General features: G+C 46.0%; 55 protein-coding genes, 1 other RNA gene and 1 pseudogene (1 of these 57 running past the window's edge). 39 read left to right on the forward strand and 18 right to left on the reverse strand.

The features are described from left to right. Window positions 1-31: 31 nt before the first annotated feature. Both ICN14_RS00005 and ICN14_RS00010 read right to left on the reverse strand, forming a co-directional pair. Window positions 32-1,042 (reverse strand): Abi family protein, encoded by a 1,011-nt coding sequence (locus ICN14_RS00005; RefSeq protein ID WP_216223968.1) that lies wholly within the window; start codon window positions 1,040-1,042, stop codon window positions 32-34. A 514-nt stretch (window positions 1,043-1,556) separates the two neighbouring features. Continuing rightward, a complete protein-coding gene (locus ICN14_RS00010) occupies window positions 1,557-2,744 on the reverse strand; it encodes an MFS transporter (RefSeq protein WP_216223970.1) in 1,188 nt (395 codons plus the stop codon). 286 nt (window positions 2,745-3,030) lie between these two features. On the opposite strand from ICN14_RS00010, the gene ICN14_RS00015 reads away from it, so the two are divergent. Both ICN14_RS00015 and ICN14_RS00020 read left to right on the forward strand, forming a co-directional pair. Continuing rightward, a complete protein-coding gene (locus ICN14_RS00015) occupies window positions 3,031-5,004 on the forward strand; it encodes a hypothetical protein (RefSeq protein ID WP_216223972.1) in 1,974 nt (657 codons plus the stop codon). Then, window positions 4,970-6,184: a hypothetical protein gene (locus tag ICN14_RS00020; protein ID WP_216223974.1), complete on the forward strand. Its 1,215-nt coding sequence runs from the start codon at window positions 4,970-4,972 to the stop codon at window positions 6,182-6,184. Before ICN14_RS00015 ends, ICN14_RS00020 begins: the two co-directional genes overlap by 35 nt. Window positions 6,185-6,303: 119 nt before the next feature. Here ICN14_RS00020 and ICN14_RS00025 read toward each other — a convergent pair whose 3' ends face one another. Continuing rightward, window positions 6,304-7,803 carry a Fic family protein gene (locus tag ICN14_RS00025; RefSeq protein WP_216223976.1) on the reverse strand — a complete coding sequence of 500 codons (1,500 nt, stop codon included), beginning with the start codon at window positions 7,801-7,803 and terminating at the stop codon, window positions 6,304-6,306. A 111-nt stretch (window positions 7,804-7,914) separates the two neighbouring features. Then, window positions 7,915-8,520, reverse strand: coding sequence for a 3'-5' exonuclease (locus tag ICN14_RS00030; protein WP_216223977.1), 606 nt, complete (start codon window positions 8,518-8,520; stop codon window positions 7,915-7,917). A 155-nt stretch (window positions 8,521-8,675) separates the two neighbouring features. Here ICN14_RS00030 and ICN14_RS00035 point away from each other — a divergent pair, with 155 nt between their 5' ends. Then, a complete protein-coding gene (locus ICN14_RS00035) occupies window positions 8,676-9,443 on the forward strand; it encodes a metallophosphoesterase (RefSeq protein ID WP_215332298.1) in 768 nt (255 codons plus the stop codon). Window positions 9,444-9,472: 29 nt separating this feature from the next. On the opposite strand, the gene ICN14_RS00040 is transcribed toward ICN14_RS00035, so the two are convergent. The 4 genes from ICN14_RS00040 to ICN14_RS00055 all read right to left on the reverse strand — a co-directional run bounded on the left by ICN14_RS00040 (window position 9,473) and on the right by ICN14_RS00055 (window position 12,289). Next, window positions 9,473-10,780, reverse strand: a complete 1,308-nt coding sequence (locus ICN14_RS00040; protein ID WP_216223979.1) for a type II toxin-antitoxin system HipA family toxin — start codon at window positions 10,778-10,780, stop codon at window positions 9,473-9,475. Further along, on the reverse strand, window positions 10,780-11,121 hold the full coding sequence (locus tag ICN14_RS00045) for a helix-turn-helix domain-containing protein (RefSeq protein WP_216223981.1): 342 nt from the start codon (window positions 11,119-11,121) through the stop codon (window positions 10,780-10,782). Before ICN14_RS00045 ends, ICN14_RS00040 begins: the two co-directional genes overlap by 1 nt. A gap of 286 nt (window positions 11,122-11,407) precedes the next feature. After that, window positions 11,408-11,797: a 4-oxalocrotonate tautomerase family protein gene (locus ICN14_RS00050; RefSeq protein ID WP_216223982.1), complete on the reverse strand. Its 390-nt coding sequence runs from the start codon at window positions 11,795-11,797 to the stop codon at window positions 11,408-11,410. A 75-nt stretch (window positions 11,798-11,872) separates the two neighbouring features. Then, on the reverse strand, window positions 11,873-12,289 hold the full coding sequence (locus ICN14_RS00055) for a MarR family winged helix-turn-helix transcriptional regulator (RefSeq protein WP_216223984.1): 417 nt from the start codon (window positions 12,287-12,289) through the stop codon (window positions 11,873-11,875). 231 nt (window positions 12,290-12,520) lie between these two features. Here ICN14_RS00055 and ICN14_RS00060 point away from each other — a divergent pair, with 231 nt between their 5' ends. The 10 genes from ICN14_RS00060 (at window position 12,521) to ICN14_RS00105 (ending at window position 22,056) form a co-directional block, all read left to right on the forward strand. Further along, window positions 12,521-13,567, forward strand: coding sequence for a phage major capsid protein (locus ICN14_RS00060; RefSeq protein WP_216223986.1), 1,047 nt, complete (start codon window positions 12,521-12,523; stop codon window positions 13,565-13,567). A 10-nt stretch (window positions 13,568-13,577) separates the two neighbouring features. After that, window positions 13,578-13,973 (forward strand): hypothetical protein, encoded by a 396-nt coding sequence (locus ICN14_RS00065; protein ID WP_216223988.1) that lies wholly within the window; start codon window positions 13,578-13,580, stop codon window positions 13,971-13,973. 78 nt (window positions 13,974-14,051) lie between these two features. Further along, window positions 14,052-14,693, forward strand: coding sequence for a hypothetical protein (locus tag ICN14_RS00070; RefSeq protein ID WP_216223989.1), 642 nt, complete (start codon window positions 14,052-14,054; stop codon window positions 14,691-14,693). Further along, complete coding sequence (locus ICN14_RS10415) at window positions 14,690-15,043, forward strand: M15 family metallopeptidase (protein WP_216223990.1); 354 nt, start codon at window positions 14,690-14,692, stop codon at window positions 15,041-15,043. The genes ICN14_RS00070 and ICN14_RS10415 overlap by 4 nt, the downstream gene beginning before the upstream one ends. A 187-nt stretch (window positions 15,044-15,230) precedes the next feature. Next, on the forward strand, window positions 15,231-15,569 hold the full coding sequence (locus ICN14_RS00080) for a cobalt-zinc-cadmium resistance protein (RefSeq protein ID WP_216223991.1): 339 nt from the start codon (window positions 15,231-15,233) through the stop codon (window positions 15,567-15,569). 63 nt (window positions 15,570-15,632) lie between these two features. Next, on the forward strand, window positions 15,633-16,916 hold the full coding sequence (locus ICN14_RS00085) for a TolC family protein (protein ID WP_216223992.1): 1,284 nt from the start codon (window positions 15,633-15,635) through the stop codon (window positions 16,914-16,916). Between the two features lie 13 nt (window positions 16,917-16,929). Continuing rightward, window positions 16,930-17,502, forward strand: coding sequence for a hypothetical protein (locus ICN14_RS00090; RefSeq protein ID WP_216223993.1), 573 nt, complete (start codon window positions 16,930-16,932; stop codon window positions 17,500-17,502). Next, window positions 17,499-18,539, forward strand: a complete 1,041-nt coding sequence (locus ICN14_RS00095) for an efflux RND transporter periplasmic adaptor subunit (RefSeq protein WP_216223994.1) — start codon at window positions 17,499-17,501, stop codon at window positions 18,537-18,539. The genes ICN14_RS00090 and ICN14_RS00095 overlap by 4 nt, the downstream gene beginning before the upstream one ends. A 10-nt stretch (window positions 18,540-18,549) precedes the next feature. Next, window positions 18,550-21,672 (forward strand): efflux RND transporter permease subunit, encoded by a 3,123-nt coding sequence (locus ICN14_RS00100; RefSeq protein ID WP_216223995.1) that lies wholly within the window; start codon window positions 18,550-18,552, stop codon window positions 21,670-21,672. 15 nt (window positions 21,673-21,687) lie between these two features. Then, window positions 21,688-22,056: a hypothetical protein gene (locus tag ICN14_RS00105; RefSeq protein ID WP_216223997.1), complete on the forward strand. Its 369-nt coding sequence runs from the start codon at window positions 21,688-21,690 to the stop codon at window positions 22,054-22,056. A 129-nt stretch (window positions 22,057-22,185) separates the two neighbouring features. Here the strand turns inward: ICN14_RS00105 and ICN14_RS00110 are convergent, their stop codons facing one another. The 5 genes from ICN14_RS00110 to ompA all read right to left on the reverse strand — a co-directional run bounded on the left by ICN14_RS00110 (window position 22,186) and on the right by ompA (window position 26,071). After that, window positions 22,186-23,523, reverse strand: coding sequence for an integrase arm-type DNA-binding domain-containing protein (locus ICN14_RS00110; RefSeq protein ID WP_216223999.1), 1,338 nt, complete (start codon window positions 23,521-23,523; stop codon window positions 22,186-22,188). Window positions 23,524-23,600: 77 nt separating this feature from the next. Next, window positions 23,601-23,959: a transfer-messenger RNA gene (gene ssrA, locus ICN14_RS00115) on the reverse strand. A 79-nt stretch (window positions 23,960-24,038) separates the two neighbouring features. Further along, complete coding sequence (locus ICN14_RS00120) at window positions 24,039-24,716, reverse strand: HAD family hydrolase (RefSeq protein ID WP_216224001.1); 678 nt, start codon at window positions 24,714-24,716, stop codon at window positions 24,039-24,041. Then, a complete protein-coding gene (gene ubiG, locus ICN14_RS00125) occupies window positions 24,713-25,402 on the reverse strand; it encodes a bifunctional 2-polyprenyl-6-hydroxyphenol methylase/3-demethylubiquinol 3-O-methyltransferase UbiG (protein WP_216224003.1) in 690 nt (229 codons plus the stop codon). Before ubiG ends, ICN14_RS00120 begins: the two co-directional genes overlap by 4 nt. Before the next feature lie 99 nt (window positions 25,403-25,501). Next, entirely contained in the window at window positions 25,502-26,071 is a 570-nt protein-coding gene (gene ompA / locus ICN14_RS00130; RefSeq protein ID WP_216224005.1) for an outer membrane protein OmpA, read from the reverse strand. A 160-nt stretch (window positions 26,072-26,231) separates the two neighbouring features. On the opposite strand from ompA, the gene gyrA reads away from it, so the two are divergent. The 15 genes and pseudogenes from gyrA to cysM all read left to right on the forward strand — a co-directional run bounded on the left by gyrA (window position 26,232) and on the right by cysM (window position 43,493). Continuing rightward, window positions 26,232-28,955: a DNA gyrase subunit A gene (gene gyrA, locus ICN14_RS00135; RefSeq protein ID WP_216224007.1), complete on the forward strand. Its 2,724-nt coding sequence runs from the start codon at window positions 26,232-26,234 to the stop codon at window positions 28,953-28,955. Window positions 28,956-28,986: 31 nt separating this feature from the next. Next, on the forward strand, window positions 28,987-30,084 hold the full coding sequence (gene serC, locus ICN14_RS00140; protein ID WP_216224008.1) for a 3-phosphoserine/phosphohydroxythreonine transaminase: 1,098 nt from the start codon (window positions 28,987-28,989) through the stop codon (window positions 30,082-30,084). Next, window positions 30,084-31,178, forward strand: a complete 1,095-nt coding sequence (gene pheA / locus ICN14_RS00145; protein ID WP_216224010.1) for a prephenate dehydratase — start codon at window positions 30,084-30,086, stop codon at window positions 31,176-31,178. Before serC ends, pheA begins: the two co-directional genes overlap by 1 nt. Next, a complete protein-coding gene (gene hisC, locus ICN14_RS00150; RefSeq protein WP_216224012.1) occupies window positions 31,175-32,305 on the forward strand; it encodes a histidinol-phosphate transaminase in 1,131 nt (376 codons plus the stop codon). The genes pheA and hisC overlap by 4 nt, the downstream gene beginning before the upstream one ends. Continuing rightward, window positions 32,305-33,186, forward strand: a complete 882-nt coding sequence (locus tag ICN14_RS00155) for a prephenate dehydrogenase/arogenate dehydrogenase family protein (protein WP_216224014.1) — start codon at window positions 32,305-32,307, stop codon at window positions 33,184-33,186. Before hisC ends, ICN14_RS00155 begins: the two co-directional genes overlap by 1 nt. Window positions 33,187-33,194: 8 nt before the next feature. Then, window positions 33,195-34,514, forward strand: a complete 1,320-nt coding sequence (gene aroA, locus ICN14_RS00160) for a 3-phosphoshikimate 1-carboxyvinyltransferase (RefSeq protein ID WP_216224016.1) — start codon at window positions 33,195-33,197, stop codon at window positions 34,512-34,514. A 12-nt stretch (window positions 34,515-34,526) separates the two neighbouring features. Continuing rightward, on the forward strand, window positions 34,527-35,189 hold the full coding sequence (gene cmk, locus ICN14_RS00165; protein WP_216224017.1) for a (d)CMP kinase: 663 nt from the start codon (window positions 34,527-34,529) through the stop codon (window positions 35,187-35,189). Between the two features lie 133 nt (window positions 35,190-35,322). After that, the gene (gene rpsA / locus ICN14_RS00170) at window positions 35,323-36,996 is read left to right on the forward strand and encodes a 30S ribosomal protein S1 (protein WP_216224019.1); all 1,674 of its coding nucleotides are present in this window, start codon (window positions 35,323-35,325) and stop codon (window positions 36,994-36,996) included. A gap of 52 nt (window positions 36,997-37,048) precedes the next feature. Then, window positions 37,049-37,345 (forward strand): annotated as a pseudogene (locus ICN14_RS00175) (integration host factor subunit beta); the annotation flags it as partial. A 108-nt stretch (window positions 37,346-37,453) separates the two neighbouring features. Further along, window positions 37,454-38,665 carry a lipopolysaccharide assembly protein LapB gene (gene lapB, locus ICN14_RS00180; RefSeq protein WP_216224022.1) on the forward strand — a complete coding sequence of 404 codons (1,212 nt, stop codon included), beginning with the start codon at window positions 37,454-37,456 and terminating at the stop codon, window positions 38,663-38,665. Between the two features lie 21 nt (window positions 38,666-38,686). Continuing rightward, entirely contained in the window at window positions 38,687-40,051 is a 1,365-nt protein-coding gene (locus ICN14_RS00185; protein WP_216224024.1) for a UDP-glucose/GDP-mannose dehydrogenase family protein, read from the forward strand. 50 nt (window positions 40,052-40,101) lie between these two features. Continuing rightward, window positions 40,102-41,031 (forward strand): D-glycero-beta-D-manno-heptose-7-phosphate kinase, encoded by a 930-nt coding sequence (gene rfaE1 / locus ICN14_RS00190; RefSeq protein ID WP_216224025.1) that lies wholly within the window; start codon window positions 40,102-40,104, stop codon window positions 41,029-41,031. Beyond that, window positions 41,028-42,047 carry an ADP-glyceromanno-heptose 6-epimerase gene (gene rfaD / locus ICN14_RS00195; protein WP_216224026.1) on the forward strand — a complete coding sequence of 340 codons (1,020 nt, stop codon included), beginning with the start codon at window positions 41,028-41,030 and terminating at the stop codon, window positions 42,045-42,047. Before rfaE1 ends, rfaD begins: the two co-directional genes overlap by 4 nt. Window positions 42,048-42,144: 97 nt before the next feature. Beyond that, on the forward strand, window positions 42,145-42,540 hold the full coding sequence (locus ICN14_RS00200; RefSeq protein WP_216224027.1) for a helix-hairpin-helix domain-containing protein: 396 nt from the start codon (window positions 42,145-42,147) through the stop codon (window positions 42,538-42,540). Window positions 42,541-42,581: 41 nt separating this feature from the next. Continuing rightward, complete coding sequence (gene cysM / locus ICN14_RS00205) at window positions 42,582-43,493, forward strand: cysteine synthase CysM (RefSeq protein WP_215333666.1); 912 nt, start codon at window positions 42,582-42,584, stop codon at window positions 43,491-43,493. 20 nt (window positions 43,494-43,513) lie between these two features. On the opposite strand, the gene mltB is transcribed toward cysM, so the two are convergent. Continuing rightward, the gene (mltB, locus tag ICN14_RS00210) at window positions 43,514-44,782 is read right to left on the reverse strand and encodes a lytic murein transglycosylase B (RefSeq protein ID WP_216224028.1); all 1,269 of its coding nucleotides are present in this window, start codon (window positions 44,780-44,782) and stop codon (window positions 43,514-43,516) included. Between the two features lie 83 nt (window positions 44,783-44,865). Between mltB and ICN14_RS00215 the strand changes: the two genes are divergently transcribed. Genes ICN14_RS00215 through ICN14_RS00235 form a run of 5 tightly spaced genes read left to right on the forward strand, consistent with a single transcriptional unit; the run spans window position 44,866 to window position 51,071 of the window. Continuing rightward, entirely contained in the window at window positions 44,866-45,786 is a 921-nt protein-coding gene (locus tag ICN14_RS00215) for a histone deacetylase family protein (protein ID WP_216224029.1), read from the forward strand. A 46-nt stretch (window positions 45,787-45,832) separates the two neighbouring features. Beyond that, window positions 45,833-47,485, forward strand: coding sequence for an acyl-CoA synthetase (locus ICN14_RS00220; RefSeq protein ID WP_216224030.1), 1,653 nt, complete (start codon window positions 45,833-45,835; stop codon window positions 47,483-47,485). A 58-nt stretch (window positions 47,486-47,543) separates the two neighbouring features. Continuing rightward, entirely contained in the window at window positions 47,544-48,293 is a 750-nt protein-coding gene (locus ICN14_RS00225) for an electron transfer flavoprotein subunit beta/FixA family protein (protein WP_216224031.1), read from the forward strand. Beyond that, a complete protein-coding gene (locus ICN14_RS00230) occupies window positions 48,294-49,229 on the forward strand; it encodes an electron transfer flavoprotein subunit alpha/FixB family protein (RefSeq protein WP_216224034.1) in 936 nt (311 codons plus the stop codon). A 54-nt stretch (window positions 49,230-49,283) separates the two neighbouring features. Further along, a complete protein-coding gene (locus ICN14_RS00235; RefSeq protein ID WP_216224036.1) occupies window positions 49,284-51,071 on the forward strand; it encodes an acyl-CoA dehydrogenase in 1,788 nt (595 codons plus the stop codon). Between the two features lie 56 nt (window positions 51,072-51,127). Here ICN14_RS00235 and ICN14_RS00240 read toward each other — a convergent pair whose 3' ends face one another. Together ICN14_RS00240 and ICN14_RS00245 are read right to left on the reverse strand one after the other, a co-directional pair. Next, entirely contained in the window at window positions 51,128-51,574 is a 447-nt protein-coding gene (locus ICN14_RS00240; protein ID WP_216224038.1) for a hypothetical protein, read from the reverse strand. Between the two features lie 36 nt (window positions 51,575-51,610). Then, a complete protein-coding gene (locus ICN14_RS00245; RefSeq protein ID WP_216863190.1) occupies window positions 51,611-52,135 on the reverse strand; it encodes an META domain-containing protein in 525 nt (174 codons plus the stop codon). Between the two features lie 253 nt (window positions 52,136-52,388). Between ICN14_RS00245 and rpsP the strand changes: the two genes are divergently transcribed. The 6 genes from rpsP (at window position 52,389) to ICN14_RS00275 (ending at window position 56,365) form a co-directional block, all read left to right on the forward strand. Beyond that, on the forward strand, window positions 52,389-52,634 hold the full coding sequence (gene rpsP, locus ICN14_RS00250; protein WP_011902362.1) for a 30S ribosomal protein S16: 246 nt from the start codon (window positions 52,389-52,391) through the stop codon (window positions 52,632-52,634). Window positions 52,635-52,727: 93 nt separating this feature from the next. Then, entirely contained in the window at window positions 52,728-53,291 is a 564-nt protein-coding gene (rimM, locus tag ICN14_RS00255) for a ribosome maturation factor RimM (RefSeq protein ID WP_216224040.1), read from the forward strand. Between the two features lie 43 nt (window positions 53,292-53,334). Continuing rightward, window positions 53,335-54,081: a tRNA (guanosine(37)-N1)-methyltransferase TrmD gene (trmD, locus tag ICN14_RS00260; protein WP_216224041.1), complete on the forward strand. Its 747-nt coding sequence runs from the start codon at window positions 53,335-53,337 to the stop codon at window positions 54,079-54,081. 126 nt (window positions 54,082-54,207) lie between these two features. Beyond that, window positions 54,208-54,606, forward strand: a complete 399-nt coding sequence (gene rplS, locus ICN14_RS00265) for a 50S ribosomal protein L19 (RefSeq protein ID WP_215375214.1) — start codon at window positions 54,208-54,210, stop codon at window positions 54,604-54,606. A gap of 65 nt (window positions 54,607-54,671) precedes the next feature. Next, window positions 54,672-55,409 carry a CoA pyrophosphatase gene (locus ICN14_RS00270; RefSeq protein WP_216224042.1) on the forward strand — a complete coding sequence of 246 codons (738 nt, stop codon included), beginning with the start codon at window positions 54,672-54,674 and terminating at the stop codon, window positions 55,407-55,409. After that, the gene (locus tag ICN14_RS00275; RefSeq protein WP_216224043.1) at window positions 55,406-56,365 is read left to right on the forward strand and encodes a CobD/CbiB family protein; all 960 of its coding nucleotides are present in this window, start codon (window positions 55,406-55,408) and stop codon (window positions 56,363-56,365) included. Before ICN14_RS00270 ends, ICN14_RS00275 begins: the two co-directional genes overlap by 4 nt. Here ICN14_RS00275 and rsgA read toward each other — a convergent pair. Continuing rightward, window positions 56,310-57,323, reverse strand: coding sequence for a ribosome small subunit-dependent GTPase A (rsgA, locus tag ICN14_RS00280; RefSeq protein WP_216224044.1), 1,014 nt, complete (start codon window positions 57,321-57,323; stop codon window positions 56,310-56,312). The two genes, ICN14_RS00275 and rsgA, sit on opposite strands and share 56 nt — an antisense overlap. A gap of 23 nt (window positions 57,324-57,346) precedes the next feature. Further along, window positions 57,347-57,671: the end of a M48 family metallopeptidase gene (locus ICN14_RS00285; protein ID WP_216224045.1), read on the reverse strand. Its footprint extends 926 nt past the window's final position; the window shows 325 of its 1,251 coding nt (coding positions 927-1,251); its start codon lies beyond the right edge, outside the window — the gene reads right to left on this strand; it ends in the stop codon at window positions 57,347-57,349.

Here is a 57,671-nt window from a genome sequence, read left to right on the forward strand (position 1 = left end):
CATCAGAAACGAATGCTTAAATCAGCCCAATTTATTGACTGATAGAGCTTAGCCAAAATTGCTGTTCTCTCCAGTTGCTGGGAAACCCCATGTGTACTTGTGAGACCTTAGGATTTTTATCGAGCAACTCCTGCAAGTGTTTAGCCCAATTGCTCGAAGGAGAGATTCTATTCATTAAAGACTGAATCACAATTAACTGAAAGTACAGCCTACGTTGTGGGTTCAAATATTGCTGAACACTATTTTTCGAACTTACCAAAACGGATGCGGGTATGGCTGGCCAATTTTTTGGAGGTCTTTTTGGGCATTCAGGAATACTTCCGAATTCCCGATTCCAGACCCTAGAGTGATGGGCGCATAAATTCCTCAAATCAGAAACACTACGAAACCAAGATTTAAGTAAGGTAAATTTCCAACCAAAATGTGCCTCTATTGCTTGGGTATCTCTTGGAAGCTTCAAGTTGCTAAATAAAGTGGATATCTCTTTAAATGTAAGTAGCTCAACAGCCATCCAAATAGGAGGATGCTTTGGCGCTCCGGTGTATTTTGTTTTGTAATGGCTAATAAAAGTTTCTAAATCACGACCTTTAGATTGACTAGCAATAAGCTCTAATAGTTTAGGATGATCATAGCGATTATCAAAAATACTTTGATCTAGGTAACCATGGGGTCCATGATGTTTGGCAAGCGTATTGGCTACTTGTGTGCGTAGCGCTACTTCAATTCTTTCAATTGCATCCAAAAGAAGTAGGCGTAATTCCTTGTCAAATAGATATAGATTGATGACATCTGAAAAGGCCGTTCCAAGCATAAAGGTATGCTCGGCGACATTTGGAAGGTAAAAGGGGCGGGTGTATGCGGAAAGCCTGAAGTAGCTAATGTTGCTTAGATAATCTATTGCTTCATCATCATTATTTATTAGAAGGTTTCGATTTCGGAGACGCTCAATATGTTCTAAATGTGTGAGTGCTGGCTTATTGAATGTAGTCAATAGAATCCCCCAATAAAAAAACCCGCCAAAGTGTGCTTCCAGGAGAGGCATGGCGGGTGTGTTGCGTCGATTATACATTTAATTACCGCAGATAAAAACCCTCTAATAGAAGCTTGTATTTTAGGTCTTCTGAAACATAAATCCAAAATTAGTCCTTTGGATGTGAGTCTGAATTTGTACACAAGATATGCCCAGCCAAAAACTAAAAACCATTTTTAAAAAATGGACTGCTCGCAGCACTCATGCGCGCGCTCACTGGGCAACCTTTCATAAACGCGCAAGGCATGAATATAATTCCAACCCTACCGGCAAAGACTTCTAAATAATTATCATGGGCCTAAAAAGAAAAAGCCCTCAATTAAGGGTTTTTGGAAGAGGTGCGGTACCCAAACTTGACGCGTTTAAAACGCGCTTACGATGGTGACGAAATTTGTCGCAAGCTACTTGGGTGTTTGATTACTTATACCGCTTCGTCATTAAATAAGATTATCCATTTTTATGTAAATCAAAGTCAAGCTAGAGCTGGCATCTATCAATGTAAATTGCAGCCCATAAGCCATTCAATTTATGCTTGCCTCCGTTGTATTTGATTCCTGAAAGCTGTCAAAAAAAATACTCCCATGCCAATTGCCAGAGCCATGAGCAAAAAGAGTGGGTAAGAAGAGTTCGGTGGAAGAGCTAAATAGCCTATGAGACTAGGAACCCCGAAAATCCCACAGTAAAAACTGGCATTAAACGCTGAAAGGGCAATTGGGCGCCGATCGATATCAAATGAATCAGAAACCCAGACACTCAGAATCGGGAAACCAAGGCTATAGCCAACCCCAAAGCAGATACCAGCCAAAATAATCGGTATTGGGCTATGTAGATTCAAGACCAAAGCAAATGCACACGCCATCAAGCCAAACGAGCAAGCTATCAAGACAGGGCGCGAGAATCCCCCTAATATGCCCAGCAGACCAAAACGTGAGCCAAAAAGGGCGAGGCTCATTGGTAAGAAAAATAAGCCTACTGAGTAATTATGTTGGCTTAGGTATAAAGCCATATACCCAGTAACAAAACCCCACAATACCCCAATAGAAAAAATGCCAAAACCTAAGGCATGAAATCTCTTTGCGCACAGAATTTGATAATAAGAGTGCAAGCTAATTGCAGCTGTTTTGCTGGAGCGGTCAAATTCCTTAAAGCTTATGGATAAGGCGATGAGTATCAGCAATGCTAGTAGTCCCGGTAATGCCATATACAAAAATAATCCATTAGATCCATGATTCTTAAAATACCACTGGGCTACTATAGGACCAAATGCATTGGGCAGCGGGAACATTGACGCATAGATCCCAAAGAAATAGATTATTTTTGGACCACTCAATAAGCTCCTTACATAAATCATAGAGGCGGAAAAGTAAAAGCCAGACCCAAAACCAATTAGCCCACGAAAAATTGTCGTCAGTAGGCTCGAGCTAAGGGCAGATTCAAGGCCTATAAATCCCAATATCATCAATGCCTGACTAATGATCATCAGTCGAATGCAGCTGATTTTTTGCAAGAGAGCGCCTGTGCCAAACAAGGCAATTAAGGTTGGAATGAGGGGTGCAGATAAGACTGAGCCAATAGCCTGTTGAGAGTAGCCTTCCTGATTTAAGAGCGCCGATAAAAATATCAGCGACGACAGGGATAGTGATCCAAGGAATGTCACCAAACATAGCAAAGAGAAGTATCTTTGAGATGTGTTATTCGCGAATGCTCTAGTCATAGGAAGCACATATCTCATGAATTACAGGAGAAAAGACTTCTCCTTGGAAAATTAAACAAACATCCAATATGCTTGTCCTTCTAAGTCTATCTTCTCTAAGATCGCAACTCAATCAGTAATATTGACCTCTTAATAAAGATGGAATTGATACCTGTAAATACATTTGTTACTTATAAAATTTCCATCACTTTATGGAAATATTTTGTAGTGAGCGAGTACGAAAACCCCGCCATGATAAATCCAAGATAAGTGCATCGATGCGAGATTCGCAATCTATAAATAGCATGTGCCCCAAGACTCAAAAGCCCTTCAACAAAAATGGACTGCCCGCATCACGCATGCGCGCGCTCACTGGGCAACATTTCATAAGCGCGTAAGACACAACCGCAATACCGTAGCTGGCTTTAACTGGAATGCCGACCCTACAGGCAAAGATTTCTATAGTCTTAGAGCCAACCTCATACACGGCACTATCTCAGCAGTTCTCCCAAACGTCTATGCACGTAACCCAGAGATCTCAACAACGCCAACCCACTCGGGCTCGGATATCAAACTCTTTTGTAAAACGCTAGAGAAAGTCACTAATAGAGCGCTAGAACATGCCCAATTAAAGAATCGAGCCAAGTCCACCGTAAGGGCAGCGCTGACCTGTAGCTTCGGAATTCTCAAAGTGATGTATCAAAGAGATCCCAGCAAGGATTCCTATATCCAAGGTCGCATCAATGATGCCCAAGAAAACCTCCTAGCCATAGAAGACTTAGCTCGAGATCTTCAAGGCGAAGATCAACATCATCATGATGCCAAGAGGGCGGAGTTGGAAGAACTCATCAAGTCACTACAAGAGCAAACCGAAGTGCAATCCGCTGAAGGCTTAGTAATCGATAGAGTCCTTACAGAAAACCTCCTCATCGATCCATCTATCTGCGAGTTCTGGGATTACACCGATGCGGACTGGATCTGCCAAATCATCCCCATGAAGCGTGGCCAAGCAGAAGCGCTCTACAAGAAGAATTTGGCTAATGCCAAAATCTACCAACCAGGCCAAGGCGAGCCATCTCATAAGAAAGCCAAGCGCCTAGCCTCAATACAAATGAATGCTGGTTCAGGCCCAGTCATTGATGACCAACAAATAGCAGTACTAGAGATCTGGGACAGAGCTACCCAGCGTGTTTACACCATGGTGGAGGGCGCGACTGAATGGCTACGTGAACCTTATTCACCACCAAGAGCCGGAGAGCGCTGGTACCCTTTCTTCTTATTGCCATACCAAGTAGTAGATGGTCAATTCATTGGCCCAAGCCTAGTTGATTTGACTGAGCGCCTACAGGACGAGCATAACGAAGCGAGAGATCGATTCAATCAACACCGAGATCTTTGCATACCCGGATGGGTAGCCTCTGCCGATATTAACGAGAAGACCATCAAAAAGCATTCAGATTCAAGATTCGGCGAGATCACCATTGTGGACACGGAAGGTAAGCCACTAAACCAAGTGATTATCCCCAGAGGCCATCCCAAGATCGACCCCATCGTCTATGACACCAGCGCAGTGCGTTATGACTGGGAGCAAGTCACAGGCCTTCAAGATGCCGCACGCTCCACGGTAGTAAGACCCAAGACAGCTACAGAAGCAAACATATTGCAAAGAGCCTTATCTGGGCGCGTATTTGAATTCAAAGACCAGATAGAAGATTGGCTACAAGAGATTGCTCAATACAGCGCCCAGGTACTTTTACAAGAACTCACCAAAGAGCAAGTAGAACGCTACATGGGGCCACCAAGTACTAAGACCACCATGGTCAATGGCGAGCTAGTCATGACTATGGAAAAAACCTATGACTGGCCAGAGCTCACCAAAGACCGAATCTTTGACATGGTCGATCTACGCATAAGAGCAGGTACTACTGGAGCGCCAGACGGCATAGAGGACAAAGAGAGTTGGCTCAAGGTTCTCCCCATGATTACCAATCTATCAATCCAGATACAAAACCTGCAAGCAAGAGGAATGGATTACGAGCATATCCGTAATCTCCTACAAGAGACCCTCTTGCGGTATGACGATCGTATCGATTCAAATCTATTTATACCGAATGTAGAAAAGCAAGCGGAGGGATGGTCACGCGATGACGACCCAAATTTAGGAATGAATTGGTTTTCTGAACGAAGGCAAAAGACAAGCGCTGAAATGAATTACAGCAGCAATTTATTAAAAGAGGAGACAGGCAATGACGCAAGTAGCAAATGGAGTGGAAGGCTTTAAGTCGGAGGTATTAAGCAAGGGTGGATCAATTCAAAGGGAGCAGGATAGGGAGGCTAAGAAAGAGCGTGAGCGACTTGAAAAAGAAGCCTATGAGAAGCACGCTGCCGAGAGCGCCGCAAGGCGTAATAAGGCAAGGGAAGAGCGTGCACTTGAATTAATTGCACAAGCAAAGGCTAGGCAGGCAGAGGCTCAATTGGATAAGGAGCGTAGCGCTCAGATTAGCGCTCAAATACAACAAACACAAAAGGCGGAACGTAAGAGACAGAGTCAGAGCCAAGCAGCCAACTTACTAGATGATCTAAGTAAGACCCCCAATGCATCTCTTGCCAAGCTATCTGAGGATATTGATGAGGGCGAAGTATTGGAGGAGGAGTTGGAAGCTCTGGAGCCCGAGTCTATATTTACACCCGTTAAAGGCGAAGTGCATGTGCCAGCATTTATGCCCGTTTTAGAAAGTAAGCCAGCACAACAAGCCCATGACCTAGGTGAAATATTGCCTGCACCAGTCGCCATTACCGTCGATACACTTCCGAAAGCCGAAATTCAAACCGAAACGGCTGAAGAGCTAATGAAGCGGGCTTTGAACCCCGAACCTGCGGATTCGAGTCCCGATGCCGACCCGAGCGTTAGTTCAGAAAATTCTAGCGGCATCAAATCAAAGCGAGGGTGTGAACGTATTCAGAAAGTGATTAACGAAAAACGCGACCTAGAAAAGCAGGTGGTTGATTTGCAATCTATGGTGGCTACTCTTCAGGATGCAGTTCGCAAATACGAAATAGAAGGCAAACTTGTAGGGAACGTGATGACTATCGCCGATAGCCAGAAAAAGCCTTCCGAATTGGTCTCAGAAGCAAAGCTGCAGATGCTCAAGTTTTTGAATACTCGTTCAGATGAAATTGATCACACCGATAAGGCGATCTGCTTTAACAAATACATGTCAGACCCTTTCTACATGCAAGTCTTTGTACAGAGCAATCAGCCAGAGCAGTGGCAGACCATGATTGAGTCTATCTATGAGGCGATTGGAAGGCCCGAACCTAGTTTTACGAGTGTCAAACCTATTGCAATCAATAGTCCTCAACCTATTCGGGCGCGAACCTCAACCCTAGGCGCGCCATTGGCTAGCGCAGGCAATCCCATGGATCGGATTGCTCAGCACTTAGGCAATATGGGGATATAGATGGCTGTAAATTACATGCCACTTAAAACTAGTGGCATGTAGACATAAATGTCTTTAGACACCCAAATCGCCTCATTTTGTCTACAAAACAGCCGATATAGTCATTTTTCGTCAACAACTTAGCTTATATCGTGAGGATCAAGCAATTGATGCTGTGAGGGGTTGTCTGTAAATGCGTTACAAGCCTTCATTTTTTCCCAAAGATTTGGGAAGTTCGAATAATCAAATCCAGCGGTCCAGCGCCATGCACGAGTCATGGATCGAATGAAGGGGCTGGGATCATTGTTTTGAGACAGCGCTTTTAATGGCAGCAAATAATCCTCACGATAAGCTGTGGGAATAATAATGCGAGAGGCGGAATGTTGAGTTAAGTAAGCATTCATCGTTAGGCGCGCAGTTCGGCCATTACCATCCATAAATGGGTGCACTTCAGTAACCACAAACATCGCCATCAATGCGCGCGCAAATGGATCTTCTAGTAAAGCGATACGCTTGAATCCTTCCCGCAAAGTGCCTTTAACAAGCTCGGGGTGAACAAAAATGGTATTTCCTGCTTGGTTACTTTGCTCTTTCCATTCGCCTGGATTTTTATCTGGGCGACTAGAGAGTATTTGTAGGTTGCATTGCAAAAGCCACGCTAAGAAATCATCTTCATCTTTTGGGGGCTTAGAGCGAAAGGGCTGCTCCATGATTGCTTTAAAGGTACCCAATACATCATGCGAATCTTCATTTCGTTTTGGAATCATCTTCCCATCGAAAATAATCTCGGAGGCCTCTTCGACAGTGAATGTAGTTCCTTCAATGTAGTTCGAAAAGTAGGATTCAAAGAATGCAAAATTAAATGCACTTTTGCTAGTCTTCGCCGGATCTTGAATGATTGAAAAAGGCTTTCTTAATGCAGAAAACAAAGTTTCGAAGATCTCAATGCGATCAGGATCATAAGGTTTACCAGCTGCGCGCGCTAATGCATCAGCTGCCCTTAAAGAGCGAGCCTTACCAGTTTGCATTAAGGCCGAAACAATCGTGTTCAGTGTTTTAAATTGAACCTCTAGACCCAATTGAGGGGCAATTGCTTTAGCGTCATCACGTAGTGCATTGAGCTTGTGTTCACCACGAATGGTGCATAGCTTACTCAAATAAGACTCAACCCAAGGGCGACCCATAGTGCGAAGATCTGAGCCTTTGCGGCTATAGAGGTTCTCCAGTAACCGCCTAGCCTCTGAGGATATAAAGAGTTTTCCATACTGGGTATCGTTTAGCGAATCTTTGTGCGATTGAACTGCAGCAGGGCCTGGCAAGATATTGAGAGTCAACCCTGGAAATGCTATTTGACGTGCTCTATTGCCAGACACCAAAAATATATTCCCACTATCATCCGGTTTGCAAAGATGAGCAGAGCGGTAAGCTACTACGGAGCCTGGATAAAGATATTCGGTAATTTGCCGCCAATTTGGCCGAATGATTTGCTCGAGTGGGCTATTGAGGTCGCTGGTGTAAATGCCGCGATAAATTTGACGCAAACGACCAGACCTAGCCAAGCGGGAAATTCTCTGGGCGTTGGTTTTGTCTTCTCTCGAACTAAAAAGCAAGAGGGGCAGCTGGTCAACAGAAGTGTTCATAGGGCCTCAATTTATCCATTAATGTCAACAACTATGCATATATTATAGTTTAATGTCAACAAAAGTGCGTATAGAATCAAAATAACCCTATTTTTAGGTATATAGATACGGCTATTTCAAAGCCTTGGCATCGTTTACCAGTTGATATATCCGATTGTGCCTGTGAAGGATTTCAAAGAAAAGCCTCAAGGTATTGAGTGCATCAACATCCGCTCTGTGTGGACTGCCTTCAAATTGAAGCTTAAAAGAACCCAGGCCTGAGGATAGACCGCCACTGGGTTTTTTGCCCATGGCAAGCATGTGCAGGCTATACCAAGTTTTGACATCGATCCATCGACGACCAAAATAGGGAAAGCTGATACCTCGATCTTTAAATTCAGCTTTCAGTTCAAGTGAATCGCCACCGCCCCAGGTAATGGGATTAACAAAGCAATTGCGCTTAGTAATAATTTCACTAATTTCTTTAGCTACTTGTTCATGTGGAACTGAATAGTCAGAAATATCCTGATTGCAAATGCCCGTTAATTGGGTGATGAACTCAAAAATAGGCTCTTTAGGATCTAAGAACCATTTATACGTAGATAGGGATTGATTGACATAGTCATGGTAGTTTCCGACTGCTAACCCTATTTGAATGATCTTTGGATTTACTGTGGAATTATCTTGGGCATTATTGAGTTCTACATCAAGCGAGAAATAGTTTTGTTCTTGATGCATTTTTGATGAACACGGTTTTTAGTAGTGTGTTGATAATGTAGAGTCCCCCAAGGCTAACGTCAATGCCAAGCTCAATTCCTTGTAGGACGTCATGGTTAATTTATTGACTACACTAGATCTCAATATCAAGATCATCATGGCGACATATCTAAATTATGAAAATTCATGTACTAAGTGATTTGCATTTAGAATTTGCCGACTTTTCACCTGCATTGAATGTGGCAGATGTTATTGTCCTGGCCGGTGATATTAGCCTGCGCTCCGAGGGTATAACTTGGGCTAGAAAATCGTTTCCGAATCAAGAGATTATTTATGTGGCTGGCAATCATGAGTTCTATGGTTCCCAGCGTGTTCACGCCATTGAACGGATGAGGAACGCATCCACTGAGAACGGAATTCATTTTCTAGATGATGATGTGCTGCAACTACAGGATCCAAAATCAAATGCCCCCATCCGCTTCTTGGGAGCTACGTTATGGACTGACTTTTTATTATTTGGTCAGGATCTGAAGTCTAAATGCTTATCGTATGGCGAGCTTTACTTAAATGACTTTAGAGCAATACGCGATGGAGGAAGAAATTTTTCCCCGAAAAAATCGATTCAATTACATGAAAAATCATTGGCTTGGCTACAGCAGGAGCTAGAGAGACCATTTGATGGCAAGACAGTTGTGGTTACGCACCATCTACCCTCAATGGGCTCAGTTGCAGAGCGCTATAAGCAAGATTTATTGTCCGCCTGCTTTTCTTCGGAGTTGGCGCACCTCTTTGGCAAGATGTCTCTATGGATTCATGGGCATACGCATGATTCCTGCGATTATGAAATGAATGGCACTAGGGTGGTTTGTAATCCTCGCGGTTATGTTCGATCTAACCACGCCGAAAACCCAGAATTTAATCCATCGCTTATTGTTGAAATCTAGTTTCCTAGCAAGATCTTCTCAATAAGTGATTAGCCTTTAGCTAGAGTCTTGATTAATTCAGGACTACAAATATCATCAATGTGTCTAAAGGCCCGGGAGATTCCTTCAATTTGATCTGCAGGAATTCCAAGGCTTTCGAAGTGTGTTTTCCACTGCCTAGTTACTCGCCATACACGATCGATAATGGAGCTTGCTTGCTGCACAGATAAACCAAAGCGCTCTTTAGCCCCATAGGCATTATCTAGGGTTGCTAGCTTGCCTTGAGGTCCAATGCCTAGATGTTGATAGCGTTCACTTGCGATGACTGCATGTGGCATCACATCATAGAGTGGGCTTAGGCTCCAGCCTTTAAGCTCCTGGTTCCATAAGAAGGCATGATTGCGTAGATGATCATCATCGTTACTGACAAAAAGGTTAAAGATCATGCGTGCATATAGTTCTTCTACATCTGATTTGACTGTTTGAACCAGGCAATATCTGCGTATAGCATCTGCAATATCCATATAGCTTTTTGTATTGGACTCTGATTCGTGGCAAGCAACGAGTGTGAGGGCGCTAATCACATGATGACGAATCTCTACTGAGCGAGCTGAAGCGGTCCAAGAGCGATCAAAACGTTTGACCATTAACACCTTTTTCTTGCCAACTTGCTCTAATTGAGTTTGCGCTACATTGAGGCCAGCTAATTCTGCAAGTTTGAGGGTGGCGTATTCAATGCTTGGTACATCTAAGACTCCATCAGTGTTGCCTGGGAACTTGGCCATCCATAAAATATTGTCATCATCACGTACGCTTGCCTTTGGGCGCATACCCCCTAGGCCGCTACCCACAATCAAAATTCTGGATAGTGCTTCTGATACTGGCAAGCCCGCCTCAATCTTCTGCGCACCCTCGAGTACGTATGACAGATTGTGAATACTTTCGTGAGCAGGGCGCTCCTCTTGATCTAAAGAAGATCGAATGTCTAAAGCCCCAACACGATCACTGCCAGCTTCAAGTAGGTAGGTTGATTCTGGCAGGCTATTAGCTGGAACCTTAAGCCTAGCTTCAATCACTCTTCTTCCCCAAGAATCAGGAGCAGCATCACGAATTCCACCAAAAGCTTCTAGACCATTTGGTGGAACGAGGCGCTTGCCTTTGATCTCGCTTTTATTCTTAAGGCTAAGGGCGACAGGATCAATTTCCTGTGCATTGCCCCTATCTAGGTAGCGCAGGCCATAAGCAAATGAAGAGGCAATAAGTCTTGAGCCTTCCTCATCTACTTGTAGTTGTCCTGCTGGTACAAATTCACCATCAAGATTGGCAAAGACAAACAGGTCTTTAGTTGTGTTTGCCATCAGAAATCAAGCGCTTTCATTTCAGCCGTACTTAAGTCACGGACGCGTTGAGGGCGCGAGCGACGCTCCAAGGCAGCGATCGCAGGATCATTGCCGCTTAAGAGTTGCAATAAGGTCATGCCTGGAGCGATTGCATCTAAGTAACGTAGCAGTGCGCCAATGGCAACGCCAGGATCACCCTTTTCAATGCGTTGGGCAGTTGCACGAGACAAGCCCGCACGAACCGCAGCCTCACCTTGGCGAATATGACGGGCAAGGCGCAACGAAACTAGGCATTGCGCTATTTCAGCGGATTGGCCAAGCTGCTTTGATGCTAGGGTCAGTTGTTGATCTACGCGCATAGTTGCCTCATGCTGTTCATTAAGTACAAGGCACTAATATACCTGTTTAAACCTGATTGGTCAATAAAAATGACTCATAAATAAGTCCTTAAGTGAATTAATGACTTATTTATGAGTCATTTATTGATTTTTAATGGGTGGAGTACAGGCGGTCTATTTCCGTCAAGGGCACCCCAAAGGGGTGGCTTGCGAACCCTTGACGGCCACAGGCAAAGAAACGCTTATTTATGCCCAAGGTGGCACAAAGACACATTGGGCATAAAGACTAGTGCGACTTAGTTATTGCCTACTGGTGGTATCGGTATTCCTGGGTCTTTCCACCATATCCATAAGAGGTGGCCCTGACATCTTGCACGTAGATATAACTCTCTTCATGCAGGCTGCCTAAGATGCGAGCAAACCCCTCAAAAGCCTCTTGGATGTATCTAGCCTTCTCATCCTTGGTATTGGTTTCATCGGTGATCTTGATGTCAAAGTAAAAGCTATTCATGTTTTGATCGCTCAATAGCTTCCCGCCCACCATCCAGCATTCAGGATCTACATATTCAATCGCAATTGCAGTTGCTTCCTTCTTCTTACCTAGAATCCGGTGAGTTAGGTCTAATAGTAGTTCATGTATTGCTTTGGTGGTGGCAGCATTCTTTTGTCCGCTGACCTTTACGTTCAAGATTGGCATATTTATCTCCTTGGTTAATTAAAAGTAATTAGCTATGCAACTATTACTTAAATAAAAAAACTCACAAATCAATACTTACTTCAGGGCTGATGCAATAGTCCTCATTTGGGTTACAACGGATTCAAACTCATGACTACCCAATAACTTCTTCATGCGCTTGGTAACAGCAGCGCTAGCAGCATTTAGGTCAGCCTTGATCTTTGTAGCGCTAGAGGTAGGGTGAATCTCTTGCTCCCGACCATCCTTAGCGGATGAGGCCCGTTTGATAAAACCTAGACGCTCCAAGCCATCTAACCCTCTAGTAGCAGTAGGGCGACTGATGTTCATCTCTAAGGCTAGTTCACTTTGTAACAGGGGTGCCTTATCTAAAACCACTCTAAGCATGAATGCTTGGGACGGGGTGAGGCCAAAGGGTTTAAATGCACTAGTCCATTCCCGCTCTAGCTGGCGAGCTAGGCTGGTGGTATTGAAATAGAGGCATTGTTCAAACATAGGGTTAGTGTAATCGATATTAATTAGCTATGCAACTATATTCAAAATATCAATAAAAACCCCACAAATATCCCAAGCCTATATCTACCGCCCCAATAATTGATCTTAGTGCTTCACGCCATCGCGTTAAAGCTAGGGTCGCGACTAGCAGCGTAGCAATGGATAGGTTCACGCTCTATCAATTGGAATGAAGCCAACCAATTTATTAAATAACTATTGATGGGGTGGCATATGCCAATTTCAAATACAGACTTGCAAGAGTTAGCTAAGGTTTCCTTAGATGAGTATCTTCGTAATCTACCAGTCGATCAAATCGCTGTAGAGAGGCCTTTCCTTAAAAAACTCATGGAGGGGCGTAAAAGCCTATTAGGCGCAAAACAGAACGTCGTCGAGAACATCCGCAAAGAACACGGTAGTAACTTTAGCTGGGCCTTTGGCGAAGAGACAGTCAAGTTCAACAAACGCAATACAACCGAGCAAGCCTCCTTCCCATGGCGCAGAGCAGTTGATGGTCTCTATATCGACTATGACCGCTTATTCAGTAACGGCATCAAAGTACGTGAGGGTGGCGCGCGCGGCTTTCAGCTGGAATACAACGAGCGCGTACAACTAATCAACCTCTTGGATGAGCAATTAGAGGTCTTGAGAGAAGGCTTTCTTAATAAGCTGGATCTTGAACTTCATCGCGACGGCTCGCACGGCGCCGATGCAGTAGTTGGCCTAGATAGCCTTGTCAGCCTAGCGCCAGATGCTGGAACAGTTGGAGGCATTGATCGAGCTAAAGCAAGTTACTGGCGCAACTACGCGGTAAAGGATATTGCATCAACAGCACCGGGTAACTTAGTGGGTGAGATGGAAACCGCCTGGCGCCAATGTATTAAGCATGGCGGCAGTCCTGATTTCATCATCGCAGGTGGTAAGTTCATTGATACCTATCGCAAACAGGTAACGGTGACCCATATCGCTGGATCGGGAGAGACCAAGTACATCGATGCAGGCGTAGGAGCCGGAGTAAACACAGGCCTTGCCTTTAAAGGCGTGGAGATCATCTGGGATCCGCAGTTTGATGAGCTTGATGCCATGGCGAATCGCACGGTGGAGTGGAGTAAGCGTTGCTATTTCCTTAATACTCGCTTTATGAAGCTGCGTGATGATGATTTAGACATCGTTGCTCCAATTCGTCCGCACGATACCTTGGCAATGTATGCCATGGTGAACCTACGTTGCGCTTTATCCATCTCACGCGCTAATGCCCATGCGGTATTGGCGATTCAATAAGGAGGAAGAAATGAATAACACCATGAACCATAAAGAACTCATTCATAGTGACTTCCAAATTAAAGAGGTGGAGGCGGTAGTGCGCAGGGATGCCTTCACAACCATCCATGTGTATGTACCGCCGTATGAGACTAATATCCTTCGCAACCTCTTTGGGCGCGAGAACGTCACGGTGTTCGAGCGCCCATCAAAGACCACGATTACTCCAGAGCAAGAGTACGACCGTCTATGCGCCAAGTATGGTCATGAGGTCGTGGCTAAAGTCTTTGGTGAAGATGATGGGGATCGCCTAATGGAGATCGTAGAAGGTTTGATGAAAGAGGGTCAGCTCCCAGCACAAGAGAAGGCATTAGAAGGAACTCTTGAGCAAGAGCCATCAGAAATCAAAGGAGTTAAGAAACGCTAGGAGAAGGGAAGGCCATCGCCATGACCACTAGCAGCAGGTGTTTGGGTGCGGCTGCGGGTATTGAAGTAACCATGGTGTGTGGGCGCGCGTAACTGCGCCCCACTGCCAACACCAATTAAAAGCCTAGGCGGTAGTGGGGCGGTGGACTTCCATATTCCAAGCATCAAGAAAAGAACCTATTACATGCTTCCAATTATTACCTCTCTAGTACAAACCTTGGCCGTCAATGGCCTTGGTCTACTTGCAGGCGCGGTTCAAGCCAAAGGTAAAGAATTCATTGAGAGCAAGATTGGGGCGCGCATTCCGGATAACCCTAGTCAGGAAGATCTGATCAAGCTCAAGCAGTTAGAGATCGAGCAAGAGCAGTTACTGCTGCAATACACACTCAAACAGAAAGAACTCGAGATAGAGGAGTCCAAACTTCTAGCCGAGATGCACCGAGCCTCACAAGACAATGCCACCAATCGCTGGCAATCTGACATGGGTAGCGACTCCAGGTTATCGAAGAACATCAGACCAGGAACGCTGGTTTATATCCTCACGGCCTACCTGTTATTCGCCTTGCTATCCGCGATGGGTATTGATATCAATGAAGCCTATGTAAGGCTTCTTGGCGAATGGGGCCAGCTAGTCTTGCTCGCTTACTTTGGCGGTAGATCTGTGGAGAAGATCTTTGAGATGCGTATGCATGGCTCAAGTAAAAAAGAAGAAGCTACGTGAATACAAAGGTAAGTGGTCTAGTACCAGAGCAAGCTGCCTTTCTAATTGACGTCAGCAGACTAATCCAGTTTGCTACTGCGGAAGGGTGGGTGATTACCGGCGGTGAGCTTTGGCGTTCTCCAGAGCAACAAGAAATCTACTTCAAGACCGGCAGATCAAAGACTATGAATAGCAATCACTTAAGACGTTGCGCTATTGATCTCAATTTCTTCTGGAATGGAAAGCTAGTCTGGGACAAGGAGCTGATCCGTACGGTGGGTGATTATTGGGAAAGCCTAGGCCCTAAAAATAGGTGGGGTGGGAATTTCAAGGGATTTGTTGATGTGCCACATTTTGAGAGGGTGGTTTAGAACTCAGTTAAATGGCTGCTTTCGGCCATTAGCAGACCTTCTGAAGTTGTTGAGCCGCCTCTTCCTCCAAGTCATTAGGTATTCAAGGGTTTGTGGCAATACAGCAGCTATTTGAGTGATTAATCCATTTGACTTGCATGGAAAAGCTCTCAATGCGAAATAAAGGGAAATATGCTGTAATTGGCGAATGAGAAAAATCCTGATAATCCTAGCCCTGCTAGCTTTATCGATACAAACTTCCTATGCTATGGTCGCTGCTTACTGCCAAGAAGAGCGGATAGCAGCATCCCATGCTGCACATCACGAGCATGAGGAAGTCGCTAGTAGCACCTCTAGTAGTGACTCTGTAAGTTACGATTCTGATTGCGGAGTCTGTCATTTGGCACATTCTCCAGCACTAAATTCCACTTTTAGTATTTCGATTGCCTCTACTGCCTTACATTATGAAGATGCTCGAGTGGATTTCTTAGTTGATATTTCTCCTGCTCCTCCCGAAAAACCCAATTGGCTCTCTCTCCTAAGTTAGCGAGAGTTTTAACCTAGCCTCTCCTCTCGCTAACTCTGTTTTGAACAAACAAATGGAGTTTTTATGTTGCGAGAGCATACAGATGCAGTTCGTCGCTGCGTCATTCAACTATCGGGATTAGTTTTTCTATTGGTTTCGCCAATAGTATTGGCCAATGGTGAGCGCAAAGGTGAGTCGGCCTTAAAGTCCTTCTATGAGTCTTCATGGGAGCGGCAGCCTGATTACAAATCCTATCAATATCGCGTTGAGGCTGCGCTCGCTAAGCAGAAAATTGCTAGCAGTCTTTTGGTAAGCCCAGCCTCGGTAGAGGTATCGCAAAAGACCGATAGAACTAACACCAATCAGGGTGCTAGTGAAACCATGCTGGGTTTGGGTATTCCGCTGTGGTTATGGAATGAGCGATCAAGCTCAATCAATCTAGCCGATGCTGAATATAAAAAGCTTTTGTCTCAATACTATCTATCTCAACTGAGAATTGCGGCCGAGGTGAGGGATGCCTATTGGAATTACCAGAAGTCAAAAATTGAGTCTGATTTAGCTTTGCGTAGGTATGAGAATGCAAAAAACCTAGCTCTTGATGTTGAAAGGAGATTTAAGGCTGGAGACTTATCTCGCGCTGATCTTCATCAGGCTAATGGAGCGCTCGCCTCTTCGGAAGCCTATTCAGTCGAAGCGCAGGCCAACGTCATTAATGCTGAGCAAAGGGTACGCTCTTTACTGGGCAGTGAGTATCTAAAGAAAATTCAGTTCGGTGATATTGCTAAAAATATTGAACCGTTACCCAAGGTTCCTGAAAACTTGTCAGGACTAGATTCCAGTTTGCCGATTGTTGCGGCACTTGTAGATCAGTTGGAGGTTGCTAAAAAAGCAGTTGACTTAGCAAAGTCTCAAACTCGGGCATCCCCACAATTGCAAATATGGACTACTAAGGGCCGTGAAGTCTATGGCGTTCCCTATCAGCAATCAGTTGCTGTTGGGTTAAGAATTCCTTTTGGCTCTGATGCTCGAAATACCAATAGATTGGCCAGCGCTACAGCTGAGATGGTCGATTCAGAGGTTAGATTGTCCTATGAGCGAGAGTCTGCATTAAGTAATGTGGAATCAAATGTGGCTTTAGTGAAGTCGGCACAAATGAAGCTTGGCGCCGCAGATAAGAGGTCTAACTTAGCCAATGAAACACGTCAATTTTTTGACAAATCATTTCGCTTTGGTGAAACCGATTTGCCCACAAGACTGCGTATAGAGCTAGAAGCAGTGGATGCAAATAGACAGGCTGCGATTGCAAAAATCAATTACGCAGTTTCAGTTTCAAATTTACGACAGGCCCTTGGCCTGTTACCAGAGTAAGGTCACTTTAGCTATGAATTTATTAAACAAATATAGTCAGTTGGCGTCAAAACTATTAATTGCGCTATCTCTGACAATCGCATCAGCAGCTCATGCAGGACCTGGTCATGGGGAGGAAAAACCCACCACTGCACAAACTCAAACATTACCTCGCTTTTATGCTGAATCTGATCTCTATGAGGCGGTAGGAGTGATCAATGGTAAGGAAATCACGCTCTACCTAGATCGCTACTCCTCAAATGAATTGGTCAAAGGAGCTAAGGTTGAAATTGAGCTTGAGGGCTCTAAAATTAGTTCAGAGCCCCATGGCGATGGAGAGTATCTCTTTCGCCTAAAAAATAAAATTAAAGATCAGCCTACTGCGATCACCATCACGATTAATGATGATGATGTTACCGACATACTAGCAGCCACTATCGATCTAAGTTCCTTTGAGCGCTCCTCATTGATCACTTGGAAATCAGCAATAAAGATCTTGCTTTATTTCAGCCTCTTGATGGCAATTGCCTATTTTTCCTATCGCAAGAAAGAGGTGTTGATGACGCATGCAAAAAAATTAATCAAACAAATCAAGGAGCGGGTATGAATCGCAAACAAAGAGATTTTGTATTTCGCCCCTTTATTCTTATTGGTTTATCTGTGGCGCTATTTGCTTTTAAGGTTCATGCTGGGCCGGGTCATGGCGAGTCGGAAGCATCCCAAGTTCAGGGCGATGCCCCGAAAAGACAGTCGGACGGCAGCCTTTTTATTCCCAAGCCTGCGCAACGCCAGTTACACGTGATGACAACTCCTGGCCAGTTCGGCGAATATGCCAAAACCTATGATTTAGCTGGAAAAGTCATCATGGATCCTAACTTTGGCGGTAAGGTGCAGGCGATTGTTGCTGGCCGTATTACGCCGGGACCAGCTGGTTTTCCATTGCCCGGACAGAAGGTTAGTAAAGGCGATGTCTTGGCGTATGTAACGCCAGAGGCTGGCCCAGGAAAATCAAGATCACTCGCGGAAAGTCGACTAAAGCGTTTGCGAGATCTTAGCGATACGGTCCCTCGTAAGACTATTGAAGAGGCAGAAGCCGCGGTTGCTAATGAAGAATTAAGAGCCCCAGTCAGCGGAATTATTTCTACTACGGGTGTCGTATCTGGCCAAGTAGTGCAAGCAAGAGATTTAATCTTTGAGGTCGTTAATCCATCTAAGCTATTAATAGAAGCGCTTGCCTACGACTCAAATCTGAGTAAGAACATCGCTGATGGCAAAGTGGATGTCAATGGCAAAGTGATTGAGCTCAAGTATCTTGGTGGTGGACAGGCTCTCAGAGAGCAAGCTTTACCTCTTACTTTTTCTGCTAAATCGGACGATCTCCAATTTTTACCGATAGGCCAACCCATTCGAGTATTCGTAAATACCTATAGCAAGGTCACTGGAGTAAAAGCGCCTTCAAAATCATTAGTCAAAAGCAGCTCGAACCAAACAATTGTCTGGATTAAAAAGTCCCCAGAAATATTTGAGCCCAGAACAGTTGTATATGAGCCTTTAGATGGTCAGAACATTGTTATCACTAGCGGTATTAAAGATGGTGAACGAGTCATTGCTGATGGGGCATCACTCATCAATCAAATTCGTTAAGGACTAAGACATGTTTACTTGGTTATTAGATTTCAGCTTAAAAAATCGCATGATGGTGATTTTGCTTAGTGCTATATCTATGGTCTATGGTGCGTACACCTTAAGCAAGATGCCTGTGGATGTCTTTCCCGATCTGAATAAGCCTACTGTCACCATCATGACTGAGGCTGGCGGAATGGCTTCAGAGGAAGTTGAACAACTCATTACATTCCCACTCGAAACGGCTATGAATGGTTTACCAGGAGTAGAAGCCATTCGCTCAGTATCTAGTGCTGGCCTTTCTTTCATATACGTTACTTTTGACTGGTCTGTAGACATCTATCGCGCTAGGCAAATGGTTTCAGAAAGACTCTCATCTATGGACGGAGCAATTCCGGATGGCATTGTTTCGCGCATGGGGCCCATTAGTTCGATCATGGGCGAGATCATGCAAATTGCCATTCCGATTGATGAGTCAAAGATTTCATCCATGCAGGTTCGTGAGTATGCTGACTGGGTTTTGCGACCCAGGTTAATGGCTATCCCTGGGGTGGCTCAAGTTATCCCTATTGGTGGGCAGGTTAGGCAGTTCCAGGTGCAGCCCAATACCCGCCGCATGGCGGAGCTAGGGCTTAGCATCTTCCAGATCGAAGATGCACTGCGAGGCTACTCTGCAAATACGTCTGGTGGATTTCTTGAGTCCAATAATCGTGAGTATCTTATTCGTCATATAGGGCGAACTTCTAGCCTTGAAGATTTAAAGAACATTGCTGTATCGAACCGCAATGGACAAACAATACTTTTAAGACAAGTTGCTGATATTACTTTTGCGCCAGCAGTTAAGCGAGGTGATGCCGGTTATGAAGGTGGGCCAGCAGTCATTCTAGGTGTACAAAAACAACCTTCAGCAGATACGGTAGCGCTAACAAAAAAGATTGAATCAGCTATTGCAGAATTAAAGCAGGGCTTGCCAACTGGCATGGAAGCTCCAAAAGTAACATTTAGGCAGGCGAGCTTTATTGATGCATCCATTAGCACTTTAGAGGGTAAGCTCATCGGCGCATCAATCTTTGTTGCTGTAGTGCTGTATTTCTTTTTAGGAACAATTCGCCCGGTCCTCATCTCATTAACAGCAATTCCAGTTTCAATTCTCTTAACTGCCTTGGTTTTTAAGTATTTTGGTTTATCAATTAATACGATGACCTTAGGAGGCCTAGCCATTGCAATCGGCGGCCTGGTTGATGATGCAGTGGTTGATGTGGAAAACGTGATTCGTCGCCTTAGAGCAAATCTAGATAAAGTATCTTTAGATCAATTAAGTCCACTAGCGATTGTGAGAGCCGCCTCGCTTGAGGTAAGGACCGGCATTATCTACGCTACAGCCATCATCGTTTTGGTATTCATCCCATTATTTGCATTACCAGGCATAGAGGGGCGACTATTTGTGCCTTTGGGTATTGCATTTATAGTCTCTACTCTTGCATCACTTTTAGTTTCAGTCACTATCACGCCAGTACTCTGCTTTTATCTGCTGCCCTCAATGCAGTCCCTGAGGGATCACGATACAAAGATTGTCACTTGGCTTAAAAGCCATTATGAGGTTCAGTTATCAAGGTTGTTAGCGGCGCCTAAAAAGCCTCTGATGTATGCCTTTGCATCTGTCATAGTCGCTGCTGCCAGTGTTCCCTTTATGGCGAGCTCATTTTTACCGCCCTTTAACGAAGGGACTTTACTGATCGGACTGCGTTTAAATCCTGGTGTCTCTCTCTCTGAATCGGCAGGCGTAGCTAGCCAAGCAGAAAAGTTAGTCAGGCAGGTTCCCGAAGTGACTTATGTTGGACGCAGGAGTGGCCGCGCAGAGTTGGACGAGCATGCGGAAGGTGTACACGTTAGCGAGTTAGATGTTGGTTTAAAGCCTGCGGGTGATTTAGATCGCTCCATGGCTGAGATACAGGCAGATATCAGGTCAAGATTAGTTAACTTACCCGCTGCAATTGCGATCGGTCAGCCAATCTCACATCGAATAGATCACATGCTTTCAGGAGTGCGATCGCAAATTGCGATTAAGATCTTTGGCGATGATTTAGATGTGCTGCGTAGCCAAGCCGATCTTTTGAGATCCAAATTAGCAGGCATTGAAGGCTTAGTTGATTTGGAAATTGAAAAGCAGGTTTTAGCACCACAAATTAAGGTCCGAATTGATTACGATAAAGCAGCGCAATACGGAGTTTCAACTTCTCAGATTATGGCCACCTTGCAGGGCATGGTTGAAGGGGAGAGACTCTCGCAAATTATTGAAGGTAATCGGCGGTTTGCCTTAGTGATCAAGTTACCAGACTCAGCAAGAAACTTAGAAGGGCTTGCTGATATTTTGATTGATACGCCAAATGGAAAAATTCCACTCTCAAAAATTGCTAGCATTGAGGATGGGGATGGTCCAAATCAAATTAGTAGAGATGGCGGTAAGCGAAGAATTGTCTTATCGGCTAATGCCTCTAAGCGCGCCTTGTCAGATATTGTGACTGACATTAGAGCTGTTATTTCTAATCAGACCCTTCCAGAAGGTTACTTTATTACTTTAGATGGTCAATTTAAAGCGCAAGAAGAGGCATCTAAAGTAATTGGTTTGCTATCAATTGGATCATTTCTTTTGATGTTTGCAGTATTAAATAATCGCTATAAGTCCATGCGCCTATCTTTAATGATTATGTCTAACATTCCATTGGCTATGGTCGGAGCAGTGATTGGTTTGTGGATTTCAGGCCAGCCACTCTCGATTGCTGCATTAATAGGATTTATCACGCTAGCAGGAATATCTGTGCGTAACGGAATCTTAAAAATTAGCCATTACTTAAATTTGATGCAGTCAGAAGGTGAATCGTTTAGCCTGGCAATGATTATTCGCGGATCAATTGAGCGCTTAAGTCCTGTACTAATGACAGCTTTGGTGACGGCTTTTGCCTTGGCGCCATTGTTGTTTGAGGCAGAGCGTCCTGGTACAGAAATATTGCATCCAGTAGCAGTCGTTATTTTCTCCGGGCTCATCAGCTCTACCTTATTGGATACCTTTTTAACGCCAGTCATGTTTTGGCTTTATGGAAAAAAGGCATCAGAAACAGCATTAAGCAGTATGAAGACTAACGAAGTATTTTAATTTTAAGGGGTCTATATGAAATCAATGATGGTGATTGCAACCTTGATAATCAGTTTTATTGGTCCAGCCCATGCTGGAGCCGGCCATGATTTAAAGCCAATGCATGGCGGTGTCATAGTAGAGGCTAAGGACATTGATGTTGAATTGGTTGCAAAGCCTGATAGCTTGTCGTTGTATTTGACGGACCACGGTAAACCGATACCTATAGATGGTAGGACCGCAAAGCTGACAGTCTTAATTGGATCAGATAAAAAAGATTATGAGCTGCTGCCTAATGGAGGCAAATTCGAACTGAAAGGAAGCTTCGCTATTCCCAAAGGGGCTAAGGCCATAGCAGTTATCAAGATAGGGACGAAAGTGACTACAGCAAGATTTAATTTATAAGTTAAATTCCCTCAATTTAGCCTATAGACTGGGCCGTAGTGAAGTGATCAGATTGCTATCGTTGATTAGTGGAGCCATGTTCCGCCAAAGTCTGCTTTGGGTCGTTAGCGGACGTATCGCCAAAGTTTTTTATGCCACTTTCTTTGGTAACTCAATAATCTCAGCCCCATTCTGCGCATGAGTCAGTTTCTCGCCCCACCACTTATATAGCCCAACCCTTTGGGTAAATCGCTCACCGCGGTCATAGGCTCGTACAACTTCATTTCCATGTGCGTGATCAAGAGCTAACTCAACAACATCCTGTTCAAAGCCGTTATCCCTAGCAAGTGTTGAGAAGGCGCTTCGCCAGCCATGTGGTGCATGCTTGCCCGCCATATTGAGCGTTACCCGATAAGCCTTCTCAAGACTCTCGCGACTAATGAATTGATTGCCAGTGGGCGATGGAAATACATAACCTTTTCTTCCAAAAAGTTTTCCCCATTGTTTTAACTCTGCAGTAATTTGTGGGCCCAAAGGAATGCGGTGATCGCCAATACGCGTATGATCCTTCATCTTTGCACGAGGTATTACCCAAATTGGAATATCCGCATCTAGATCAAATTCTTTCCACTCGGCTTGTACAACATTGCTGATACGTGTTGCAGTAAAAGCGAGAAGACGATGAGCCGCTCTCACTGACGGAGAAAGACGTGCTGCATCTGCAGCGCGTAAGAGGGCGCCTAATGATTTCCAATCGAGTAATGCAGGCATGCGCCCATTAGTTTTCTTTCTAGGAAGAATTTCTTTTACGGGCGCGGCAGAATTCCCCTCACATAAACCTTTAGCCTGCGCATAACGAAACACCCCATTGAGATGCTGCAAAATTCTTGTGGCAGTCTCTAGAACATCTCGTTTGTTGATAGTCTCAATTGCCTTGGCAATAACGGATGGGGTAATGCTTTCAATAGGCAGCGCTCCCAGCGATTTATAAACATCGCGCTCAAAAGCCCTTTTAGATTTCGTGAAGTGGGTTGCACTCCATTCTTTCTCTTTCATGGAGAACCATTCTTCAGCTACAGCCTTGAAGGTGCTATCACTTTGAGATGCGGCATTGGCTCTATTAAGGCGCCTGGAGATGACTGGATCCTGGCCTTTGGTAAGACAAGCCTTGACCTCGTTTAGTTCTAGCCTTGCTTGAGCCAAGCTGTTTTGTGGATACCCGCCTATGGAATAACTTTTTTCTTTGCCTTCGATGCGATATTTGATTCGCCAAATAGCAGTTTGGGTCTGGGTGATAAGTAAATAAAGGCCTCGACCATCTGCAAGCTTGCTACCTGGGGCTGAGCGGTTGATGAAGCTCTTGATCCCTTTATCCGTAAGCTTTCCAGAAATACCCCCAACCATGTTTTTGATCCTGTTCGATTTTGCTCCGATACCCCCAATAATACCCCCAGCGTATTTGGATACAGCAGAATCCAGAAAGACCATGATGGGCGTACAGCCCTTTATCTACAAAGAAAAACGCCACCCTGGTGGGTGGCGTTAGACTGTTACGTACTACAAAATGGTGGAGTCGGCGGGAATCGAACCCGCGTCCGCAAATCCTCTACAACAAGTTCTACATACTTAGTCATATCATTTAATTTAGCTAGCTAGTCACAGACTGACATGTTCCACGCTGGCGATTCACTAAGTTTTCGAACCATTCCCCGTGACATGAAATGATCTTATCTCTTGTAAATGACCCTGATCTAGCTTGCGCTAGCTGACCCAAGAGAGAATCAGTTCAGGGGCAACCGCAATTAAGCGGCTAGTGCGAAACGTTCGTCGTTTGCAGTTATTACATTCCCATTGATTTACGAGATAACGGGTCCTCGGTATGCCCTTGATGCTTTGTAATCCACGTCGAAACCATGTCGACCCCGGAGTTCATGCATTGGAAACCTTATTTTAAGGCTCTTAGCCTTAAATTGTTGGATATCTTGCAGATTGTTAATTAAGCCCTACTGCGGGAAGATGATTTCTAGCAGTTCTTTTGGGTGGCGCACAAGATAGTCCGCGCCCCAGGCTTCAGGTGGCTCTTCGCAGCCGCAATAGCCGTAGGCTGCTGCAATCGTCTTCATACCCGCTGCTTTGCCTGCCACGATATCTCTAATGTCATCGCCAACGTATACAGAGTAACTCGGGTCAATATTGGCGATTCTGGCGGCATGCAAGATGGGCTCAGGATGTGGTTTTGAATAAGGGGTAGTGTCGCCGGAGACTGTTGACGCTGCTCTTTGGCGCAGGCCCATTAAATCAGTAAGCGGGTTGGTAAAGCGCTCACTCTTGTTTGTCACAATGCCCCAAGGAAGCTTAGCGCCATCTAGTTGATCCAATAGGTGATCTACGCCCTCAAATAGCACGCTGTTAACCAGCAAAGCCTTCTCGTAGTTCGCAAAAAACTCATCGCGCAAGGGAATGAAGTCAGGGTGGTCGGGATCAATTCCAAAAGCTCCGCTGATTAGGCCACGGGCTCCAGCAGAAGCGCGAGGGCGCAAGATCTCATATTGCTTGGGTGCGAGATTTCTGGCGATGAGGAGCTGATTTGCGGCAGCCACAAGGTCTGGGGCCGTATCAGCAAGAGTGCCATCCAGGTCAAAAAAGACGCCCTTGTAAGGGCTTGCTAACCCGTTACTCATTTGCGCACAACAATCATGTAGTTCACATCAACATCATCACCGAGGCTATAGACCTGAGTAATGGGGTTATAGCTCATACCCTTCATGCCGATCATTTCTAGATCTGCTTGGCGAGTAAATGCAACGAGTTCGGAAGGTTTGATGAATTTGGCGTATTCATGCGTACCCTTGGGCAGGAGTCGCAGGATGTATTCCGCGCCAATAATGGCAAATAGGTAGGACTTAGGACTGCGATTTAAGGTGCTAAAAAAGAGGGTGCCACCCGGCTTGCAGAGCTTGGCGCAAGCACGAACTACTGAGGCAGGGTCTGGAACATGCTCTAGCATCTCCATGCATGTCACCACGTCGTACTGTTCTGGCTCTTCTTCAGCTAGCGCCTCTGCTGATATGGACCGGTATTTGAGGGTAGCGCCTACTTCGAGGGCGTGTAATTCAGCTACCTTGAGGGCTTTTTCAGATAAATCAATGCCGCACGTATCAGCTCCAGATTGAGCAATAGACTCTGCCAGAATTCCACCGCCACAGCCGACATCCAGAACCTTCTTGCCTTGGAGATCAACAAAAGACTTAATCCAATTGAGGCGCAACGGGTTGATTGCATGCAAGGGTTTGAATTCGCTATGGGGATCCCACCAGCGATGGGCTAGGGCGCTAAATTTAGCGATTTCAGATTGATCGACGTTCATAGAGTTAAAGACGCAGAAGCGCGTGGAGATGAATGAATTACGAATATAGCGGAAATAAAAAAGCCCGGCAGAACCGGGCTTTTTTACAAGTAAAAAGAATTACTTAACTGCAGCTGTACCAACAACTTCGATGTCGGTGCGGCGGTTCTTAGCGCGGCCTTCAGCAGTTGCATTTGATGCAACTGGATTGCTCTTGCCTTTTGATTCTGTGTAAATACGGCTACCGTCAACACCTTTGCTTACTAAGTAAGCTTTAACGGACTGAGCACGACGCTGGCCGAGAGCCATGTTGTAAGCATCAGTACCAACGCTATCAGTGTTACCAACAGCAATAATTACTTCTAATTTGATCTTGTTCAAGTCAGCAGCGATCTTGTCCAATGTAGCTTTACCTTCTGGCTTCAATGTAGCTTTGTCGAAGTCATAAAGTGTGTCAGCTTGCAAAGTGATCTTGCTTTGGCTAATGCCAGGAGCAGCTTTAGGAGCTAACCAGCCATCGCAATTAGCTGCAGCAGTTGCAGGTGTCCAGTTGCTATCACGCCAGCACAATGCGCCGTCGCCGTTTTTCCAATTCAAGCCAGAGCTGTTTTCCCAGTTATCAGAAGCCATTGCTGCAGAAGCAGAAACAGTGATAACAGAAGCTAGCAACACTTTTAGGGTTTTGTTCATTTTTAGTCCTCAAAAATCTCTTTTTTAATTAAAGTCAAACTTAAATGTAATTCGCCCTACTTTGAAGCAAAAAACCGCAAAGCGACACATCTCAATTTCGTACAAACTGACAGAATATTAGCATAGGGGCTATCAGTCATCAAAATGATATTATTTCTAAATGGAACAAGCCGCTAAAGAAACACTACCAATATCCCTAGAAGACGAAATGCGGAGGTCCTATTTGGACTACGCAATGAGCGTCATTGTCGGCAGAGCCCTGCCAGACGTGCGTGACGGCCTCAAGCCAGTTCATCGCCGGGTCTTATTTGCGATGTATGAATTAAACAACGATTGGAACCGTGCTTACAAAAAATCTGCCCGTATAGTTGGCGATGTGATCGGTAAATACCATCCACACGGCGATTCTGCGGTGTATGACACCATTGTTCGGATGGCCCAGGACTTTTCTCTGCGCTATATGTTAGTTGACGGACAGGGTAACTTTGGCTCCGTAGACGGCGATAACGCTGCTGCAATGCGGTATACCGAGATCCGCCTTCGTAAGATCGCCCATGAGCTATTGGCCGATTTGGACAAGGAAACCGTGGATTTCGGGCCAAATTACGATGGTAGTGAGAAGGAACCCCTAATTCTTCCTGCAAAAGTGCCTAATTTGCTAATTAATGGCAGCTCAGGCATTGCCGTGGGTATGGCAACCAATATCCCTCCTCATAACTTGGATGAGGTGATTACGGCCTGTTTACACGTATTGCACAACCCAGAATGCACTATTGATGAGCTGATTGAGATTATCCCGGCACCAGATTTCCCGACCGCCGGCATTATTTACGGTGTTCAAGGGGTCCGCGAGGGCTATCGTACCGGCCGTGGTCGCGTTGTGATGCGTGCCAAGACCCACTTTGAAGACCTTGATAAGGGTGCTCGTCAGGCCATCATCGTTGACGAGTTGCCATATCAGGTAAATAAAAAGAACTTGCTCGAGCGCATTGCCGAGTTAGTGAATGAGAAAAAAGTAGAAGGTATTTCTGATCTGCGCGATGAATCTGATAAGTCAGGTATGCGCGTCGTGATCGAGCTTAAGCGTGGTGAAGTACCTGAAGTAGTTCTGAATAATTTGTACAAGAGCACTCAACTGCAAGATAACTTCGGTATGAACATGGTGGCATTGGTGGATAACCAGCCACGCTTGTTGAACTTGAAGCAAATGCTGGAGTACTTCTTACAGCATCGTCGCGAAGTGGTAACACGTCGCACAATTTTTGAATTACGCAAAGCACGCGAGCGTGGTCATGTCTTAGAAGGTTTAGCTGTTGCATTAGCAAACATTGATGAATTTATTGCCATCATTAAAGCTGCTGCAAACCCAGTGATTGCTAAGTCAGAATTGATGAGCAAGGCATGGGACTCTTCTATGGTGCGTGAGATGTTAGCTCGTGCTGAGACGGATACTCCGGGTGGTCGTAACGCTTATCGTCCTGAAGGTTTATTGCCTGAGTACGGCATGCAAACTACTGGTCTCTATCGTTTGTCGGATAGCCAAGCACAAGAAATTTTGCAGATGCGTTTGCAACGTTTGACTGGCCTTGAGCAAGACAAGATCGTCAATGAATACAAAGACGTGATGGCTGAGATTTCTGACTTGCTCGACTTGCTTGCTAAGCCAGAGCGTGTCACTCAAGTTATTGAATCTGAATTGAAAGAAGTGCAAGCTGAATTTGGCATTGCAGGTGGTGACAGTGGTCGTCGTTCATTCATTGAGATGAATGCAACTGAGTTGTTCACAGAAGATTTGATCACTCCGCAAGATATGGTGGTCACACTTTCGAATACTGGTTACATGAAGAGTCAGCCTCTGAGTGAATACCGTGCGCAAAAACGTGGTGGTCGTGGCAAACAAGCTGCAGCTACGAAGAGTGAAGATTGGATTGAAACTCTCTTCGTCGCGAATACGCATGACATCATTCTGTGCTTCTCGGATCGTGGACGCATGTACTGGCTCAAAGTGTGGGAAGTTCCACAAGGTAGCCGTAATTCACGTGGCAAGCCAATCGTCAACATGTTCCCATTGATTGAAGGCGAAAAGATTACTGTGATTCTCCCGATTAAGGGATATCAAGATGATCATTACGTCTTCATGGCAACGAGTCTGGGTACAGTGAAGAAGACACGTTTGTCTGACTTCTCTAATCCTCGTAAGGCCGGAATTATTGCTGTCGACTTAAATGAAAATGACTTCTTAGTTGGCGCAGCCATTACTGATGGTCAGCATGATGTGATGTTGTTCTCTGACGCTGGTAAAGCGGTGCGCTTTGATGAGAATGATGTTCGTCCAATGGGTCGTACAGCGCGCGGTGTGCGCGGTATGAACTTGGGTGAGGGTCATCAAGTAATTGCCATGTTAGTTGCCCCGGCTGAAGCTGCCGAAGGTGCTGAAGCAGTTGTCGTTGATGCGAATGGCCTCGCTATTCCAAACAGCGTATTAACTGCAACAGAAAATGGTTTTGGTAAACGCACTCCGATTGGTGAATACACCCGTCATGGTCGTGGCACTAAAGGCATGATCGCCATTCAGACAACTGAGCGTAACGGTAAAGTGGTTGCTGCCGCTTTGGTATCTCCTGAGGATCAAATTATGTTGATCACTACTGGCGGTATCTTGGTGCGCACACGTGTTTCAGAGATTCGTGAGATGGGGCGCGCAACTCAGGGCGTCACATTGATTAACGTTGACGAAGGCACACGTTTATCTGGCTTGCAGCGTATCGCTGAAAGCGATTCTGATGATGAGAATGATTTGGATGATGGTGAAGACGGTGAAGGTGGAGATGTTTCCGCTGATCCAGCAGTTGACTCCAATTCTGATGAAGCTGGTGATGCCTAATTGGCATTCATACAAGGTTAATTAATTCATCATGACGTTTGACCGCCGCATTTTCAATTTCGCTGCGGGGCCCGCTACCTTGCCTGAAGAGGTATTGCAGCAGGCTGCTGCGGAGATGTTGAATTGGCAGGGTTTGGGTGCCAGCGTCATGGAAGTCAGTCATCGCGGCAAAGAGTTCATGGCTCTTTATGAGGAAGTGCTGCAAGATTTGCGTACCCTTATGGGTATTCCAGATTCTTATGAAATCTTGATGCTTCAAGGCGGTGGCTTAGGCCAAAATGCCGCTATTCCAATGAACCTCATGCTCTTAGCCAAGAATGGCCCCAAAGCAGATTTTTTGGTAACTGGTGTGTGGTCTGAAAAGTCATATAAAGAAGCTGAAAAATATGGTGTCGCTCATTTAGCTGCATCTTCTGCATCAGAAAAATTTAATACCATCCCTCCAAGATCTTCTTGGCAGCTATCTGATGATGCTGCTTACGTTCATTACTGTGCGAATGAAACTATCGGTGGCGTGGAGTTTCCAGATGTGCCGGATGTCAATGGCAAATTATTGGTTGCAGATATTTCTAGCAATATCCTTTCCAAGGAAATGGATGTCACCAAATGCGGTGTGTGGTTTGGTGGCGCACAAAAGAATATCGGCCCATCCGGCGTAACCATTGTGATCGTGCGGAAAGATTTGATGGGTCACAGTATGAAGATCACGCCATCAATTTGGGATTGGTCTAAGCAGGCTTCAACTGACTCGATGTTGAATACGCCACCCACCTTTTCAATTTATATGGCTGGATTGGGATTTAAGTGGTTGCTAAAACAAGGTGGCGTCAAAGCGATCGAGAAACGCAATCAAGAAAAAGCAGACTTACTCTATAACTTCTTGGATCAAAGTAGCCTTTACGAAAATCGCATTCCTAAAGAATATCGCTCCAGAATGAACGTCACCTTCTTTTTGAAGGATGAAAATTTAAATGCTCAGTTCTTAGAGCAATCCAATGCAGCAGGCTTAGTTGCCTTGCGCGGTCATAAGGCGGCCGGAGGTATGCGCGCCAGTATTTACAACGCAATGCCGCTCGAAGGCGTCAAGACCTTAGTGGAATTTATGCGTGACTTTGAAAGGCGTGCCTAATGAGCTCTAAAGATCAGAGTACCGAAGAACAACGCCTTGCGCCAATCCGCGACAAGATCGATGCGCTAGACGCGCAGATTTTGGATTTGTTGTCGCAACGTGCAAAAGCAGCTCAAGAGGTTGGTCATATCAAAGGTGGTTTTTCATCTCCGGTATTTAGGCCTGAGCGTGAGCGTCAAGTTGTCGCGCGCTTACAGGAGCTCAGCAAAGGTCCATTATTGCCGGATGGTATCGCCGCAATTTGGCGTGAAGTGATGTCAGCTTGTCGCGCCTTAGAGGCTCGCCAGACAATCGCCTATCTTGGACCAGTGGGAACATTTTCAGAGCAAGCGGCTCAAACCTATTTTGGTCACTCGATTGCTGGCTTACCCTGCAATAGTCTTGATGAAGTATTCAAGGCGGTGGAGAAGGGTGCAGCTCAATTCGGAGTGGTTCCGGTCGAGAACTCTAGCGAGGGCGCCATTTCTCGTACTTTAGATTTACTTTTAGATTCTCCAATGCGCATTAGTGGCGAAGTGGTACTGCCTATTCGTCATCACCTCTTGACTAAGAGTGGCAATCTAGATGGTGTCACAACCGTATGTGCGCATGCTCAGGCTTTAGCGCAATGTCAGCAATGGTTGAGTGTGCACGCCCCTCAATTGAAGCGCCAGGCAGTCAGTAGCAACGCTGAGGCAGCGCGCATGGCCTCTCTTGATCCAAGCTTGGCAGCAATTGCTGGAGATCCTGCGCAGGAAGCCTATGGATTACAGGCGGTAGCTGCACAGATTCAGGATGATCCGCATAACCGTACGCGTTTTGTCGTGGTTGGCACATATGAATGTCAGCCAACCGGCAAAGATCAAACTTCTTTGGTGTTGTCGGTAGATAACCAGCCGGGTGCGGTACATCGTTTGTTAGAGCCCTTGGCTAAGCATGGTGTATCCATGAATCGCTTTGAGTCTCGTCCAGCTCGCAAGGGAACTTGGGAGTATCACTTCTATATTGATGTAGCAGGACATGCTGACGATGCGAAAGTTGCCAAAGCATTGAATGAATTAAAAACAACAGCCGCTTTTTATAAAAATCTCGGTTCATACCCTCATTCAGTATGAGCTCTAAGTCCAATATTGGTTTAAAGCATATTCATGCGATAGCGCCCTATGTCGGTGGGCGACCTATCAGCGAGGTTGCGCGCGAATACGGTCTTGATGAAAACAAGATTGTGAAGTTGGCCTCCAATGAGAATCCATTAGGTATGCCAAAGTCAGCGCAAGAAGCCATGCTAAAGGCGGCTGCAGACTTGGGTCGTTACCCAGACTCCAATGGCTTTGAATTAAAGAATGTATTGTCAGCGCGCTTAGGTGTTCCAACCGATTGGATTACCTTAGGTAATGGTAGTAACGATATCTTGGAGTTGGCTGCACGTGCAGTTGCTCAAGCTGGCGATGAAGTGATTTTTTCTAAGCATGCCTTTGCCGTTTACCCATTAGCTACTCAAGCTGTTGGTGCTAAAGCGGTTGAAGTAGCTGCAACTGAAATGTACGGCCATGACTTGTCTGCCATGTTGCAAGCGGTAAAAGCTGCTGGTGATAAAGCCAAGTTGGTATTTGTGGCTAACCCAAATAATCCTACTGGCAGTTATCTGACTGCAAAAGAAATTGAAGAGTTTTTAATCGCCGTTCCAGAGCATGTCGTTGTTGTACTAGATGAGGCCTATAACGAGTACCTTGCGGCTGATCAGCGCTATGACGCAATTGCTTGGGTAAAACGTTTCCCTAATATGATTTTGTCGCGTAGCTTTTCTAAGGCATATGGTTTGGCAGGTTTACGAATTGGCTACGGAGTAGCTCAACCCGCTTTGACCGATTTACTGAATCGCATCCGTCAGCCATTTAACGTGAATAGTCTTGCACAAGCCGCGGCGATCGCAGCATTTCAGGATTCTGCATTCTTGCAACAAGGCTTTGAACTCAATCGCGCTGGCTTTGCCCAATTAACCCAGGCCTTTGATGAACTTGGCCTGACTTACCTCCCATCCGCCGGAAACTTTGTGCTGGTCAAGGTTGGTGAAGATGATGGTGCTGGCGCTCGTATTAATTTAGAGCTCCTCAAACGCGGCATCATTGTTCGCCCAGTTGGAAATTACGGCTTGCCACAATGGTTACGTATTTCGATTGGCTTACCTGAAGAAAATGCAGCCTTTGTTGTCGCGCTTAAAGATATTTTGGCGAAGCAGTAATGGCCATCATTAATCCATCCAGTAATTACGGTACCGTCACTATTGTTGGTGTTGGCTTGATCGGCGCCTCTTTGGGTTTGGCATTAAAAAAAGCAGGCGTGGTGAATAAGGTATTGGGTGTTGGTCGTAGCGCTGCAAATTTAGATCACGCGCTCAAGATGGGTGCGATTGATGCTGTAGTCGATTTAGTCGAAGCAGCAAAACAATCTGATGTGATTGTGTTGTGTGTGCCAGTGGCTCAGATGCGCGCTGCTTTTGAAGTGATTGAGCCACACCTAGAGTCTCGGACCATGCTGACAGATGCTGGCAGCACTAAAGGTGATGTGATTTTGGCTGCCAAGGAAGTCTTAGGTAAAAAGGTCTGCCAGTTTGTGCCGGCACACCCAATTGCAGGTGGTGCCCAACATGGTGCCAACGCAGCTAAAGCTGATCTCTTTGAAGGCAAGCAAACGATTCTTTGTCCTCTACAAGAAAACTCTCCGCAAGATACCGATTTAATCGAAGGTTTTTGGCAGTCCGTTGGATCTATTGTGAAAAAGATCTCTTGTGTGCAACACGATGCGATCTATGCAGCGGTTTCTCATTTACCGCATATTCTTTCTTATGCTTTGATGGCAAGCGTAGTGAATTCTGAAGATGCCGATCAAAAGCTCAGTCATGTTGGCGCAGGTTTTAAAGATTTCACGCGCATCGCTGCCTCGAGTCCTGAGATGTGGCGCGATATTTGCTTGGGTAATCGCACAGCAGTTTTAAAAGAACTCGATCAATATCTACTTATCGTCAATCACATGCGTAAATTGATTGCTGATAATGATGGTGCTGGCTTAGAGAAATTATTTAATAAGGCAAGCAAAGCTCGTCAAGATTTGGATGTGCTTTGATGAGTGGCTTGCCGGATATTAAAATTGGACCATTCAAACGAGCGCAAGGCTCAATTGTTTTGCCAGGCTCTAAAAGTATTTCTAATCGCGCCCTATTGTTGGCTGCCTTGTCTTCCGGCACGACAACCCTTAAAAATTTATTGGATGCTGACGATACGCAAGTAATGCGTAATGCGCTTCGTCAGTTGGGTTTATCTGTAACTGATCAAGCTGACAAAGTATGCGTTGTTGAAGGTTGCGGCGGTAAGTTCCCGATTCAGAATGCAGACCTTTTTATGGGTAATGCGGGTACAGCGATTCGCCCCTTGACGGCGGCTTTGGCAATGCAGGGTGGTAACTACCGTTTATCTGGCGTGCCACGCATGCATGAGCGTCCTATTTGGGATCTAGTGGATGGCTTGAGACAAGTCGGCGCAACGATTGATTACGAATTACAAGAAGGTTATCCACCGATCAAGATTCTTGCTGCTGATATTGAAATCAAGGATATTGTGAAGGTGCGTGGTGATGTTTCTAGTCAATTCTTAACTGCCTTATTGATGGCCTTGCCTTTGGTGGCAAAGGAGCCCGTCAGGATCGAAGTGATTGGTGAGTTGATTTCTCGCCCTTATATCGAAATCACACTCAAGCTCATGGCGCGCTTTGGTGTCAAAGTGGCTTGCCCTGATGCGCAGTCGTTTGTCATTCCTGCCAAGACTTCTGACGCGGTATATCAAAGCCCTGGCGTCTTATCGGTTGAGGGTGACGCATCCTCTGCCTCTTACTTCTTAGCGCTTGGAGCGATTGGTTGTGGACCAGTCCGCGTCTTGGGTGTTGGTAGCGAGAGTATTCAGGGCGATGTTGCTTTTGCTGATGCACTCGCATTAATGGGCGCAAAGATTTCTTCCGGGGAAGATTGGATTGAAGTTGCTGGTGTGAAAAATGCCAATGGCAAGCTCAATGGGATCACGATTGATTGCACGGAAATTCCGGATGCGGCGATGACACTTGCTGTTGCTGCATTGTTTGCTGAGGGCCCAACCCGCTTAAATAATATTGCCAGTTGGCGCGTGAAAGAAACTGACCGTATTGCAGCGATGGCGAAAGAGTTGAAAAAAGTTGGCGCTATCGTTGAGGAGGGTGCCGATTACATTGTGGTGCAAGCACCTCAATCTCCATCCGATTGGAAATCTCCAATAGAAGGTATTGATACATATGATGATCATCGTATGGCGATGTGTTTCTCATTAGCTGCATTTGGCCCAAATACTTTGCAGATTAATGACCCTAATTGCGTTGCCAAAACCTTCCCCACTTACTTTGCTGAATTTGCAAAGATTGTTTCCTAAAAGTCTTTTTTGATGAATCTGCCTCCAGTCATCGCCATTGATGGACCCACTGCTTCTGGCAAAGGGACGGTTGCCTCCTTGGTGGCTGAAAAGCTGGGTTTTCATTATCTGGATAGTGGGGCGCTATATCGACTGGTTGCCTTGGGTAGTCAAAAAGCATCCATTGACCCCAAAAATGGCCCAGAACTAGGTATTTTGGCCAAAAAACTCGTGATTTCCTTCAGAAATGGGCAAATTTTGCTCAATTCTGAAGATGTGACGGATGCCATTCGCACTGAAAGTATCGGTTTGCGTGCCTCTGCAATTGCGGTACACCCTGAGGTTAGGCAAGCTTTAGTGGGTGTTCAGCATGGTTTTAGGTCTGCTCCAGGCTTGGTTGCTGATGGGCGCGACATGGCAAGTGTCATATTTCCGGATGCAGTTTTGAAGGTTTTTCTCACCGCAACAGCGCAGGCTAGAGCCGAACGACGGTATAAGCAATTGATAGCTAAGGGAATTTCTGCTAAACTAGACGACTTGCTGCATGATTTGCAGGAGCGTGATGCCAGAGACAGTAGTCGAGGTGCCGCACCCTTGCTAGTTGCAGACGGCGCCAAAGTGCTTGAAACATCAGAATTATCGATAGATCAAGCAGTTAAGACGGTTTTAGATTGGTATCAGTCAAAAATAGCTTAATTTTTGGTGGGCAGTAGAAGTTGTTTTGGTGTCTTAAGAAACTCTACAACGCGATTTTCTAATTTAGCGTGTTTCTTGGGGCTTTTTTAACCTAACCCGTCAGGCCTTCTGGCGGCACAAAGTGAATATATAAATGTCTGAATCATTTGCAGAACTATTTGAAGAATCATTAACCCGATCGAATATGAAGACCGGCCAAGTTATTTCGGCTGAAGTACTTCGCATCGACCATAACTTCGTCGTTGTTAACGCTGGATTGAAATCCGAAGCGTTTATTCCTGTTGAAGAATTCCATAACGACGCTGGCGAGATTGAAGTAGCTCCTGGCGATTTCGTTTCTGTTGCTATTGACGCTCTTGAGAACGGCTATGGCGACACAATCCTTTCCCGTGACAAAGCTAAGCGCTTGGCATCATGGATGAATTTGGAAAAAGCTCTCGAGCAAGCTGAAATCGTTACCGGTACTGTTACTGGTAAGGTTAAAGGCGGCTTGACAGTCATGGTTAACGGTATCCGCGCATTCTTGCCGGGATCACTCGTTGACACACGCCCAATCAAAGACACCACCCCTTACGAAGGTAAGACGATGGAGTTCAAGGTTATCAAGCTTGACCGTAAGCGTAACAACGTAGTGTTGTCACGTCGTGCTGTTGTTGAAGCTAGCCAAGGTGAAGAGCGCGCGAAGTTGATGTCTAACCTCAAAGAAGGTAGCGTTGTTCAAGGTATCGTTAAGAACATCACTGACTACGGCGCATTCGTGGACCTCGGTGGTATCGATGGCCTCTTGCACATTACCGATTTGGCATGGCGTCGTGTGCGTCACCCAAGCGAGATGTTGACTGTTGGCCAAGAAGTTACAGCTAAGATTTTGAAGTTTGATCAAGAGAAGAACCGTGTTTCACTCGGCGTGAAACAACTTGGTGATGATCCATGGGTTGGTATCGCTCGTCGTTACCCACCAAACACCCGTTTATTCGGTAAGGTAACTAACCTGACTGACTACGGTGCGTTCGTTGAAATCGAATCTGGTATCGAAGGTTTGGTACACGTTTCTGAAATGGATTGGACTAACAAGAACGTTGCTCCAAGCAAAGCTACTGCATTAGGAACCGAAGTTGAAGTAATGGTTCTGGATATTGATGAAGACAAGCGTCGTATCAGCTTGGGCATCAAGCAGTGCAAAGCGAATCCATGGGAAGAGTTCTCACGTGGCCAACAAAAAGGCGACAAGCTGACTGGCGCAATCAAGTCTATTACTGACTTTGGTGTGTTCATTGGTTTGCCTGGCGGTATCGACGGTTTAGTTCACCTCTCAGACCTCTCATGGAATGAGCCAGGAGAAGAAGCTGTTAAGAAATACAAAAAAGGCGACGAAGTTGAAGCTACTGTATTGGCCATTGATGTTGAGAAAGAGCGTATCTCTCTCGGTATCAAGCAATTGTCTGGTGACCCATTTAATAACTACACATCCGTAAGCGACAAGGGCAGCCTTGTAACTGGTACTGTGAAGGCTGTTGATGCTAAGGGTGCAACTATTCACTTGGCTGATGAAGTTGAAGCTTACTTACGTGCTTCTGAGATCTCAACAGATCGCGTTGAAGATGCACGCAATGTATTGAAAGAAGGCGATAGCGTAACTGCAATGATCATCAACATTGATCGTAAGTCACGTGTAATCAACCTTTCAATCAAAGCTAAAGACAGCTCTGACCAACAAGACGCTATGAGCAAACTCCAAGGTGATGCGCAGTCCGGCACAACCAACTTGGGTGCTTTGTTAAAAGCGAAGTTGGACAATCAAGGCTAAATCAATATCGCCGCTTTCCACTAGGAGAGCGGCGGTTTTTTATTGATAGATCATGTCAGATCAAGAGCAACAAGCAATTACTCGCTCCGAACTCGTGGAGAGCTTGGCGGAACAGTTTCCCCAGCTTTTACCTCGCGATGTGGAGTTGGCAGTAAAAACATTGCTAGACACCATGACTCACGCTTTAGCCGAAGGCAAGCGGATTGAGTTGCGGGGTGTTGGCAGCTTTGTTTTGCATCACCGTCCTGCACGAACTGGTCGCAACCCAAAATCTGGTGAGAAAGTATTGATCCCAGAAAAACGCGTGCCCCATTTCAAGCCTGGCAAAGAATTACGTGAGCGCGTTGATTACAAACCTCTGAAGCAAGTGAGCCCTAAAGAGGGTTCTGGTGCCTAGTCACATAGCGCATATCCAGTGGTCCATTCGGACCATTTTTTTATTTAAGATCTGCACAGCATGATTCAGATTGCAACCTCCTGGCTACTGTTATTACCAGTCATGTTTGGTATTGGTTGGCTGGCTTCGCGCTGGGATTTGCGTCTTGAGAATCGCATGGATGAGCGTGAGCGTATGCGTCAGCAACGCTCAACATTTAAAGGTTTAAGTCTGTTACTCAATGAGCAGCCAGATCAGGCGATTGAGACTTTGGTCAAGATCGCTCAACTCGATCCTGAAACAATCGAACTGCATTTTGCTTTAGGTAATTTATTCCGTCGCCGTGGCGAGACTGAGCGTGCAATTCGAGTTCACCAGCACCTTGCTAATCGCGATGACTTAAAGCCGCGCGATCGCGATCATGCTGCCTATGAATTGGGTCGTGATTTTCTGCGTGCCGGTTTATTAGATCGTGCCGAAGCATCATTAAATCGCGTGGGTGAAGGTAAGTTTGCTGCCCCAGCTAAAGAGAGTTTGCTTGAGATGTATCAGATCGAGCGAGACTGGAAAAAAGCCATCGTTGCCGCTAGTGAGCTTGAGGGTTTGCAAGGAAAATCCCACCATACTGAAATTGCCCAGTTTCATTGCGAATTGGGTCAAGAGGCATTACGCCGCAAGGATTTGCCAGAGGTAGAGCAATCCGTTCAATTGGCCTTGCAAGCCGTTCCACATCATGCGCGTGCGCTGATTTTGCAAGGTGATTATCTGATTGCAATGGATCGTCCGGCACAGGCGATCGAGGTATGGGCTGTGATTGCTAAAACACATCCTGCTTATATGCACTTACTCGCAGATCGTTGGATGGCGGCGCATGCTGCGTTGGATAAAGCAGATGTGGGTTTAAGTGCGCTTTGTGAGTTGTTGAAAACCCAAGCTTCTGGTGAGTTGCTCGACATTGTGCAAAAGCATATGACTCAAATTCGTGGTGCTCAAGCTGCTGAAGTGATGCTAGTTGAAGTGATGCAGCATTCACCAAGCTTGAGTGCACTTTCCAAGTTAGCTGAGACCCGTTTAGCTCTGGCGGAAAGCAACGGTACACCAGAGCGAGTATCGGATTTACAGGCAACACTCAGTTTATTGAAGCAGCGTACAACCAGTTTGGCCCGTTATACCTGTGGCAATTGTGGTTTCCGTGCGAGACGTTTTTACTGGCAATGCCCGGGTTGTAATCATTGGGAGGCATACTCCCCAAGACGCAGTGAGGGAGCCGTTCCTAGCGGCCCTTCCATGTAATCTGAATTACTTGGAGATATTTTGAAAGTCACCATCATCGGCAGTGGTTACGTTGGTCTTGTTACTGGCGCTTGTTTAGCAGAGCAGGGTAATAACGTCTTTTGCGTTGACGTAGATCCTAAGAAAATTGAGATTCTCAATTCTGGTAGCGTACCGATTTACGAGCCGGGCCTCAAAGAGATGATTGAGCGCAATCGCGCTGCTGGCCGTTTGCAGTTCTCTACTGATATTGCTGCTTCTGTTGCGCATGGCGATATTCAATTTATCGCGGTAGGCACCCCTCCTGATGAAGATGGCTCAGCTGATCTTCAGTACGTTGTAGCGGCTGCTCGCAATATTGGTCGTCATATGACCACCCCTAAAGTAATCGTTGATAAATCGACTGTGCCAGTGGGCACTGCTGATAAGGTTGGCGCTGCTATTGTTGAAGAGCTCCAAAAAAGAAGTCTCTCACCAGAGTTATGCTCCGTAGTCTCCAATCCTGAGTTCCTTAAAGAAGGCGCAGCAGTAGAAGACTTTATGCGCCCAGATCGTATCGTGATCGGTACGCAAAATACGCCAGCGGGTCTGCGCGCTAAGGAGCAAATGCGCAAGCTCTACGCACCATTTAACCGTAATCACGAGCGCACCTATTACATGGATGTGAAAAGTGCTGAGTTAACTAAATACGCAGCTAATGCCATGTTAGCCACCCGCATTTCCTTTATGAACGAGTTGGCCAATCTGGCTGACTTAGTCGGTGCAGATATTGAAGCAGTACGCCAGGGCATTGGTTCAGACTCTCGTATTGGCTACGGCTTTTTGTACTCTGGTACTGGCTATGGCGGTTCTTGCTTTCCAAAGGATGTTTCCGCTCTATCCAAGACTGCTATTGAACATGGCAGAGATCTAAAGATCCTCGATGCCGTTGAAGCAGTCAATGAAGCCCAGAAATACATCTTGGTAGAAAAGATTGAAAAGCGCTTTGGTTCTGATCTTAAGGGTAAGAAGTTCGCTATGTGGGGTTTAGCCTTTAAACCTAATACCGACGATATGCGTGAAGCGCCAAGTCGTGTGATTATTCAAGAGCTGGTCAAGCGTGGTGCTCAGATCGTTGCTCATGATCCAGTAGCCATGCCAGAAACCAAACACTGCCTCGAGATGGACTTTAAAGGCAACCCAGAGGGCCTTAAACAAGTGACTTTGGTGGATGACCCGATGGCAGCAACCCAAGATGCGGATGCCTTAGTAATTGTTACTGAGTGGAAAGCCTTCCATAGTCCTGATTTTGAGCTTCTCAAAGCCAAACTCAAAAACCCCATCATCTTTGATGGCCGTAATCTGTATGAGCCTCAAGCTATGCAAGAATTAGGCATTGAGTACCAGGGTATTGGCCGTCATAATTAATTAGAAGTAAAAAAGAATCCATTCGAAAGATTAGAGAGATTAGTTACATCGTGGAAAAAGCTAACCGAGAACAATTTTCTAAAGCCCGCTTATTAGTGGTGGGTGATGTCATGCTTGATCGCTATTGGTTTGGTGATACGAATCGGATATCTCCTGAGGCGCCAGTACCTGTTGTTCAAGTGGGCAAAATTGATGAGCGTTTAGGTGGCGCTGCCAACGTGGCTCGCAACGTAGCTGCTCTCGGTGCGAATACAACGATCTTGGGTGTGATTGGCGATGATGAGCCGGGCAATCGCGTAACAGAGTTGCTGAAGTCTAGTGGTGTTGATAGCCAGCTTGAAATCGATAGCAAGGTGCCGACTACTGTGAAGTTGCGCGTCATTGCAAGACAACAACAATTGATTCGTTTGGATTTTGAAGAGGCTCCTAGTGAGGCTGCTTTGGCGCATAAGTTAGAGCGTTACGAGAAGCTTGTAGGCGATGCTGATGTAGTGATTTTGTCTGACTACGGCAAAGGCGCTTTGGGCCAAGTAGCTTTAATGATTGAGCAAGCTCGCGTTCAAAAGAAAATGATCTTGGTAGATCCTAAAGGCGATGACTACGCTAAATATCGTGGTGCCACCGTTCTCACGCCAAACCGTAGTGAGTTGCGTCAGGTAGTTGGTCAATGGTCTAGTGAAGAAGATCTCACTAAAAGAGCGCAGGATCTTAGAAAATCTTTAGATCTCGAGGCACTTCTCCTTACTCGCTCTGAAGAAGGCATGAGTTTATTTACCGATGCTGGAGTGATCCACGTTAAGGCGCAGGCACGTGAAGTGTTTGATGTGTCTGGTGCAGGTGATACAGTTATTGGCACTCTTGCAGTGGCCTTAGCAGCCGGCTGGCCACTTGAAAGAGCGATGGCTTTGGCTAATCGGGCCGGTGGCATTGTCGTTGGTAAGCTGGGTACAGCCACCGTTACTTCTGAGGAATTGCAATGACGATTATCGTAACTGGCGCTGCTGGATTTATTGGTGCCAATATTGTTCAGGCGCTCAATGCGCGTGGTGAGAAAAATATCATTGCGGTCGATGATTTACGTCCCGCTGACAAGTATCGCAATCTTGCGGATTTAGACATCATTGATTACCTTGATAAAGACGAATTTCTGGAGTCATTTAGAAGTGGTCGCTTTGGCAAGGTGAGGGCAGTGTTTCATGAGGGGGCTTGCTCCGATACGATGGAAACTGACGGCATCTTCATGATGGCGAATAATTTCCGTTACACCGTGGACTTGCTCGATATCTGTACAGAGCAAAAAGTGCAGTTACTGTACGCCTCTTCAGCTGCCACTTATGGCGGTTCTGATGTCTTTGTAGAGAGCCGCGAGCATGAAAAGCCATTAAATATTTATGGTTACTCTAAGTTTTTATTTGATCAAGTGATGCGCAAACGCTTTGCTGAAAAAGCCAATACTGCGCAAGTAGTCGGATTTAGGTACTTCAATGTCTATGGGCCACGTGAATCACACAAAGGTCGTATGGCTTCAGTAGCCTTTCATCAATACCACCAGTACAAGGCCAATGGCAAAGTAAAGCTTTTTGGTGAATATGGTGGTTATGGCGCTGGCGAGCAAAGTCGTGACTTTGTCTCAGTAGAAGACGTTGTAAAAGTGAATTTGTACTTCTTAGATCACCCGGAAATCAGCGGTATCTTTAATTTGGGTAGTGGTCGTGCACAGCCATTCAATGATGTTGCTCATGCTGTAGCAAACGCCATGCGCAAAATCGATAATGCCAATCCTGCTAGCTTAGAAGAGTTGGTCAAAGAAAAGGCGATTGAGTACATTCCATTTCCGGATGCACTTAAAGGCAAGTACCAGTGCTTTACGCAAGCAGATTTAACCAAGCTGCGCGCGGCTGGATACTCAGAACCCTTCCTCAATGTGGAGCAGGGCGTCAGTCGTTATATCGCCTGGCTATCAGCCAATGCAGATTTCTTGGCAAGCCCACTATAGGTAGTTAAAAACAGTCAACCGACTGAATCTCCATTCGTTGTAACTGATCCACTTGCACTTCGTGTAAGTGGATTTTTTATTAACCGATGGAGATTAGATGAATCAATTATTAAAGTCTTTGGTATTTTCAGTATTTGTAGCTGTTTCAGGATTAGCTGCTGCTTCGCCAGTCAATGTCAATACCGCCACTCAGTCTGAGTTAGAAAGTATTAAAGGGATTGGACCATCCAAAGCGAAAACAATTATTGCCGAGCGTTTGGATGGTGGGCATTTTCAGGATGCTAATGATCTGCAAAAACGGGTACGTGGTATCGGCATGAAATCCGTAGAAAAGATGGTGGATAACGGTTTAACCATTGAGGCGCCCAGTTCTTTTCGTGAACCGCACGGCAGGACTAGTAAAGAGGGCTCCAAGGCTAGCAGACGTGGCTCACGCGGTCAAAGCGGTTCGCGCCATTCTTCGGATCGTGCGGAACCAAGTCGCCGAAATTAAACCCTTTTACGTCTAGCCTGGCTTATGGCTAAAATGGTTTCATGAGCACACCTTCTTACTTAACTATTTCACAGACCGTGGGTAATACACCCCTGGTTCGTTTGCAACGCATTCCTGGCGCAGAAAATGATTCCAAAAATAATCTGATCTTAGGAAAGTTGGAGGGTAATAATCCAGCGGGGTCGGTGAAAGACCGGCCTGCGCTGTCGATGATCCTGCGCGCTCAAGAGCGTGGCGAAATTAAGCCTGGCGACACTCTCATTGAAGCTACTAGTGGTAACACTGGCATTGCTTTAGCAATGACTGCTGCGATGTTGGGCTACAAGATGGTTTTGGTGATGCCTGAGAACCAGAGTATTGAGCGTCGACAAAGTATGGCTGCTTATGGTGCTGAGTTAATTTTGACGGCAGCTTCTGGTGGTATGGAGTTTGCCCGCGACTATGCGCTGCAATTACAAAAAGAGGGTCGCGGCAGATTGCTTGATCAATTTGCAAATCCGGATAACCCACGTGCTCACATCGAAACCACTGGCCCAGAAATCTGGCGCGATACGGATGGCCAGGTTACGCATTTCATTTCAGCGATGGGAACCACCGGAACAATTACCGGAGTTTCTACCTATCTGAAATCCATGAATCCCAATATTCAAATTATTGGCGCTCAACCGGAGGAAGGTTCGCAAATTCCAGGTATCCGTAAATGGGCTCCAGAGTACCTCCCAAAAATTTATCAAGGTGATAAGGTTGATCGCATTGAATATGTGAGTCAAGCAGATGCCGAAGAAATGGCCCGCCGCCTCGCGGCTGAAGAGGGTATTTTCTGTGGGATTTCAGCTGGTGGCGCTTTAGTTGTTGCCTTGCGAATCGCTCGTCAGGTAGAGAATGCAACGATTGTCTTTATTGTTTGCGACCGCGGTGATCGCTACCTCTCAACTGGAGTGTTCCCGGCGTAATACATTCAGCCGAAAGTGAATTAAGTCTGCTTTTGTTTTTTCTTGCTAGGAGTCTTCTTGGGCTTGGATTTAACTGCATCACCTGACTTTACTTCTGGCTTCGCTTTGGTCGAAGCTACAGGCACTACGCTTTGGTTCTTGTATCCCAGCGCTTCTGCAAACTCAGCAACACTTTGTGCGTAAAAGTAGCTGCGGTTGTATTGCACAATCGTCAGGAAATTATTTAAACCAACAACATAGCGAACCTGATCGTTACCATCCTTATCGGGGTAGGGAAGATCGACAATGAGCGCCTTACTTTGCGGCTCAACTCCGCCCAATTGAAGGTCACCTTGGTCTTTAGCTAAGATGCCTTTTGCAATGAGTTCTTGAACTGAGTATTTCAGCTGAGGTTCACCGTCCGCCAGAGCTTTCGCTTCGCTAATGGCACTTTCCTGTACAGGGAAGTAAATCGGCATTCCTGGTTGCCAGCCATGCTTTCTCATAAAGTTAGCCACACTAGCAATCGCATCCTTAGGACTCTGCTTGAGGTCAATATGACCATCGCCATCACCATCTACTGCAAAGCTGCGAATACTGCTCGGCATGAATTGGGGTAAGCCGATGGCGCCTGCATAAGAGCTGTTCTGATTTAAGCAGGCATTAAAGCGAGTTTGATTCAGCCCTTGTTTACTATTGTTGGCAGGCAAACTGCCGCCGCCCTCGGTCCAGCACATGAGGATGAGTTCTTGGAGCTGGTCTTTAAATAGCTGTTCTCGGCTAGCTTTGTTAGGTGTATCTGGATAGCTGAAGGCCAATGTAGAAAGCACATCCTTTACCCGGAAATTTCCAGTTTGACGGCCATAGATGGTTTCGATCCCAATAATGGAGACAATGACTTCCGCTGGAACTCCTGAATCTTGCTCAACCTTGGTCAAGAAGGCCTGGTTTTGCTCCCAAAAGGCCTTGCCGGCCTTAAGTCGTACCGGTTCAATGAAGCGCTTGCGATAGGCAACCCAATTCTTTTTAAAGCTACCCGATGGGGGTAACACCAATTTGCGTATGGACGGAATCGTTTTAGCATCTGAGAAGCCTGATTCAAGGCTTGTCTGAGGGATTCCCTGGGTTTGTGCAATTTGGGTGATTAATTGATTGAGGTTTTGACTAAAGCGGGCTTCTGTTGCGGCATCCTCAGACTGGTTTACGATAGTCTCTGTAGGGCTAACTTGCTGAGTAGGGGTGCTGGAGCAAGCACCAAGCAGTAGCGCTATGAATAGTGTTGAAGCAAGGTAGGGGACGCGAAAATTCATGGATAAGAAAATGGGTTTTTGAAGGGTTGGCAGGTTTTATTAGATTATAAAAATTACAGTTTTGCTATTGAGGATTTCTAGTAATGACAACAGGATACATAACTCATCCAGATTTTCTAAAACATGAGATGGGCAGTCATCATCCCGAGTGCCCGGAACGCATTCAGGCGATCAATGATCAGTTAATTCGTAGTGGTATCGATCGCTTTCTACATCATCTCGATGCGCCACTGGCAACTGAAGATCAATTGGAGTTAGTTCACAGTCCAGATCACATTGCCTTTGTTAAAGAGCGTTCACCAGCTAGCGGTTATTTCATGCTTGATGGTGACACCATTATGAACCCCCATACTTGGAGCGCCGCGCTTCGTGCGGCAGGCGCTGCTATTGCGGGTGTTGATGCAGTGATGAAGGGCGAGGTTGAAAATGTGTTTTGTGCGGTTCGCCCCCCGGGTCATCATGCGGAGCCAACCCGCTCGATGGGCTTTTGTGTCTTTGATAACGTCGCTGTAGCTGCGCGGTATGCGATGGAGACATACGGTATCGAACGTGTGGCCATCATCGATTTTGATGTGCATCACGGCAACGGTACTGAGGCGGCATTTTTTAATGATCCCAATGTGCTGATGTGCAGCTTCTTTCAGCATCCGTTTTATCCATACAGCGGCTTGGATGGAGCGAATAATATGGTGAATGTCCCCTTGCCGGCTTCTACTCGAGGCGATGTAGTGCGCTCGATAGTAGAGGAGCAGTGGTTGCCACGTTTACGTGATTTTGAGCCAGAGCTCATCATTATCTCCGCAGGCTTTGATGCTCACCGTGAGGATGATTTGGGGCAGATGGGTTTAGTAGAGGACGACTATGCCTGGATTACTAAGCAGCTTAAAGGTGTTGCTAGTCAATTTGCCCAAGGTCGCATCGTCAGCTGCCTGGAGGGTGGCTACAACCTCTCCGCGCTAGGGCGCAGCGTGGTCGCGCACGTCAAAGCACTTGCTGACATTTAAATGTCATAGAAATGTAGATTAAATAAGATCAATATCTAAGGAACGCATGGCTAATATTTTTGAGCAGGGATTAGATCGCAACCCAGCGAACTTCACCCCGATCACTCCACTATTATTTCTTGAGCGATCAGCTGAAGTATATCCAGATCGTTTGGCAATTATTCATGGCAAATTGCGTCAGACTTGGAGTCAGACCTATGAGCGTTGTCGTCGCTTAGCAAGCGCGCTGCAAATGCATGGCATTGGTTTGGGGGATACGGTTGCCGTCATGTTGCCCAATACGCCACCCATGGTTGAAGCGCATTTTGGCATTCCGATGGCTGGGGCGGTACTAAATGCCTTGAACACGCGCCTTGACCCTGAGTCTGTCGCCTTTATGCTGAATCACGGCGAAGCAAAAGTCGTGATCGTGGATCCTGAATTCTCTGGGGTAATGAAAAAAGCCCTCGAGATCGCCAAGAAAGAAAGTGGGCGCGAGTTTTTAGTGATTGATGTCGAGGAAAAAGAATTTGATATTCCCGGTGAGAAGCTTGGCAAACTCACTTATGAAAAATTCCTATCTGAGGGCGATCCTCAATTTGCATGGCAAGTCCCTGCGGATGAATGGCAAGCGATTTGCTTGAATTACACCTCGGGAACAACCGGTAATCCAAAGGGCGTGGTGTATCACCATCGTGGCGCAGCGATTAATGCCGTGTCGAATATTTTGGATTGGGATATTAATAAGCACCCGATTTACCTCTGGACACTCCCAATGTTCCATTGCAATGGCTGGTGTTTCCCTTGGACAGTAGCTGCACGCGCCGGTATTAACGTGTGTTTACGTCGTGTTGATGCCCAGCATATATTCGCTGCCATTAAAGATCATGGTGTTACGCATTACTGCGCTGCCCCGATTGTGCACAACCTGTTAGTGAATGCCTCTGATGAATTAAAAGAGGGGGTACCTGCTGGCGTAAAAGGTTTAATTGCGGGTGCTGCACCTCCAGCTTCGATCATTGAGGGTATGGAAAAGCTCGGCTTTGATTTGACACATGTCTATGGCTTAACCGAGGTTTATGGCCCGGCAGCAGTTTGTGTGAAGCAGGACGAGTGGAATGAAGTGGATATTGGTGAGAGAGCTCGCCTCAATGCTCGCCAAGGTGTTCGCTATCACATGCAACAAGCAATTGCCGTTCTTGATCCTGAAACCCTTGTACCTGTTCCAGCTGATGGCGAGACGATGGGTGAGATTATGTTTAAGGGCAATATCGCCATGAAGGGTTACCTCAAGAATGAGAAGGCAACCAAAGAGGCCTTCGAGGGCGGTTGGTTTCATTCAGGTGACTTGGCGGTGATGAATCCCGATGGCTATGTAAAGATGAAAGATCGTAGCAAGGACATCATCATTTCCGGCGGCGAAAATATTTCTTCCGTGGAGGTTGAAGATGTTCTCTATCGTCACCCTGCAGTAATGGCTGCCGCAGTAGTTGCGAAGCCTGATCCTAAGTGGGGCGAAACGCCTTGCGCCTTTTTGGAGATTAAGCCAGGCATAGAAGTGACTCCTGCCGACATCATTGCTCATTGCAAGCAGCATCTGGCTGGATTTAAGGTTCCTAGAGCCATTGTGTTCTGTGAGCTTCCAAAGACCTCTACTGGAAAGATCCAGAAGTTTGAACTTCGCAAGCAGGCTGGCTCGGCTTCAGCAATCGATGTCTAGCCCTAGTTGGGGCTAGGCGGATAAAATAGAAAAGTTACTCAAAAATAGAGAATTCAGCATGAAAATTTTAGTAGCAGTAAAGCGTGTCGTTGATTACAACGTCAAAATTCGGGTGAAATCAGATAACTCCGGTGTCGATCTGGCAAACGTCAAAATGAGCATGAACCCATTTGATGAAATTGCAGTTGAAGAGGCTGTTCGACTAAAAGAGGCTGGCGTTGCTACTGAAGTAGTGGTGGTTTCTGCTGGACCAACTCAATGTCAAGAAACGCTGCGTACTGCATTAGCGATCGGTGCGGATCGCGCCATCTTGGTTGAAACCGATGCTGAATTACAGCCTTTAGCAGTTGCAAAAATTCTCAAGGCGCTTTCTGAAAAAGAACAAGCACAGATCGTGATCTTGGGTAAGCAGGCAATTGATGACGATAGCAACCAGACCGGCCAGATGTTAGCGAGCTTGCTAGATATCCCACAGGCAACCTTTGCTTCCAAAGTGGTAGTTGCAGACGGCAAGGCAAGCGTAACTCGCGAGGTAGATGGTGGCTTAGAAACCATTGCAATTACTTTGCCTGCAGTTATTACAACTGATTTGCGTTTGAATGAACCACGTTATGTGACTTTGCCAAACATTATGAAAGCCAAGAAGAAGGCTTTGGAAATCGTGAAGCCTGAAGAGCTTGGTGTTGACGTTGCCCCACGCCTCAAAACCCTCAAAGTAGAAGAGCCGCCAAAGCGCTCTGCTGGTGTGATGGTGGCTGATGTAGCGGCTTTGGTAGATAAACTTAAAAATGAAGCGAAGGTGATTTAAATGGCCGCACTCGTTATTGCTGAACACGACAATCAATCCTTAAAAGCAGCTACGCTCAATGCGGTAGCAGCCGCTTTGCAGTGCTCCCCTGAGGTGGACCTATTGGTGGCTGGTAGCGGCGCTGATGCTGCTGCTTCCGCCGCGGCTCAAATCGCTGGAGTGCGTAAAGTGATTCAAGTGGACGCCCCATCTTTAGCCGATCAACTCGCTGAACCTTTAGCTGCGCAGATTCTTTCTATCGCTAGTGCTTACAGCCACATCCTGGCACCTGCAACTGCCAATGGCAAGAATGTATTGCCACGCGTTGCTGCTAAGTTGGATGTAGCGCAGTTATCGGATATCACCAAAGTTGTTTCATCTGATACCTTTGAGCGACCGATTTATGCTGGTAATGCGATTGCTACCGTCCAATCTACTGATCCAGTTAAGGTCATTACGGTTCGTACTACTGGGTTTGATCCGGTTGCTGCAAGCGGTGGATCAGCTGCAGTTGAAAAGCAAGCAGCTATTGAGGCTCCTGGTAAATCATCGTTCGTAGGTCGTGAACTCACTAAGTCAGATCGTCCTGAACTCACTGCCGCCAAAATCATCGTATCCGGTGGTCGTGGTTTAGGTTCTGGTGAGAAGTATCAAGAGATTGTTGTGCCTTTGGCTGACAAGCTCGGTGCTGCACTTGGCGCCTCACGCGCCGCAGTAGACGCTGGTTATGTTCCAAACGACTATCAGGTGGGCCAGACTGGCAAGATTGTTGCTCCACAGTTATATATCGCAGTAGGCATCTCTGGTGCGATTCAGCATTTGGCGGGCATGAAAGACTCTAAGGTGATCGTAGCGATTAACAAAGATCCTGAAGCACCAATCTTTAGTGTTGCTGATTACGGTTTAGTTGCGGATTTAAATACTGCCGTACCTGAGTTGACTAACTTACTCGGTTAAGGCGATTCAAGATATCTTTTTAACTATCTTCACCTCTGATTTATAGGAATACTTATGCCGTATGTAGCCCCAGTAAAAGACATGCTATTTGTGATGAACGAACTAGCGGGGCTATCTGAGGTGGTTTCCTATCCCTCCTATGCTGAGGCTGGCGCCGATGTGGATTTGGCCCCAGCGATTTTGGAGGAGTCTGCTAAATTCAATCAAGACGTTGTAGCACCTCTCAATTGGCCTAGTGATCAAAGTCCTAGTTCACTAAAGGATGGAGTTGTAACAACTGCGCCAGGCTTTAAAGAGGCTTTCGAACAATTTGCTGCAGCAGGTTGGCAGGGTGTTGTTCACCCTGCAGAGTTTGGCGGTCAAGGCTTGCCTAAACTCATTGCTACTGCTTGCTTTGAGATGGTGCATTCAGCTAGCTTGTCGTTCGCCTTGTGTCCGATGCTGACCGATGGTGCGATTGAGGCTTTATTAACTGCAGCAAGCCCCGAGTTGCAAGAGCGCTATGTGCCTAAGATGATCTCTGGAGAGTGGACTGGATCCATGTGCCTCACTGAGCCTCAAGCAGGCTCTGATTTATCAATGGTGCGTTCTCGCGCTGTGCCTGATGCTGACGGCACATACAAAATTTTTGGTACCAAAATCTACATCACCTACGGTGAGCACGATATGGCAAAAAATATTGTCCATCTCGTACTGGCTAGAACGCCAGATGCGCCAGAGGGTGTGAAAGGCATCTCTTTATTTGTAGTGCCGAAGTTCTTGGTGAATGCAGATGGTTCTCTTGGCGAACGTAACGACGTTCATTGTGTCTCGATTGAGCACAAGCTTGGCATTAAGGCCAGCCCAACTGCAGTCTTACAGTTTGGTGATCATGGTGGCGCCACCGGTTACTTGGTAGGCGAAGAAAATCGCGGCTTGGAATACATGTTCGTCATGATGAACGCCGCTCGTTTTGCAGTTGGTATGCAAGGTATTGCAGTTGCAGAGCGTGCATATCAAAAGGCAGTTCAGTATGCCAAGGACCGAGTTCAGAGTCGTGACCTAGCTGGCTCTCCAGGTCCTGTAGCCATTATTCATCAGCCTGATGTGAAGCGGATGTTGATGACCATGCGTGGCTACATTGAGGCATCTAGAGCATTGGCGTATTACGCTGCAGCTGCTTATGATGCACAACATGCATCGCCGGATGAAGTGGCTCGTAAGCAGAATCAAGCGGTATATGAATTCCTGGTCCCGATTGTGAAGGGCTTCTCGACTGAGATGTCGATTGAGGTTGCAAGTTTAGGTGTGCAGGTTCATGGTGGCATGGGTTTTATTGAAGAGACGGGTGCAGCACAACACTACCGTGATGCTCGTATTCTGACAATCTATGAAGGCACCACAGCGATTCAGGCAAATGATTTGATCGGTAGAAAAACAGTGCGTGATGGTGGCGCAACTGCAAAGCTATTCTCAGAAAAAATCCAGCAAACCGAAAAAAATCTTGCAAGCAGTGGCACCGCGGATGCAAAAGCAGTGTTAAATCAATTAACGCCAGCCCGCTTAGCTTTTGAATCCGCTTTTGCATATATCGTGGCGAATGCTAAGACGGATATCAAAGCAGTATATGCAGGTAGTTTTGCTTACTTGCGTTTATGTGGTTTGGTAATGGGTGCCTGGCAAATGGCACGCGCTTTACTGGCTGCGCAAGAGTTACGTGCGGGTGATCCTAATTTCTATGATGCTAAGATTGCAACTGCACGCTTCTTTGCAGAAAATCTATTGCCACAATCTCAAGCTCTCGCAACATCGATCCTGGAGAGTGGGCAATCTACTAACGCACTGACAGCGGAGCAGTTTTAAGATTTAAATAACTATCGCAGCCTATCAAAAGCTACACATCAAAAAAGCTATCCGCATTACTGGGATAGCTTTCTTGCTTCTTGAAGTTGGGAGATGAAGAATTGTTCAAATGCAATTGCCAAGAAGGTCATCATGACACCCGCACCAAACACCAAAGAAAAAATCACTGTCAACACAACTGGCCAGCCTGATTTAGTTGCTCTACTGGGTTCTAAGTCTGGATTAAATTGCGCATCCCATTTTTCATCAGCGCGTAAGCCATAGGCAATAGTAGTTAACCAGCTTGCCTCAAGAGTGATGAAGCCGAAAGTAACAAGAACCCAGCCCGGTGCAGAGTGGAAGTGCGCCTCTTTGAGAATCAGCCAACCAGCGATTCCGCCAACAAATGAAAATAGTTGAGCCCATCCCCAAAAGGATTTAATTCCTTGTAGATAAAAACAGTTCAAGCCGGTCCCAGGAAAAAATAATCCAAGTGAGCAAAATAGGAGTTTGTATTTTTTCATGAAGACTTTCGGTGATGTATTTATATAAAGATTGAATTATTTTGCTGAATTATTTTTTTGTATGAAGCTTAAAACTTCACGATCTGCGCCAATCATCAGGAGTTGATCACCGTTGCGCACAATTGAGCGGTAATCATTTAACTCATAGAGAAAGTCATTTTCTAGCTCCATGCGTTGTGGTGAGCAGGCCATTTTTGTGGCGGCGATTTGATCCAACGTAAAGCCTCTGGCATCTTCAGTAATGCGTGCAGTAAAGCGATTGCAGCCCGTGGATCCACTCACGCGCTCACCATTGGCATCAAAGATGATTTGGATTGGGTTGCTATTGTCACCCTGAGGGATTTGTCGGGAGCGAACTTCGCCTTTGGCATTGGGTGCGAGATTCCAGCGGACTAGCTCCCATTTGGTATTGCGGAACTCGCTACTAGGAGGGCTTGTTTTGGCGTTGCATGGCGGAATGACATTGGCGCAGGCGGTCAAAAAACCCAAGCCAAGGAAAGAAAGAATCAGAAAAAAGCGCTTTATAGGGCCTCTGGAGGGTCTAAAAATAGCAGTTTTCATGGCGATATTTCTGTAAGTTATTGTTTTTAATAATTATTTTATGATCTACTGAGTTCTATTCTACTGTTGATGCCAAAAGGGTGCCCGCTTAAATAGGTGGATCAAGTAGGGGTTTTCGTCTAGAATATGAGGTTTTCCGCTATACCGTGCATTTGTTTTGTTAATTTGCTCAGTTAGTTGGAGCCCAAGATTTTGTAGTAATTTCATTGGGTTGTAATCAACCTGTTTTCATTTTAGATTTTAAGGAATAAGTATGGTCGTCATTCGACTGGCACGCGGCGGTTCAAAGAAGCGCCCTTTTTATAGCATCGTGGCTACAGACAAGCGCAATCGTCGCGACTCGAACTTTATCGAGCGTATTGGTTACTTCAATCCACAGGCAGCAGCGACAGAGCAAGCAATGCGTATTGCTCAAGATCGTTTGACCTATTGGACTGGTGTTGGTGCGCAGATCTCTCCAACAGTAGTTCGTTTAATCAAAAACAATCCTGCGGTTTAAAGACTTCAAATCCAAAGACTTTTTCTTAGCGATGAAGTCTTTGGTAGCAGAATTTACTTGTAGTGTTATTTGGGGAGTTGAGGTGGCTTCAATATGAATACACCTTCCCTAGATGATTTGATTGAGCTCGGTGCAGTTCAGGACGCTCAAGGCTTACAGGGTCAGATTAAGGTTCGCCCTCATTCTTCCGATCCCGTAGCGCTCTTATCTAGCAAAGAACTTTGGTTATCTCTCATTCCTCGTCGGAGTGAGGGTGTTGCTGCGTCTCATGAGCAGGCCTCATTAAAGCTTTATAAGGTGAAGCAGGCCAAGATGCATAGCGGTACCGTAGTGATTGCCTTAGATGGCATCACTGATCGCGATCAGGCTGAGGCTTTAAAAGGTGCTCGCATCTTAGTTGCGCGCGAAGTATTTCCAAAAGCAGAGAGCGATAGCTATTACTGGGTCGATCTGATCGGTTGCAAAGCAATTAATATTCAAGGCGAGAGCCTGGGTGAGGTGATTGATGTTAACGATAACGGTGCTCACGGAATCATTGCTCTTGGCGATCCAGAAACCAAAACAGTAAAACAGCTAGTGCCTTTCGTAAAAGAAGTGGTGCAAAACGTTGATTTACCCAATAGGCTAATTACTCTAGATTGGCAGGCTGACTGGTAGTTGGCACTAAATGCAAAAAAGTAATTGATCTTCTATTTCCAATATGCGCTTTGATGTAGTTACCTTATTTTCTGAAATGTTCCCAGCTTTAACTCAGTGGGGCATTACTGGGCGCGCTTGTGAACAGGGCCTTGCCAGCGTCAATCTCTGGAATCCCCGCGATTATTGTTCTGATCCACGCAAGACTGTGGATGATCGCCCCTATGGCGGTGGTCCTGGCATGGTCATGATGGCAAAACCATTGGAAGACACGATATCTGCTGTTAGAGCGGCACATCAAACTCAGCAAGTCCAGTCTGGTCCAATTTGCCTCTTGGCACCTCAGGGAGAGGTCTTTTCTCAGAAGATAGCGACAGATATCCTTAATTACGGCAATTTAATCTTTATTTGTGGTCGATATGAGGCTGTTGACCAGCGTTTTATCGATCGAAACGTCGATTTACAGCTTTCTATGGGTGATTTTGTGGTTTCTGGTGGTGAATTGCCAGCCATGACCATGATGGACGCGGTCATTCGTCTCATTCCAGGGGCCTTAGGGGATGGAGAGTCTGTCATCCAGGATAGCTTTATTAATGGCCTTTTGGACTACCCACACTACACTCGCCCTGAAATATATGAAAATTTATCTGTCCCAGACGTGCTTTTGGGCGGACATCACGCTAAAATAGCGGATTGGCGTCGGCAGAAGTCTTTAGAGCTGACGCTAAGGCTTAGACCTGATTTAATTAAATCAGCAAGAGCTAATGGGTTGCTAAGTAAAGAAGATGAGCAATTTCTTCGAACGCTGTAAGTAATTATGGTTTTGAATGAAGTGTTTGTGTTTTGATTTAGTGAAATGGTTTTAACTGCATCCTCTGTCTGGTCCGTTGATGAAAGTCTCGGGATTAAACGCTGACAAGATGTTTAAGGATTAATAATGAATTTGATCGAAAAAATTGAGCAAGAAGAAATTGCTCGCTTAAGTGCTAACAAAGTGCTCCCTACTTTCGCTCCTGGCGATACAGTAGTTGTTGGCGTAAACGTAGTTGAAGGTACACGTAAGCGTACCCAGGCCTTTGAAGGCGTTGTGATTGCTAAGCGCAATCGCGGACTGAATTCAAGCTTTATCGTTCGCAAGATTTCATCTGGCGAAGGTGTAGAGCGTACATTCCAAACTTACTCACCATTGATCGCTAGCATTGAAGTGAAGCGTCGCGGTGATGTACGTCGTGCCAAGTTGTACTACTTGCGCGATCGTTCAGGTAAGTCTGCACGTATTAAAGAAAAACTTCCTGCACGCAAAGTTAAAGCAGTTGCTGAGACAGTAGCGGAATAAGGTTTGCTTTAATCCAAAAAAGAAGGCGACCTAGGTCGCCTTTTTTATTGCCCTAAAATAAGCTAATGACTCAGAATCAGAAACCCCAAGAGCAAAAATTGAGTGCAGCCACTCCATTGAGTTTTGATGCTCAGGCAATTCCGATTCATGAGGTGTGTACTGATCAGCCCATCGTAGCTGCACATCATTTGCATCCAGCGAATCTAAAGAGTCGTTTTTTCAATCCCCCCGCTTGGCAGCCGGAGATTACTGATGAGAATCGACAGGTCATTGCGGCAGGCATTATTCAAAATCGCCAAGCTGCTGGAAAAATAACCCAGGCGGCGGTGCTGATTCCTTTGCTACTGAAAGCTGACGGACTGTCGGTGTTGCTGACTCAAAGAACCGATCATTTGCATGACCATGCTGGTCAAATTAGCTTTCCGGGCGGACGGATGGATCCGGGTGATTCCAGCCCTAATGACACCGCTTTGCGAGAAAGTGAAGAAGAAATTGGCTTGGATCGACACGGAGTGGAGGTCATTGGCCATTTGCCCCAGTATTTAACGGTTTCGGGCTATAGTGTGACGCCAGTTGTGGGATTGGTAAAACCTCAGGCAGAATATGTCTTAGATGCTTTTGAAGTCGCAGATGTTTTTGAAGTGCCTTTACATTTTTTAATGGACCCTGCAAATCATCAAGTGCGAGTCTGGGAGAGTGATCAGGGTAGTCGTCGGTTTTATTCAATGCCCTATGAAAATCGTTTTATCTGGGGTGCTACTGCGGGCATGTTGCGTAACCTTTATCATTTATTAAAAGTATGACTTTCTTTTCTATTCTCTTTGCCCTCATTGCTGAGCAATATCGCCCAGTAACTTCGACTCATTGGATCGCGCGCATGAGTGCTCGCTGGTTAGATTGGGTCGCCGGTGAATTCGGTGGCAAGACCGAAGAAGGCGCGAGCCCTGTGGGCGCTCGTATGGCATGCTTGGTCGCATTTATTCTGCCAACGTTTCTTGTCTTCGTGCTTTATGTGGTCTTCATGGTGACTTTCCCAATTTTGGGATTCCTGTGGAACGTATTAATTGCTTATCTATTTTTTGGCTTTCGCCAATTTAGTCATTCCTTCACACTGGTTCATGAAGCGATTGCAAATCATGATTTGCCAGCAGCGCGTGCGGCCCTGGGCGAGTGGTATGGCCCTGAATTAGATGCTTCCAATCTCACAGAGACTGAAGTGATTTCTCTTGCGCTAGAGCGCGCCATTATTGGTTCACATCACCATGTATTTGGTGTGCTGTTTTGGTTCTTAATGCCAATGGGTCCAGCAGGCGTGGTCTTGTATCGCTTGGCTGATACAGCCGCTCAGCGCTGGTCGGAAAAAGGTGACTTCAATTTAAGTGAAGCAGCGCGTCATTTCTTCTACGTATTGGATTGGGTTCCTGCACGTATTACCGCGATGGGCTTTGCGATCGTGGGTAACTTTGAAGGTGCAGTCTATGCATGGCGTCACTTAACTGGTAAATGGTCTGACTCTTTATCAGCAGTGATCTTGGCATCCGGTAGTGGCGCCTTAGGTGTTCGTTTGGGTGAGCCTATGAGCGAGCCTGATAGCGATGAAGCTTTGCGTATGGCTGAAGCTGGTGAGCCCGTTGTTTACGAAGTGGGCCTTGAGCCGAATGAGCGCACGATGCGCTCTGCAATTGGTTTAGTTTGGCGTTTAGTTATCGCTTGGATGGCTTTATTGCTAATGCTGACCATCGCTCTTTGGCTTGGCTAATTCCCTGAATCTGCGTATCGGCTGTTTTTGAGTCGGACCGCAATTGTCTAAATAGCGCCAGTCTTTCTGGCGCTATTTCATTTCTATCTACAGCTTCACGTATCGCACAATCCGGCTCAGTTTGGTGGGCGCAGTTATGAAAGCGGCACTTGCCCAGTAAGTCATGAAACTCCCTAAAGGCATGCTCGAGTTCGCTCACTGACATGTGTGCCAAGCCAAACTCCTGAAAGCCTGGAGAATCGATTAAAGCACCCAATTTGCCATTAACATCCCGCCCCCAAGCTTCAGGCAGCTCAAAGTAGCGGCAAGCGGTGGTGGTGTGTTTGCCGGTATCGAGGCGAACTGAGTACTCTTGAGTAATTGCTGCTGCATTTGGAACCCAGGCATTGAGTAGGCTCGATTTGCCCATGCCGGATTGGCCTACAAACACCGAGACTTTGCCGCAGATAGCGGGGCGCAATGCTTCGATGGAGGCTTCGTCAAACTTGGCGGATACCTCTGTTACGGGATAGCCCATGCGCGCGTAGGGTGCAATGATCTTGCGAGCGTGCTCTAAGTTATCTTTAAGATCGCACTTATTTAATAGGATATGCAAACCAATATTATTCGTCTCTGCAGCAACAACAGCTCTTCCCAAAAGATCGGGGGAGAAAGCGGGTTGCGTAGCCAGGACGACTAATATTTGATCTACATTCGAGGCGATCAATTTGCTTTTAAAAGCATCGGATCGATAGAGTAAATTTTCTCGTGGCTCAATGCGAACAATGCGTGCCTGATCTGCTGAAGTCATCTCCAACAGCATACGATCGCCTACCGCACCAATATGCTGCTTCGCTGGAGTGCTTACCTGAATTAATTCACCGACAGGAGATTCATTTCCACGCTCATCTTTGACTAAGCGTTGCGCTAAATAATGCCTTCCGTAGGAGGCGGTAAGTAGCGCATGAAATTGTTCCATTAACTAAATATGTTCCGGGTTACTCAGTTAAAACGCTTGAGATTGGCAATGCGTAATGGAGCAGGAGGATGTGAGCTATAAAAAGCGGTATAGATCGGATCCGGTGTTAAGGTCGATGCGTTGTCTTGATAGAGTTTGACTAAGGCGGAGATCAAATCGCTTGCAGAGGATTTATCTGCAGCAAAACCATCCGCCTCGTATTCATGTTTACGTGATGCCAAGCTCGATAGCGGAGTCAGGAAGAAGCTAAAGACGGGCGAAACCAACATGAAGAGGGCTAAGGCCAGGCCACCGTTATAGCCATTAGGGTTGGGCATTACACCAAGATCGCTGTAGAACCAAGGCTGA

Origin of the sequence: Polynucleobacter sp. MG-27-Goln-C1 (genome assembly GCF_018881905.1) — a bacterium.
Classification (GTDB): Bacteria; Pseudomonadota; Gammaproteobacteria; order Burkholderiales; family Burkholderiaceae; genus Polynucleobacter.

Excerpts from the sequence above, each read along its gene's own strand:
- ICN14_RS00005 (WP_216223968.1), bottom strand. The coding sequence starts at position 1,042 with ATGCCTCTCCTGGAAGCACACTTTGGCGGGTTTTTTTATTGGGGGATT.
- ICN14_RS00010 (WP_216223970.1), bottom strand. The coding sequence starts at position 2,744 with ATGACTAGAGCATTCGCGAATAACACATCTCAAAGATACTTCTCTTTG.
- ICN14_RS00020 (WP_216223974.1), top strand. The coding sequence starts at position 4,970 with ATGACGCAAGTAGCAAATGGAGTGGAAGGCTTTAAGTCGGAGGTATTA.
- ICN14_RS00025 (WP_216223976.1), bottom strand. The coding sequence starts at position 7,803 with ATGAACACTTCTGTTGACCAGCTGCCCCTCTTGCTTTTTAGTTCGAGA.
- ICN14_RS00030 (WP_216223977.1), bottom strand. The coding sequence starts at position 8,520 with ATGCATCAAGAACAAAACTATTTCTCGCTTGATGTAGAACTCAATAAT.
- ICN14_RS00035 (WP_215332298.1), top strand. The coding sequence starts at position 8,676 with ATGAAAATTCATGTACTAAGTGATTTGCATTTAGAATTTGCCGACTTT.
- ICN14_RS00040 (WP_216223979.1), bottom strand. The coding sequence starts at position 10,780 with ATGGCAAACACAACTAAAGACCTGTTTGTCTTTGCCAATCTTGATGGT.
- ICN14_RS00045 (WP_216223981.1), bottom strand. The coding sequence starts at position 11,121 with ATGCGCGTAGATCAACAACTGACCCTAGCATCAAAGCAGCTTGGCCAA.
- ICN14_RS00050 (WP_216223982.1), bottom strand. The coding sequence starts at position 11,797 with ATGCCAATCTTGAACGTAAAGGTCAGCGGACAAAAGAATGCTGCCACC.
- ICN14_RS00055 (WP_216223984.1), bottom strand. The coding sequence starts at position 12,289 with ATGTTTGAACAATGCCTCTATTTCAATACCACCAGCCTAGCTCGCCAG.
- ICN14_RS00060 (WP_216223986.1), top strand. The coding sequence starts at position 12,521 with ATGCCAATTTCAAATACAGACTTGCAAGAGTTAGCTAAGGTTTCCTTA.
- ICN14_RS00065 (WP_216223988.1), top strand. The coding sequence starts at position 13,578 with ATGAATAACACCATGAACCATAAAGAACTCATTCATAGTGACTTCCAA.
- ICN14_RS00080 (WP_216223991.1), top strand. The coding sequence starts at position 15,231 with ATGAGAAAAATCCTGATAATCCTAGCCCTGCTAGCTTTATCGATACAA.
- ICN14_RS00085 (WP_216223992.1), top strand. The coding sequence starts at position 15,633 with ATGTTGCGAGAGCATACAGATGCAGTTCGTCGCTGCGTCATTCAACTA.
- ICN14_RS00090 (WP_216223993.1), top strand. The coding sequence starts at position 16,930 with ATGAATTTATTAAACAAATATAGTCAGTTGGCGTCAAAACTATTAATT.
- ICN14_RS00095 (WP_216223994.1), top strand. The coding sequence starts at position 17,499 with ATGAATCGCAAACAAAGAGATTTTGTATTTCGCCCCTTTATTCTTATT.
- ICN14_RS00100 (WP_216223995.1), top strand. The coding sequence starts at position 18,550 with ATGTTTACTTGGTTATTAGATTTCAGCTTAAAAAATCGCATGATGGTG.
- ICN14_RS00105 (WP_216223997.1), top strand. The coding sequence starts at position 21,688 with ATGAAATCAATGATGGTGATTGCAACCTTGATAATCAGTTTTATTGGT.
- ICN14_RS00110 (WP_216223999.1), bottom strand. The coding sequence starts at position 23,523 with ATGGTCTTTCTGGATTCTGCTGTATCCAAATACGCTGGGGGTATTATT.
- ICN14_RS00120 (WP_216224001.1), bottom strand. The coding sequence starts at position 24,716 with ATGAGTAACGGGTTAGCAAGCCCTTACAAGGGCGTCTTTTTTGACCTG.
- ubiG (WP_216224003.1), bottom strand. The coding sequence starts at position 25,402 with ATGAACGTCGATCAATCTGAAATCGCTAAATTTAGCGCCCTAGCCCAT.
- ompA (WP_216224005.1), bottom strand. The coding sequence starts at position 26,071 with ATGAACAAAACCCTAAAAGTGTTGCTAGCTTCTGTTATCACTGTTTCT.
- gyrA (WP_216224007.1), top strand. The coding sequence starts at position 26,232 with ATGGAACAAGCCGCTAAAGAAACACTACCAATATCCCTAGAAGACGAA.
- serC (WP_216224008.1), top strand. The coding sequence starts at position 28,987 with ATGACGTTTGACCGCCGCATTTTCAATTTCGCTGCGGGGCCCGCTACC.
- pheA (WP_216224010.1), top strand. The coding sequence starts at position 30,084 with ATGAGCTCTAAAGATCAGAGTACCGAAGAACAACGCCTTGCGCCAATC.
- hisC (WP_216224012.1), top strand. The coding sequence starts at position 31,175 with ATGAGCTCTAAGTCCAATATTGGTTTAAAGCATATTCATGCGATAGCG.
- ICN14_RS00155 (WP_216224014.1), top strand. The coding sequence starts at position 32,305 with ATGGCCATCATTAATCCATCCAGTAATTACGGTACCGTCACTATTGTT.
- cmk (WP_216224017.1), top strand. The coding sequence starts at position 34,527 with ATGAATCTGCCTCCAGTCATCGCCATTGATGGACCCACTGCTTCTGGC.
- rpsA (WP_216224019.1), top strand. The coding sequence starts at position 35,323 with ATGTCTGAATCATTTGCAGAACTATTTGAAGAATCATTAACCCGATCG.
- lapB (WP_216224022.1), top strand. The coding sequence starts at position 37,454 with ATGATTCAGATTGCAACCTCCTGGCTACTGTTATTACCAGTCATGTTT.
- rfaD (WP_216224026.1), top strand. The coding sequence starts at position 41,028 with ATGACGATTATCGTAACTGGCGCTGCTGGATTTATTGGTGCCAATATT.
- ICN14_RS00200 (WP_216224027.1), top strand. The coding sequence starts at position 42,145 with ATGAATCAATTATTAAAGTCTTTGGTATTTTCAGTATTTGTAGCTGTT.
- cysM (WP_215333666.1), top strand. The coding sequence starts at position 42,582 with ATGAGCACACCTTCTTACTTAACTATTTCACAGACCGTGGGTAATACA.
- mltB (WP_216224028.1), bottom strand. The coding sequence starts at position 44,782 with ATGAATTTTCGCGTCCCCTACCTTGCTTCAACACTATTCATAGCGCTA.
- ICN14_RS00215 (WP_216224029.1), top strand. The coding sequence starts at position 44,866 with ATGACAACAGGATACATAACTCATCCAGATTTTCTAAAACATGAGATG.
- ICN14_RS00220 (WP_216224030.1), top strand. The coding sequence starts at position 45,833 with ATGGCTAATATTTTTGAGCAGGGATTAGATCGCAACCCAGCGAACTTC.
- ICN14_RS00225 (WP_216224031.1), top strand. The coding sequence starts at position 47,544 with ATGAAAATTTTAGTAGCAGTAAAGCGTGTCGTTGATTACAACGTCAAA.
- ICN14_RS00230 (WP_216224034.1), top strand. The coding sequence starts at position 48,294 with ATGGCCGCACTCGTTATTGCTGAACACGACAATCAATCCTTAAAAGCA.
- ICN14_RS00235 (WP_216224036.1), top strand. The coding sequence starts at position 49,284 with ATGCCGTATGTAGCCCCAGTAAAAGACATGCTATTTGTGATGAACGAA.
- ICN14_RS00240 (WP_216224038.1), bottom strand. The coding sequence starts at position 51,574 with ATGAAAAAATACAAACTCCTATTTTGCTCACTTGGATTATTTTTTCCT.
- ICN14_RS00245 (WP_216863190.1), bottom strand. The coding sequence starts at position 52,135 with ATGAAAACTGCTATTTTTAGACCCTCCAGAGGCCCTATAAAGCGCTTT.
- rpsP (WP_011902362.1), top strand. The coding sequence starts at position 52,389 with ATGGTCGTCATTCGACTGGCACGCGGCGGTTCAAAGAAGCGCCCTTTT.
- rimM (WP_216224040.1), top strand. The coding sequence starts at position 52,728 with ATGAATACACCTTCCCTAGATGATTTGATTGAGCTCGGTGCAGTTCAG.
- trmD (WP_216224041.1), top strand. The coding sequence starts at position 53,335 with ATGCGCTTTGATGTAGTTACCTTATTTTCTGAAATGTTCCCAGCTTTA.
- rplS (WP_215375214.1), top strand. The coding sequence starts at position 54,208 with ATGAATTTGATCGAAAAAATTGAGCAAGAAGAAATTGCTCGCTTAAGT.
- ICN14_RS00270 (WP_216224042.1), top strand. The coding sequence starts at position 54,672 with ATGACTCAGAATCAGAAACCCCAAGAGCAAAAATTGAGTGCAGCCACT.
- ICN14_RS00275 (WP_216224043.1), top strand. The coding sequence starts at position 55,406 with ATGACTTTCTTTTCTATTCTCTTTGCCCTCATTGCTGAGCAATATCGC.
- rsgA (WP_216224044.1), bottom strand. The coding sequence starts at position 57,323 with ATGGAACAATTTCATGCGCTACTTACCGCCTCCTACGGAAGGCATTAT.